Annotated in this window: 54 protein-coding genes and 4 pseudogenes (1 of these 58 only partly in view); 27 read left to right on the top strand and 31 right to left on the bottom strand. The window is 68.6% G+C overall.

Features of this window, described 5'->3' with window-relative positions; all coding sequences use genetic code 11:
* Positions 1 to 334, bottom strand: the 5' portion of a protein-coding gene (locus AB0L60_RS26645) for a cation:proton antiporter regulatory subunit (RefSeq protein WP_354836952.1). 149 nt of this gene lie to the left of the window's left edge; only the first 334 of its 483 coding nucleotides appear in the window; the start codon lies at positions 332 to 334; its stop codon lies beyond the left edge, outside the window.
* A gap of 90 nt (positions 335 to 424) precedes the next feature.
* A complete protein-coding gene (locus AB0L60_RS26640; RefSeq protein ID WP_364618821.1) occupies positions 425 to 799 on the bottom strand; it encodes a DUF952 domain-containing protein in 375 nt (124 codons plus the stop codon).
* Between the two features lie 214 nt (positions 800 to 1,013).
* Between AB0L60_RS26640 and AB0L60_RS26635 the strand changes: the two genes are divergently transcribed.
* The 5 genes from AB0L60_RS26635 (at position 1,014) to AB0L60_RS26615 (ending at position 6,664) form a co-directional block, all read left to right on the top strand.
* On the top strand, positions 1,014 to 2,840 hold the full coding sequence (locus tag AB0L60_RS26635) for an acyl-CoA dehydrogenase (RefSeq protein WP_364618818.1): 1,827 nt from the start codon (positions 1,014 to 1,016) through the stop codon (positions 2,838 to 2,840).
* A 477-nt stretch (positions 2,841 to 3,317) separates the two neighbouring features.
* On the top strand, positions 3,318 to 3,512 hold the full coding sequence (locus AB0L60_RS26630) for a hypothetical protein (protein WP_033087939.1): 195 nt from the start codon (positions 3,318 to 3,320) through the stop codon (positions 3,510 to 3,512).
* Positions 3,513 to 3,813: 301 nt separating this feature from the next.
* Entirely contained in the window at positions 3,814 to 5,547 is a 1,734-nt protein-coding gene (locus tag AB0L60_RS26625) for a DEAD/DEAH box helicase (RefSeq protein ID WP_364618814.1), read from the top strand.
* Position 5,548: 1 nt separating this feature from the next.
* A complete protein-coding gene (locus AB0L60_RS26620; RefSeq protein WP_364618812.1) occupies positions 5,549 to 6,097 on the top strand; it encodes a hypothetical protein in 549 nt (182 codons plus the stop codon).
* A 267-nt stretch (positions 6,098 to 6,364) separates the two neighbouring features.
* A complete protein-coding gene (locus tag AB0L60_RS26615) occupies positions 6,365 to 6,664 on the top strand; it encodes a DUF1905 domain-containing protein (protein ID WP_354836966.1) in 300 nt (99 codons plus the stop codon).
* Positions 6,665 to 6,674: 10 nt separating this feature from the next.
* Here AB0L60_RS26615 and AB0L60_RS26610 read toward each other — a convergent pair whose 3' ends face one another.
* A complete protein-coding gene (locus tag AB0L60_RS26610; RefSeq protein ID WP_364618808.1) occupies positions 6,675 to 8,387 on the bottom strand; it encodes a DEAD/DEAH box helicase in 1,713 nt (570 codons plus the stop codon).
* Between the two features lie 122 nt (positions 8,388 to 8,509).
* Here AB0L60_RS26610 and AB0L60_RS26605 point away from each other — a divergent pair, with 122 nt between their 5' ends.
* Positions 8,510 to 9,547, top strand: a complete 1,038-nt coding sequence (locus AB0L60_RS26605; protein ID WP_364618805.1) for a YihY/virulence factor BrkB family protein — start codon at positions 8,510 to 8,512, stop codon at positions 9,545 to 9,547.
* 3 nt (positions 9,548 to 9,550) lie between these two features.
* Here AB0L60_RS26605 and AB0L60_RS26600 read toward each other — a convergent pair whose 3' ends face one another.
* The gene (locus AB0L60_RS26600) at positions 9,551 to 10,087 is read right to left on the bottom strand and encodes a hypothetical protein (RefSeq protein ID WP_364618802.1); all 537 of its coding nucleotides are present in this window, start codon (positions 10,085 to 10,087) and stop codon (positions 9,551 to 9,553) included.
* A gap of 157 nt (positions 10,088 to 10,244) precedes the next feature.
* Here AB0L60_RS26600 and AB0L60_RS26595 point away from each other — a divergent pair, with 157 nt between their 5' ends.
* Entirely contained in the window at positions 10,245 to 10,370 is a 126-nt protein-coding gene (locus AB0L60_RS26595; RefSeq protein WP_364618799.1) for a hypothetical protein, read from the top strand.
* Between the two features lie 19 nt (positions 10,371 to 10,389).
* On the opposite strand, the gene AB0L60_RS26590 is transcribed toward AB0L60_RS26595, so the two are convergent.
* Complete coding sequence (locus AB0L60_RS26590) at positions 10,390 to 10,527, bottom strand: hypothetical protein (protein WP_364618797.1); 138 nt, start codon at positions 10,525 to 10,527, stop codon at positions 10,390 to 10,392.
* A 95-nt stretch (positions 10,528 to 10,622) separates the two neighbouring features.
* On the opposite strand from AB0L60_RS26590, the gene AB0L60_RS26585 reads away from it, so the two are divergent.
* The 4 genes and pseudogenes from AB0L60_RS26585 to AB0L60_RS26570 all read left to right on the top strand — a co-directional run bounded on the left by AB0L60_RS26585 (position 10,623) and on the right by AB0L60_RS26570 (position 13,454).
* Positions 10,623 to 11,054, top strand: a complete 432-nt coding sequence (locus tag AB0L60_RS26585) for an SRPBCC family protein (protein ID WP_364618794.1) — start codon at positions 10,623 to 10,625, stop codon at positions 11,052 to 11,054.
* Positions 11,055 to 11,312: 258 nt separating this feature from the next.
* Positions 11,313 to 12,503 (top strand): FAD-dependent oxidoreductase, encoded by a 1,191-nt coding sequence (locus AB0L60_RS26580; RefSeq protein WP_364618792.1) that lies wholly within the window; start codon positions 11,313 to 11,315, stop codon positions 12,501 to 12,503.
* A gap of 10 nt (positions 12,504 to 12,513) precedes the next feature.
* A pseudogene (locus AB0L60_RS26575) lies at positions 12,514 to 12,669 on the top strand (sigma factor); the annotation flags it as partial.
* Positions 12,670 to 12,881: 212 nt separating this feature from the next.
* A complete protein-coding gene (locus tag AB0L60_RS26570) occupies positions 12,882 to 13,454 on the top strand; it encodes a sigma factor-like helix-turn-helix DNA-binding protein (protein WP_364618789.1) in 573 nt (190 codons plus the stop codon).
* Between the two features lie 223 nt (positions 13,455 to 13,677).
* Here the strand turns inward: AB0L60_RS26570 and AB0L60_RS26565 are convergent, their stop codons facing one another.
* The 6 genes and pseudogenes from AB0L60_RS26565 to AB0L60_RS26540 form a co-directional block, all read right to left on the bottom strand.
* Complete coding sequence (locus tag AB0L60_RS26565; protein ID WP_364618786.1) at positions 13,678 to 15,072, bottom strand: FAD-dependent oxidoreductase; 1,395 nt, start codon at positions 15,070 to 15,072, stop codon at positions 13,678 to 13,680.
* Between the two features lie 240 nt (positions 15,073 to 15,312).
* Positions 15,313 to 15,651 (bottom strand): hypothetical protein, encoded by a 339-nt coding sequence (locus AB0L60_RS26560; RefSeq protein ID WP_364618783.1) that lies wholly within the window; start codon positions 15,649 to 15,651, stop codon positions 15,313 to 15,315.
* Between the two features lie 8 nt (positions 15,652 to 15,659).
* Entirely contained in the window at positions 15,660 to 17,870 is a 2,211-nt protein-coding gene (locus tag AB0L60_RS26555) for an MMPL family transporter (protein ID WP_364618780.1), read from the bottom strand.
* Between the two features lie 118 nt (positions 17,871 to 17,988).
* A complete protein-coding gene (locus tag AB0L60_RS26550) occupies positions 17,989 to 19,509 on the bottom strand; it encodes a bifunctional 3-(3-hydroxy-phenyl)propionate/3-hydroxycinnamic acid hydroxylase (RefSeq protein ID WP_364618777.1) in 1,521 nt (506 codons plus the stop codon).
* A complete protein-coding gene (locus AB0L60_RS26545; RefSeq protein ID WP_364619179.1) occupies positions 19,506 to 19,814 on the bottom strand; it encodes a DoxX family protein in 309 nt (102 codons plus the stop codon). Before AB0L60_RS26545 ends, AB0L60_RS26550 begins: the two co-directional genes overlap by 4 nt.
* 3 nt (positions 19,815 to 19,817) lie before the next feature.
* Positions 19,818 to 20,300, bottom strand: a pseudogene (locus AB0L60_RS26540) (2,3-dihydroxybiphenyl 1,2-dioxygenase); the annotation flags it as partial.
* A gap of 136 nt (positions 20,301 to 20,436) precedes the next feature.
* Here AB0L60_RS26540 and AB0L60_RS26535 point away from each other — a divergent pair.
* The gene (locus AB0L60_RS26535; RefSeq protein ID WP_364618774.1) at positions 20,437 to 21,096 is read left to right on the top strand and encodes a TetR/AcrR family transcriptional regulator; all 660 of its coding nucleotides are present in this window, start codon (positions 20,437 to 20,439) and stop codon (positions 21,094 to 21,096) included.
* A 70-nt stretch (positions 21,097 to 21,166) separates the two neighbouring features.
* On the opposite strand, the gene AB0L60_RS26530 is transcribed toward AB0L60_RS26535, so the two are convergent.
* Entirely contained in the window at positions 21,167 to 21,550 is a 384-nt protein-coding gene (locus AB0L60_RS26530; protein WP_364618771.1) for a hypothetical protein, read from the bottom strand.
* Positions 21,551 to 21,590: 40 nt separating this feature from the next.
* On the bottom strand, positions 21,591 to 21,824 hold the full coding sequence (locus tag AB0L60_RS26525) for a DUF3039 domain-containing protein (RefSeq protein ID WP_364618768.1): 234 nt from the start codon (positions 21,822 to 21,824) through the stop codon (positions 21,591 to 21,593).
* Between the two features lie 78 nt (positions 21,825 to 21,902).
* Here AB0L60_RS26525 and AB0L60_RS26520 point away from each other — a divergent pair, with 78 nt between their 5' ends.
* Positions 21,903 to 22,343: a DUF3099 domain-containing protein gene (locus AB0L60_RS26520; RefSeq protein WP_364618766.1), complete on the top strand. Its 441-nt coding sequence runs from the start codon at positions 21,903 to 21,905 to the stop codon at positions 22,341 to 22,343.
* Positions 22,344 to 22,371: 28 nt separating this feature from the next.
* Here the strand turns inward: AB0L60_RS26520 and AB0L60_RS26515 are convergent, their stop codons facing one another.
* A complete protein-coding gene (locus AB0L60_RS26515) occupies positions 22,372 to 23,637 on the bottom strand; it encodes an MFS transporter (protein ID WP_364619176.1) in 1,266 nt (421 codons plus the stop codon).
* A 325-nt stretch (positions 23,638 to 23,962) separates the two neighbouring features.
* Here AB0L60_RS26515 and AB0L60_RS26510 point away from each other — a divergent pair, with 325 nt between their 5' ends.
* Both AB0L60_RS26510 and AB0L60_RS26505 read left to right on the top strand, forming a co-directional pair.
* Entirely contained in the window at positions 23,963 to 24,889 is a 927-nt protein-coding gene (locus tag AB0L60_RS26510; RefSeq protein WP_364619173.1) for a helix-turn-helix domain-containing protein, read from the top strand.
* A complete protein-coding gene (locus AB0L60_RS26505; protein ID WP_364618763.1) occupies positions 24,886 to 25,629 on the top strand; it encodes a VOC family protein in 744 nt (247 codons plus the stop codon). Before AB0L60_RS26510 ends, AB0L60_RS26505 begins: the two co-directional genes overlap by 4 nt.
* A gap of 84 nt (positions 25,630 to 25,713) precedes the next feature.
* On the opposite strand, the gene AB0L60_RS26500 is transcribed toward AB0L60_RS26505, so the two are convergent.
* The 7 genes from AB0L60_RS26500 to AB0L60_RS26470 form a co-directional block, all read right to left on the bottom strand.
* Entirely contained in the window at positions 25,714 to 26,289 is a 576-nt protein-coding gene (locus tag AB0L60_RS26500; protein ID WP_364618760.1) for a hypothetical protein, read from the bottom strand.
* On the bottom strand, positions 26,286 to 26,792 hold the full coding sequence (locus AB0L60_RS26495) for a F0F1 ATP synthase subunit B (RefSeq protein ID WP_364618757.1): 507 nt from the start codon (positions 26,790 to 26,792) through the stop codon (positions 26,286 to 26,288). Before AB0L60_RS26495 ends, AB0L60_RS26500 begins: the two co-directional genes overlap by 4 nt.
* Positions 26,793 to 26,800: 8 nt before the next feature.
* Entirely contained in the window at positions 26,801 to 27,058 is a 258-nt protein-coding gene (locus AB0L60_RS26490; protein WP_040810042.1) for a F0F1 ATP synthase subunit C, read from the bottom strand.
* Between the two features lie 49 nt (positions 27,059 to 27,107).
* Positions 27,108 to 27,782 carry a F0F1 ATP synthase subunit A gene (gene atpB, locus AB0L60_RS26485; RefSeq protein WP_354837092.1) on the bottom strand — a complete coding sequence of 225 codons (675 nt, stop codon included), beginning with the start codon at positions 27,780 to 27,782 and terminating at the stop codon, positions 27,108 to 27,110.
* A 116-nt stretch (positions 27,783 to 27,898) separates the two neighbouring features.
* Positions 27,899 to 28,168, bottom strand: a complete 270-nt coding sequence (locus tag AB0L60_RS26480) for a hypothetical protein (protein WP_364618754.1) — start codon at positions 28,166 to 28,168, stop codon at positions 27,899 to 27,901.
* Positions 28,169 to 28,442: 274 nt separating this feature from the next.
* Positions 28,443 to 30,056, bottom strand: coding sequence for a cation acetate symporter (locus tag AB0L60_RS26475; protein ID WP_364618752.1), 1,614 nt, complete (start codon positions 30,054 to 30,056; stop codon positions 28,443 to 28,445).
* Positions 30,053 to 30,391 carry a DUF485 domain-containing protein gene (locus tag AB0L60_RS26470; protein ID WP_364618749.1) on the bottom strand — a complete coding sequence of 113 codons (339 nt, stop codon included), beginning with the start codon at positions 30,389 to 30,391 and terminating at the stop codon, positions 30,053 to 30,055. Before AB0L60_RS26470 ends, AB0L60_RS26475 begins: the two co-directional genes overlap by 4 nt.
* A gap of 213 nt (positions 30,392 to 30,604) precedes the next feature.
* Here AB0L60_RS26470 and AB0L60_RS26465 point away from each other — a divergent pair, with 213 nt between their 5' ends.
* On the top strand, positions 30,605 to 32,122 hold the full coding sequence (locus AB0L60_RS26465; protein WP_364618746.1) for a methyltransferase: 1,518 nt from the start codon (positions 30,605 to 30,607) through the stop codon (positions 32,120 to 32,122).
* Positions 32,123 to 32,560: 438 nt separating this feature from the next.
* On the top strand, positions 32,561 to 33,529 hold the full coding sequence (locus tag AB0L60_RS26460; protein ID WP_364618743.1) for a sigma-70 family RNA polymerase sigma factor: 969 nt from the start codon (positions 32,561 to 32,563) through the stop codon (positions 33,527 to 33,529).
* Between the two features lie 209 nt (positions 33,530 to 33,738).
* Here AB0L60_RS26460 and AB0L60_RS26455 read toward each other — a convergent pair whose 3' ends face one another.
* Complete coding sequence (locus tag AB0L60_RS26455) at positions 33,739 to 34,551, bottom strand: helix-turn-helix domain-containing protein (protein WP_364618740.1); 813 nt, start codon at positions 34,549 to 34,551, stop codon at positions 33,739 to 33,741.
* A gap of 86 nt (positions 34,552 to 34,637) precedes the next feature.
* On the opposite strand from AB0L60_RS26455, the gene AB0L60_RS26450 reads away from it, so the two are divergent.
* Positions 34,638 to 35,489, top strand: a complete 852-nt coding sequence (locus AB0L60_RS26450) for an SDR family NAD(P)-dependent oxidoreductase (RefSeq protein WP_364618737.1) — start codon at positions 34,638 to 34,640, stop codon at positions 35,487 to 35,489.
* Between the two features lie 26 nt (positions 35,490 to 35,515).
* Here the strand turns inward: AB0L60_RS26450 and AB0L60_RS26445 are convergent, their stop codons facing one another.
* From AB0L60_RS26445 to AB0L60_RS26425, 5 genes are all read right to left on the bottom strand, one after another.
* Complete coding sequence (locus AB0L60_RS26445) at positions 35,516 to 35,983, bottom strand: SRPBCC domain-containing protein (RefSeq protein WP_364618734.1); 468 nt, start codon at positions 35,981 to 35,983, stop codon at positions 35,516 to 35,518.
* Complete coding sequence (locus AB0L60_RS26440; protein ID WP_364618731.1) at positions 35,983 to 36,339, bottom strand: metalloregulator ArsR/SmtB family transcription factor; 357 nt, start codon at positions 36,337 to 36,339, stop codon at positions 35,983 to 35,985. Before AB0L60_RS26440 ends, AB0L60_RS26445 begins: the two co-directional genes overlap by 1 nt.
* A 171-nt stretch (positions 36,340 to 36,510) precedes the next feature.
* Positions 36,511 to 39,273, bottom strand: coding sequence for a phosphoenolpyruvate carboxylase (gene ppc / locus AB0L60_RS26435; protein WP_364618728.1), 2,763 nt, complete (start codon positions 39,271 to 39,273; stop codon positions 36,511 to 36,513).
* Between the two features lie 77 nt (positions 39,274 to 39,350).
* Complete coding sequence (locus AB0L60_RS26430) at positions 39,351 to 42,017, bottom strand: GNAT family N-acetyltransferase (protein WP_364619168.1); 2,667 nt, start codon at positions 42,015 to 42,017, stop codon at positions 39,351 to 39,353.
* A gap of 28 nt (positions 42,018 to 42,045) precedes the next feature.
* A complete protein-coding gene (locus AB0L60_RS26425) occupies positions 42,046 to 43,320 on the bottom strand; it encodes an acetoin utilization protein AcuC (protein WP_364618725.1) in 1,275 nt (424 codons plus the stop codon).
* A 219-nt stretch (positions 43,321 to 43,539) separates the two neighbouring features.
* Between AB0L60_RS26425 and AB0L60_RS26420 the strand changes: the two genes are divergently transcribed.
* Both AB0L60_RS26420 and galE read left to right on the top strand, forming a co-directional pair.
* Entirely contained in the window at positions 43,540 to 44,226 is a 687-nt protein-coding gene (locus tag AB0L60_RS26420; protein ID WP_364618722.1) for an iron dependent repressor, metal binding and dimerization domain protein, read from the top strand.
* Between the two features lie 3 nt (positions 44,227 to 44,229).
* The gene (galE, locus tag AB0L60_RS26415) at positions 44,230 to 45,210 is read left to right on the top strand and encodes a UDP-glucose 4-epimerase GalE (protein WP_364618719.1); all 981 of its coding nucleotides are present in this window, start codon (positions 44,230 to 44,232) and stop codon (positions 45,208 to 45,210) included.
* Positions 45,211 to 45,232: 22 nt separating this feature from the next.
* Here the strand turns inward: galE and AB0L60_RS26410 are convergent, their stop codons facing one another.
* Both AB0L60_RS26410 and AB0L60_RS26405 read right to left on the bottom strand, forming a co-directional pair.
* A complete protein-coding gene (locus AB0L60_RS26410) occupies positions 45,233 to 46,432 on the bottom strand; it encodes a DUF4192 domain-containing protein (protein WP_364618716.1) in 1,200 nt (399 codons plus the stop codon).
* 312 nt (positions 46,433 to 46,744) lie between these two features.
* The gene (locus AB0L60_RS26405; protein ID WP_364618713.1) at positions 46,745 to 47,149 is read right to left on the bottom strand and encodes a VOC family protein; all 405 of its coding nucleotides are present in this window, start codon (positions 47,147 to 47,149) and stop codon (positions 46,745 to 46,747) included.
* 97 nt (positions 47,150 to 47,246) lie between these two features.
* Between AB0L60_RS26405 and AB0L60_RS26400 the strand changes: the two genes are divergently transcribed.
* Both AB0L60_RS26400 and AB0L60_RS26395 read left to right on the top strand, forming a co-directional pair.
* A complete protein-coding gene (locus AB0L60_RS26400; RefSeq protein ID WP_364618710.1) occupies positions 47,247 to 48,197 on the top strand; it encodes a WYL domain-containing protein in 951 nt (316 codons plus the stop codon).
* 123 nt (positions 48,198 to 48,320) lie between these two features.
* Positions 48,321 to 48,872 (top strand): hypothetical protein, encoded by a 552-nt coding sequence (locus tag AB0L60_RS26395; protein ID WP_364618708.1) that lies wholly within the window; start codon positions 48,321 to 48,323, stop codon positions 48,870 to 48,872.
* A gap of 71 nt (positions 48,873 to 48,943) precedes the next feature.
* On the opposite strand, the gene AB0L60_RS26390 is transcribed toward AB0L60_RS26395, so the two are convergent.
* Positions 48,944 to 49,651 (bottom strand): sensor domain-containing protein, encoded by a 708-nt coding sequence (locus AB0L60_RS26390; protein WP_364618705.1) that lies wholly within the window; start codon positions 49,649 to 49,651, stop codon positions 48,944 to 48,946.
* A gap of 204 nt (positions 49,652 to 49,855) precedes the next feature.
* Between AB0L60_RS26390 and AB0L60_RS26385 the strand changes: the two genes are divergently transcribed.
* The 5 genes and pseudogenes from AB0L60_RS26385 to AB0L60_RS26365 form a co-directional block, all read left to right on the top strand.
* The gene (locus tag AB0L60_RS26385) at positions 49,856 to 50,809 is read left to right on the top strand and encodes a PAC2 family protein (protein ID WP_364618702.1); all 954 of its coding nucleotides are present in this window, start codon (positions 49,856 to 49,858) and stop codon (positions 50,807 to 50,809) included.
* 46 nt (positions 50,810 to 50,855) lie between these two features.
* Entirely contained in the window at positions 50,856 to 53,366 is a 2,511-nt protein-coding gene (locus tag AB0L60_RS26380) for a DUF3516 domain-containing protein (RefSeq protein ID WP_364618699.1), read from the top strand.
* A 228-nt stretch (positions 53,367 to 53,594) separates the two neighbouring features.
* Positions 53,595 to 54,695: a type III PLP-dependent enzyme gene (locus AB0L60_RS26375; RefSeq protein WP_364619165.1), complete on the top strand. Its 1,101-nt coding sequence runs from the start codon at positions 53,595 to 53,597 to the stop codon at positions 54,693 to 54,695.
* Positions 54,696 to 54,707: 12 nt separating this feature from the next.
* Positions 54,708 to 55,922, top strand: a complete 1,215-nt coding sequence (gene speD, locus AB0L60_RS26370) for an adenosylmethionine decarboxylase (RefSeq protein WP_354837098.1) — start codon at positions 54,708 to 54,710, stop codon at positions 55,920 to 55,922.
* A gap of 151 nt (positions 55,923 to 56,073) precedes the next feature.
* Positions 56,074 to 56,177 (top strand): annotated as a pseudogene (locus AB0L60_RS26365) (IS30 family transposase); the annotation flags it as partial.
* A gap of 129 nt (positions 56,178 to 56,306) precedes the next feature.
* Here AB0L60_RS26365 and AB0L60_RS26360 read toward each other — a convergent pair.
* Positions 56,307 to 56,623: pseudogene (locus AB0L60_RS26360) on the bottom strand (acetyl-coenzyme A synthetase); the annotation flags it as partial.

Below are 56,623 nucleotides of genomic sequence, written 5' to 3'. Positions count from 1 at the left end.
TCCGGGTCCGCATGGCGGTCTCGCCGAGCATGCGTCCCCGGTAGGGCGAATTGCCGCCGATGGTGAGCTGTCTGGTGGTGATCCCGGGTAGGTCCGAGTGTTCTTCCTTGAGCTGCTGCACCAACTGGGGCGCGCCCAGCAGATTGGCCAGGACCGCCGCCTCGTCGGTCGTCAGGGGCACCTGGGCCAGGCACGCGTCCGGGTCGTCCCGCTGCGACACGATCAGATCGATGCCGCCGTCCCGGTGCGCCACCACCCCGATCCGCCGTCCCGATCTGACCTCGAAATCCTTCCGCACACCGATACCGGGCAGCGCTGTCACATCGACGTTCACGCAGTCCAGATTAGGACAACCCGTGCGAATCCCGGGGAGCTACGTTGCGGCGTACCCCGCCCACACGAGTCGCACGGTGCGGGCACCGTGTCACTCCGTGGTGAGCGGCGCGAACGATCCGTCGGGGCCGGGCAGGAAATCGGTGACCTCGACGACCGCGGTCAGCGGCAGCGGGCCGTACAGGTGCGGGAAGGTCATGGAGTCCGGGTCGGTGGGCACGCCCGGCTCCCACTTCACCGGGGAACCGAGCCGGGCCGGATCCAGATGCAGCAGCACGAGATCGGTGCGGCCGGCGAAGAGTCGATTGGCCGGCAGGTGGGCCTGGTAGGGCGCGGAGAGGTGGATGAATCCGGTCTCGGCCAGCGAGGTGGCGCGGTATTCGCCTGCGGCGCCGGCGTTTTCCCATTCGGCCCGGGAGCAGATGTGCAGCAGGGTCGGCGGCGTCGTGTCCTGTTCGGTTCCCACCCGTCCAATCTAGGTGAGTGCCCCTGGGTTCAGAACGGCTCGGGCCGGGCCACGTGGACGGAGATGTCGTTGACGCCCACCCGGGCAGAGGCGAAGCGGCTGATCGCGCGTTCCTGAGCCCAGACCGGCGATGCTCCCCCGCCCCCTCGGACGGTCCCGCGCCATCTGGTAGACCGGCAGGTACGACCCCCTGTACCCGACCGCTCGAGGAACCATGAATCCGTCCAGCATCATGTCCGCCCGCGACCTCGAGTTCCTGCTCTACGACTGGCTGCAGGTGGAGTCGCTGACGGCGCGCGACCGCTTCGCCGACCACTCCCGCGACACCTTCGACCAGGTGCTGCGGCTGTGCCAGGACCTGGCCACCACCTACTTCGCGCCGCACAATCGCGAGAACGATCTGCACGAGCCCACCTTCGACGGCGAGCGCGTGCACATCATCCCCGCGGTCGGCAAGGCGCTGCAGGCCTTCGCCGACGCCGGAATGATCGGCGCGGCAATGGATTACGAGATCGGCGGCATGCAGCTGCCGCACTCGGTCTACACCGCGTGCATGTCGTGGTTCCACGCCGCCAATGTCGGCACCGCCGCCTACGTGCTGCTCACCACCGGCAATGCGAATCTGCTTGCCGCGCACGGCAGCCCGGAGCAGATCGACGCCTACGTGCGCCCGATGCTGGAGGGCCGCAGCTTCGGCACCATGGCCCTGTCGGAACCGCAGGCAGGGTCCAGCCTGGCCGACATCACCACCCGCGCCGTGCCCGCCGCCGACGGCTCCTACCGTCTGTTCGGGCACAAGATGTGGATCTCCGGCGGCGACCACGACCTCTCGGAGAACATCGTGCACCTGGTGCTGGCCCGCATTCCGGGCGCACCGGAGGGTACCCGCGGTATCTCGCTGTTCGTCGTCCCCAAGTTCCTGCCCGACGCCGAGGGCAACCCGATCGTCCACAACGATGTCGTGCTGTCGGGAATCAACCACAAGATGGGCTGGCGCGGCACCGTCAACACCGCCCCCGTCTTCGGCGACGGCAACTTCACCCCCGGCGGGGAGCCGGGCGCGATCGGCTATCTGGTGGGCGCGCCGAATCACGGTCTGGCCCAGATGTTCACGATGATGAACGAGGCCCGCATCGGCGTCGGCCTGGCCTCCACCGCGCTGGGCTACACCGGCTACCTCAAGTCCCTCGACTATGCCCGCACCCGCCCGCAGGGCCGCCCGGTCAGCGCCCGCGGCGGCGCGCAGGTGCCGATCATCGAGCACCCGGATGTGCGGCGCATGCTGCTGGCCCAGAAATCCTATGCCGAAGGCGCACTCGCGCTGCAGCTGTACTGCGGCAAACTGATCGACGAACACCGCACCGCGGCAGGCGAATCCGACCGGGCGCGCGCCGCCACCCTGCTGCGTATCCTCACCCCCATCGCCAAGTCCTGGCCCAGCCAGTGGTGCCTGGCCGCCAACGATCTGGCCATCCAGATCCACGGCGGCGCCGGCTACACCCGCGACTACGACGTCGAGCAGCACTACCGCGACAACCGCCTCAACCCGATTCACGAAGGCACTCACGGCATTCAGAGCATGGACCTGCTCGGCCGCCAGGTCACCCTGGACAATGGCGCGGCCCTGGCCGCGCTGCTGGAGACCATGGCCGCCACCATCGCCGCCGCCCGCGCGACCGGTGACGCCGAGCTCGCCGAGTACGCCGCCGCCCTCGAGGCCGCCACCGGGCGCCTGGCCGCCACCACGGCGGGCCTGTGGCGCGCGGGCAATCCCGAGGCGGCCCTGGCCAATTCGGCGGTCTACCTGGAGGCGTTCGGCCACGTGGTGCTGGCCTGGATCTGGCTCGAGCAGGCGGTCACCGCCACCGCGCTGTCCGCCCAGGACCGTCCGCACACGGCCGAGTGGGAGACCTTCCGGCAGGGGAAGCGGCTGGCCGCCCGGTACTTCTTCCGCTGGGAACTTCCGCGCACCACACCGCAATTCGACCTGCTCGACTCCGGCGACCGCACCACCCTGGAACTCGACGAGTCCTGGTTCTGAGCCCCCGGGGCGCGAATCCGCCTTTCGCGCTGCGCGAACGGCTCCGTGACCCGATTCACCACCGCGGTGTCGGCGCGCAGCCATGGGCCGAGGTCAGGCCGGTCGCGGACCGGTCTCCAATCCAGCCGCCTTGATTACGGTTTGCTGGCGTCCCAGCCACAGAGACCAATCGGAGTGTGAGTGTCGGTGTGCCCGGGTATTCTCCGGGTAGACAACTCGATCAGCGTGTTCGAACGGGAGGTTGCGGAGTCCTCACGGGCAGTCCTCAGGACCTGTTCGCTTTCAGCGAAATCGCAGGTCGTGTTACAGAAAACACACGGGAAACTGCACGGGAACAAAGTGCTCGCGCCGAACGTCTGAGAGAGTAGTCAACAACCACTGCTGGGAAGTAGCGGTAGCGAGGTTCGCGGATTGGACCGCGGGCCCCCACACCAGGCGAACGGTGCGTGAGGCACCCAGAGCCAGGACGGAGGAGTCATGCCAGGAACCCTGACAAGCACCCCACTGACCGCGGTCGATCGTTGCGACCGCTGCGGGGCGGCTGCGCGCGTGCGCGCAACCCTTCCTGCCGGTGGAGAGTTGCTCTTCTGCCAGCATCACGCCAACGAGCACATGGATCGCCTTCGTGAGCTCGAGGCCGTGATCGACACGGAGTCGGCACCGGCGCTGTAACAGCTCCTCCACCTCGGAGAGACTCGATCGGGAGTCACCGTTCTCCGAGAGCCCGCTCGACAATTGAATCTTCCCAACAGAAAACCCGGCAGCGGGCGACCAGCAGGTCGCCCGCTGCTGCTGTGTACGGGACCATTCGACGCGGAATGTGACCAGCGACACACCAATTGAGCTGTGGCCGGGGACACATGAATTCCGTTGCACGCAACGCGAGATTCGTCATGTACGCACGGCGAGATCGGGCGGGTACAACGGACGGGTGCCGCAGACCTCACAAGCCACCTACCTGCAGGATCGACATATGGTCGCGCTCTGGACGTGGAACGGCCACGCCACCGGAAGCGCGCCGCGAGACCTCGGCGAGGTGGAGACCCTCGCCCTCGCCGTCCCCAGCCGGGACGGCATCGGTGTCACGGACGTGGAATGCGCTCTGGTGGAACCAGACCGGTTATGTGCTCTCGCTATTGAAAATCCAGGGGAATCGACACGTCTGCTCCGCGAGGCCCTCGAGACGGAGGTCGAGGCGCGGCGGCTGCCGGTGGCCGCGCACGCCGTCCCGAATGCCACCGGGACCGCCGTCGTCTCGGCGGGGCGGACCCTGCGGGCGCTGCGGGACACCGTGGCGCTCGACGCCGAACTGCGGTCCGGGCTGAAGGCCGAGCTGCGGCCCTATCAGGCGCGCGGCATCACCTGGCTGCGCGAGGCCACCGCCGCGCACGGCGGCGCGCTGCTGGCCGACGAGATGGGCCTGGGCAAGACGGTGCAGGCCATCGGGTACCTGCTCGGGAAGGCTGGGGACGGGCCACAACTCGTAGTGTGTCCAACATCACTCGTGGGCAACTGGGCGCACGAGATCGAGCGATTCGCGCCCGGACTGCGCCCGGTGGCCTGGCGGGGCGGGCCGGCGCCGGAGGCCGAGCCGGGAACGATTGTGGTGACCGGGTATCCGACCCTGCGCGGGCACGGTGCCGCGCTGGCCGGGCAGCGGTGGGCCACCGTGATTTTCGACGAGGCGCAGGTGCTGAAGAATCCGCACACGCAGGTGGCAAAGGCGGCGCGGGGGATTCCGGCCGAGGCGCGGATCGCGCTGACGGGTACGCCGGTGGAGAATCACCTCGACGAGCTGTGGGCACTGCTGAATCTGATCGCGCCGCAGGAGTTCACGCACCGGGCACAGTTCCGGCGGCGGTTCGTGCGGCCGATCAGCGAGGGATCGGCGAGCGCGGTGCTGCGGCTGCGGGACGCCGTCGAGCCGATCGTGCTGGGCCGCCGCAAATCCCAGGTGGCCGCCGCGCTGCCGGCCAAGATCCACTGCGATCTGGTGTGCGATCTGAGCGCGGAGCAGGAGCAGCTCTACGACCGGCTGCTCGATCGGGCCGAGGCGGCCGGGTTCGGGACCGGCGCGCAGCGGCACACGCGGGTGCTGGCGGTGCTGACCGAACTCAAGCAGGTGTGCAACCACCCGGGGCTGATCACCGGGGAGCTGGACGAATTGGCCGGGCGCTCCGGGAAATTCGACGTCTGCTCCGACATTCTGGCCAACAACCTCGACGTGGACGCGCCCACCCTGGTGTTCACCCAGTACCGCAAGACCGGTGAACTGCTGGTCCGGCACTGCGCCGAGGAATTCGGGGTGCGGGTGCCGTTCTTCCACGGCGGGCTCGACCAGCAGCAGCGCGGGGAGATCGTCGCGGACTTCCAATCACCGGACGGCCCACCCATATTGGTGCTCAGCCTGCGCGCAGCGGGTACCGGGCTGACGCTCACGCGGGCCGCCGACGTCATCCATTTCGACCGCTGGTGGAATCCGGCGGTGGAGGCGCAGGCGTCGGATCGCGCGCATCGCATCGGGCAGACCCGCACCGTCACCGTCACCACGCTGACCTCGGGCACCACCATCGAGGAGCACATCGCGGGCATGCACGACCGCAAGTCGGCGCTCACCGACCTCAGCGATGCGGCCGGAGTCGCGGAACTGGCGCGACTGGACGACGAACGACTGCTGGCGCTGCTGCGCCGGAAGCGGGGGAACTGAGATGGCGGACAACGAATTCGGGTACACGGCGTGGGGCAAGGACTGGGTGCGGCTGGCGGAACCGCTCAGCCTCACCAAACCCGAGCCGCTGCTCCCCCGCGCCCGCAGCGTCGCCCGCAACAACGGAGTCCGGACCGAGATCGAGGGCACCGTGGTGCGGGCGCACATTCATCGCGGGTCGGAGGCGTCGGTGACGCACCTGGAGCTGACATCGCTCCCGCGCGCCACCATCGACGCCATCGCCGTCGTGGTGCCCGCCGACACCCTCACTCTCGGCGACGAGCTGCACGCCGCGGTCATCGCCGCGGGGATCTCGGTGACGCCCATCCTCGCGAGCACCGACTGCTCCTGCCGCGCCCGCAACGCCCGCTGCCTCCACATGCTCGCCACCTGCTACGCGGTGGTCCGCCTGATCGACGAAAATCCCTGGCTCGCCTTGGATCTCCAGGGCTACCGGAGCGCACCGCCGGTCACGGACACCGACACCCCGGTGTCGGTCCCCCGCTGGACGCCCATCGACGCACTCGATCCGGCGGTCTACTTCGGCTGACAGCCGCTGCGACCGGCGCGGATACGGTTGCGTTGGTTCCGAACCCGTCGGCGCGAGCTACCTCGACGCGCTCGCGCGGGCGGACCCGGTTCCGTTGAACGCCTGGCCGCCTCGCTCCCGCTGCTCGCTTCGGGCCTGCCGGTCGCCCGCATCGCCACCCGTGTCGGCTATGCCACCCCGAGCGCCTGTCGCCGCCTTCCACCGCGAGTGGGCGTCTCCCCCGCCCGCTGACTCCGGCCTGTCGGACCCGGCGGCTACCGTCGGCCCATGGCGATCTCCACGTACGCGTTCACCGCCGAACTCTGGGAATGGGAAGCACAGGCCTCCTGGCATTTCGTGAGTCTGCCGGAGTCGGTCGCCGACGAGATCGAGGAGCGCTTCGGGCACACCGCCTCAGGATTCGGCTCGGTGAAGGTGAAAGTCGCGGTCGGCGGCAGCCGGTGGTCGACCTCGATCTTTCCCGACGGCAAGCGCGGAACCTATGTGCTGCCGGTGAAGAAGGCCGTCCGCGTCGCCGAGGGGTTGAACGCGGGCGACCCGGTCGAGGTCGAGCTGCAGGTGGTGTAGTCCGCGCTGGTCAGATCCGGCGCAGGGCCGCGATGCGCTGGGAGAGCTGGTCGGCGGTGGCGAGAGCGGTTGGGGGGCCGCCGCATTCGCGGCGCAGGTCGCCATGGATGACGCCGTGCGGTTTACCGGTGCGGTGGTGGTGCATGGCGACCAGGCTGTTCAGTTCGCGGCGCAGCTCGGACAGGCGGTCCGAGGTGGCGGCGCGTTCGACAGCGGCCTCCACGCCGGCGCCCGAGGGGCGAGCCTGGGCCGCGGCGCTGCGTTCCTGGAGCTGACGGGACTGGCGTTCGCGCAGCAGGGCGCGCATCTGGTCGGCGTCGAGCAGGCCGGGGATGCCGAGGTAATCGGCCTCCTCGTCGCTGCCGGAGAAGGTGGCGGTGCCGAAGGAGTCGCCGTCGTAGATGACCTGGTCGAGCTCGGCGTCGGCGGCCAGGGCGACGAACTTCTTCTCCTCCTCGCCCGGCTCGTCCTGCTGCCGGTTGGCGTCGATGAGCAGTTCGTCCTCGAGCGCGCTCGCTTCGCGATGCGGCTTGCCGATGACATGGTCGCGCTGCAGTTCCAGCTGGGCGGCCAGATCCAGCAGCACCGGCACCGAGGGCAGGAAGACGCTGGCGGTCTCACCGGTCTTACGTGCACGCACGAAACGGCCGATGGCCTGCGCGAAGTACAGCGGGGTCGAGGCGCTGGTGGCATACACGCCGACCGCGAGGCGCGGCACGTCGACGCCCTCGGACACCATGCGCACCGCGACCATCCACGGATCGGTGCTCTCACTGAACTCGCCGATGCGGTCGGAGGAGTCCGGATCGTCGGACAGCACGATGGTCGGCTTGGTGCCCGAAATGTGTTCCAGCAGTTCGGCGTAGTCGCGCGCCTTCTCCTGGTCGGTGGCGATCACCAGGCCGCCCGCGTCGGGCATGCCGGTGGCGCGCAGCTGGCGCAGGCGGGTGTCGGCGGCGGTGAGCACCTTCGACATCCAATCGCCGGCCGGATCGAGGGCAGTGCGCCAGGCGCGGGCGGTCTGCTCGGCATTGAGGGGCTCGCCCAGGCGCGCCGAGTACTCCTCGCCCGCGCTGTCCCGCCAGTGCGCCTCACCGGAGTAGGCGAGGAAGACCACGGGTCTGACCACGCCGTCGGCGAGCGCCTCGGAGTAGCCGTAGGTGTGGTCGGCGCGCGACTTCTCGAAACCGGACTCGTCGGCTTCGTAGGTGATGAACGGGATCTTGGAGTCGTCACTGCGGAACGGGGTACCGGTCAGCGCCAGCCGGCGGGTGGCATCACCGAACGCCTCCTCGACCGCCTCACCCCAGCTCTTGGCATCACCGGCGTGATGGATCTCGTCCATGATCACCAGCGTGCGGCGGTTCTCGGTGCGCACCCGGTGCTTGAACGGATGCGACGCGATCTGCGCGTAGGTGACCACCACGCCGTGGTAGTCGGACGAGGTGGAACCGGTCGAGTTGGAGAAGTTCGAATCCAGCTGAATCCCATTGCGCGCGGCCGACGCAGCCCACTGGTGCTTGAGGTGCTCGGTGGGTGCGACCACCGTCACCTGGTCGACCGTGCGGTCGTTGAGCAACTCGGCCGCCACGCGCAGCGCGAACGTGGTCTTACCCGCGCCGGGGGTGGCGACGGCAAGGAAGTCGCGTGGCTTGGTCGTCAGATACTTCGTGAGTGCCCTGCGCTGCCATGCACGTAACGAACCGCCACCACCCGAAGTCACTCGGTAGAGATTAGCGATCGAACCCGACAGCTTTCCAATCCGACACAGCCCCGCGGAGTGCCGCACGCCACATCGCGGGTCCAGTCCCATTCGAAGCGCTGGTAGGCGATGCTTAGGCCACGATGAACGCGCACGACGAATCTCCGCAACACGCCGACGCGTCGACGCCGACCGCGTCCGTTGTGCTCGCCGCCACCCGCTGGGGCCGCATCCGGCAACTCGTCGTCCACGTCGCGACGAAGGCGTGGAACGACGCGATCTTCGCCAAATCCGCGGCGGCCGCCTTCTGGCAGACGCTCTCGCTGGCCCCGCTGCTGCTGGGACTGCTCGGCAGCCTCGGCTATGTCGGGCACTGGTTCGGCCCGAACACGCTGAACATCGTGCAGTCCAAGATCGTCAGCTTCGCGCGGAAGGCGTTCAGCCCCAGCGTGGTCGACAGTCTGGTGCAGCCGACCGTCAACGACGTGCTGCAGCGCGGCCACGGCGGGGTGGTGTCCGTCGGATTCGTGCTGTCGCTGTGGGCCGGATCCTCGGCCATGGCCACCTTCGTCGACGCCATCACCGCCGCGCACGGCCAGGCCACCGCGCGCCATCCGGTCTGGCAGCGAATCTTCGCGCTGCTGCTCTATGTCGGCTTCCTCGTGATCGCGGTGCTCATCCTGCCCCTGATCGCTCTGGGGCCCACCCTGATCGGACGGGTCCTCCCGCACAGCTGGCGCGAGCCGGGCCTGCGGCTCATCGACGCCTTCTATTACCCGGGCACCGGCCTGCTGCTGATCGTCGGCCTCACCTTCCTCTACAAGACCGCCCTCCACCGCACCCTCCCCTGGCATCGGCTCTTCGGCGGCGCGCTGGTCGCCGGTGTGTTCTTCATGGCCGCCAGCGAGGGCCTGCGCCGCTACCTGGCGTGGGTGACCCGGACCGGCATCTCCTACGGCGCGCTGGCGACCCCCATCGCCTTCCTGCTGTTCACGTTCTTCCTGGGTTTCGCCATCATCCTCGGCGCCGAATTCAATGCCAGCGTCGAGGAATTCTGGCCCGCCCGCGCCACCCGGCTGGCGCAGTTCCGCCATTGGTGGAACGCCCGCAAACAGTCCCGGCTCGCCGACCCGGCGCCCAACGCATCGAAGCCGCAGGATCCGCCGCCCGCGCCCGAGTAGCGATCACTGCGATCCAGCCCGTAGGCCCGGCTCGGTCGACTCACCCTCGGTGCGCCGCGCCGAGAAGTACGCGGCAGCCGTGATCGCGATCGCGACCAGGACGGGCGCGAAGGCGATGGCGGGATGGTCAGGTCGGTCGGCCATCAGGAAGGCCGCGGCCAATGTCTGTGCGGGAACGCCCCATTGGACGGCAGCCAGCACCCCCGCGCCATGGCCGGCCCGGTGCGACCCCGGCTCGGCCAATCGCCGCCGGGTCCACCCCGAGCTCGCCCCGATAACAGCGGTCGACACCAGCCCCGCCCCGATCCACGGGCCACCCTTCGCCCCGTCCGCCAGCACCGCGAACCCCGTGATCGCAGTCAGCAGCGTGAACACCGGAACCGACAACAGCGTGAGCCGCACGGCCCGAACAGCCCCGTCGATACGAATCCCGCTGGGCTCCAGCCGGATTCGCGCCAATTCGGTGCACTGCACCCCGACGAGGATCGTCAGCGCGAGCGCAATGGTGATGTGTGTAGCCAGCAACAGCGGATTCGTCATCGGACCAACCTTTCCTGAGTTCCGACTCAGGATAACCATTTACTGAGTGACAACTCAAGAAATCGGATGCCGTTGACAGCCAAGGCTTCACAGCGCCAACGAGCAAAGGCCCCGACTCGACGTCGTCTCCGAGGCGAGCACGGGTGACGATCGCTGTATGAAGAACGACCGGTTGGACGAGATCCTGGGGCTGCTCGACAACAACACCTGCATGCTCGAGGCGATCCAGGACGAGTTGCTGGGCGGCAAAGAGCCTGGCGAGGACGAGGCGGCCAGGGGCTAATTCTTCGTCATCGGCGGCATCACCGTGTGCCGAGATGCGCCTCGATCGCTTTGACCGCCGCGCCCGCACCGTCTTCTCCCGCGATGCGGGCCGCCAGCCGAGCGGCATTCTCACGGTAGGAGTCGCCACCGGTCAGTGCGCGCTGGGCGCTGACCAAGCCGTTAGGCCTGCCCGAACCTCGCCCATCCAATCCACAGGCTTCACAGCGCGCCACTGTTAGAGCTACATCATGTAACAGATACCATCTGCTTCGTGGCTAAGCTGAAGGTCTCCGTAGACGTCCCAATCCCGCCCGAGAAGGCCTGGTCGCACGCCTCCGACCTGCCCGAACTCGACAAGTGGCTCACCCTCCACGAGGGCTGGCGCGGCCCCGTCCCCGACGCGCTCACTCCCGGGACCCTCCTGATCGGCGTAGCCACCGTCAAAGGCTTCCGCAATCGCGTCACCTGGACCGTCGAAACCGCCGAACCCCCGAACCGCTTGGTCCTCAACGGTTCCGGCATCGGCGGCACCAAATTCGGTATCGAACTCCGCGTCTCCCCCAGCCCCGCCGGCTCCAAGGTCACCGCCGACTTCACCCTCGGCGGCGCACCCCTCTTCGGCCCCATCGGCTCGGTCGTCGCCCGGGCCCTCCGCGGCGATGTCGAACGCTCCCTCGACCGCTTCGTCCAGCTCTACGGCTGACCCGCCTGCGCGGCGAGTCCGATGACGAGAAGTTCGACACCACAGCGAAACTCGTCGCCCGCCGACAGCGCCCGAGCCTGCGCAGCAGGCTCAGCGAGCAACGGGAACTCGGCGGTGGGCAATTGCGCCATGGCGGCGGTGCCCGCGCCCGAGAGCGGCTGACGCGGCCGGCGAGGTGATCCACGTCACCGATCGATGCTGTCAGGAATTCGAGAGCTGTCTCGTTCAGGGAGCACGCGAACCAGACAGGAGCGAACCATGCAGCACCGAATCGTCGTCCTCGGAGCCGGATACGCCGGGGCCTTCTCCGCCGGATACCTCGCCCGCCAACTCCATTCCGACGACTTCGAGATCACCGTCGTCAATGCCGAACCCGATTTCGTCGAGCGGCTGCGCCTGCATCAGCTCGCCGCCGGGCACGATCTCCGCCACCGCCCGCTGGCGGAAGTGTTCGCGGGCACCGGCATCCGGCTGCGAGTGGCGCGGGTGACCGACGTCGACGCGGCGCACCGGACCGTCACGGTCGCCGACGGCGAGCGCATAGACCGGCTCGAATACGACACCCTGCTCTACACGCTCGGCAGCACCGCCGCCGACCACGGCGTTCCCGGCGTCGATCGGTACGCCTTCCACGTGGCCGCGCGACCATCCGCACTGCGCCTGCGGGTACGGCTGGATGAGCTGAGCGAGGACGGAAGGGTGCTGGTCGTCGGTGGCAACTTGACCGCGATCGAGGCCGCCACCGAGATCGCAGAAGCCCGTCCGGGACTTCGGGTCGACCTCGCCACCAGCAGCGAACTGGGCGGCTGGCTGGGCCCGAAGGCCCGTCGCCACCTGCTGCGCGCCTTCGACCGGTTCGGCATCACGATCCATGAGCACACCACTATCGAGCGCGTCGAGCAGACCGCTGCGGTCGCCGCGGACGGCACCGTTCTCGCCTCCGACGCGACCGTGTGGGCCGCCGGCTTCGCCGTCCACCCGATCGCCGCCGCCAGCGGACTCGCGGTGGAAGCCAATGGCCAGATCACGGTCGACCGTCAGATGCGGTCGGTCTCGCACCCGGATGTCTACGCCGCCGGCGACAGCGTCTTCGTCATCGGCGAGAACGGACATCCCCTGCCGATGTCCTGTGCCTCCGCGGGATACACGGCCATACAGGCGACGGCCGCGATTATCGGGGACCGGACAGGGCGCAAGATCAAGGCGACCGCGCTGACCTACTACGGCAACCACATCAGCCTCGGACGCAAAGACGCGATTTACCAACTGGTCGACGGTGAGGCCCGCTCCAAGCCCGGAGCCCTGCGCGGCCGACCGGCGGCGCGAGTCAAGTCGGCGATCGTTGCAGCCAGCGGCTGGGCCATCAGCCACCCGACCCTCGGAAAGCCGAGTCACAACTACCGTTCGGCCGCAGCCCGGGAGCTCTCGCCCGAGCTGGTCGCTCGATAAAGTCGCGCCCATGGACACCGCCACCGTGGCGCGATTCGAGGCCAGCCGAAATCGGCTGGCCTCGATCGCCTACCGTCTGCTCGGCTCGGCCGCCGACGCCGAGGACACGGTGCAGGACGCGTTCCTGCGGTGGCAGGCCGCCGACCGGGAGTACGTCGAGGTGCCCGAGGCCTGGCTGACCAAGATCGTCACCAACCTCGCCCTCGACCGGCTCCGTTCGGCGCAGGTGCGGCGCGAACGCGCGGTCGGCGCCTGGATGCCCGAACCGCTCCTGGACGGCGACCCGATGCTGGGCCCCGCCGACACCGTCGAGCAGCGCGAATCGGTGACGCTGGCGGTGCTTACGCTCATGGAGCGGCTGTCGCCGCTCGACGCGCCGTGTACGTTCTGCGCGAGGCGTTTTCATACAGCCACGCCGAGATCGCCGAGATCCTCGGCATCACCGAGTCCGGGAGTCAGCAACACGCCCGCCGAGCCCGGCGGCGAATCACCGCCGCCGGCAATGGAACTCACCTCGACCATGCCACCGCGCGCCGAATCGTCGAGGCGTTCGTCGATGCCGCCGCCTCGGGCCGGACCGAACAGCTGGTCGCGCTGCTGACCTACGACGCGACCGGCATCTCCGACGGCGCCGGGCTCGGTTCGGCCCAGAAGCTGATCCGGTACGCGAACCCGGAGCGGATCGCCGGCGCGGTGCGGACCGGCTTCAAACCGTCTGCGGCCAAGCGCAGACTCGCCGGCGGCTCACCCTCGATCCACGCCGCCGTGGTCAACCACTGCCCGGCCATGCTCGTCACGCTCGACAATCGGGTCGTGGGCGTCGCGATCCTGGAGATCCGTGACGATAAGATCGCCACTGTGCGTGGCATCGCCGCCCCGGACCGACTCGCTCGCCTCACCGGGGAATGGCATCGGCAGGAGCATGACGCCCCGCTCATCGAATCCTGGTGACCGGAAGAAAGAGCTGGTCCCGCCTGGCCGGCAGCACACCCATCCGCCGCGTGCATCGGAACCTCGACCCTCGGCTCCGCGCTTGCATATCAACAGGATTCGGTGCGGCGGGCCGCCACAGCCACTCCGCTGCGAACACCCGACCAGGACATCGATGCCCGAGCAGCACCCCGGCGCAAGTCACGGTGTGCAAATTCGGGGTGTTTCGATCCGGGAGGTCGGATCACTTCGTGCGATTCCTCTCCATGGCGTCGCGGCGGACCGCCGTAACGGCTTTGCGGGCGGCGACCTGGATGGGGTCCCACACCGGGGAGAAGGGCGGGGCGTAGCCGAGGTCGAGGGCGACGATCTGGTCGACGGTGAGGCGGGCGGTGAGGGCCACGGCGGCGATGTCGATGCGCTTGCCCGCCCCTTCGCGGCCGACGATCTGGACACCGAGCAGGCGGCCGGTGCGGCGTTCGGCGAGCATTTTCACAGTCATGGGTGCGGTGCCGGGGAAATAGCCGGAGCGGCTGGTGGATTCGATGGTGACGGTGACGAATTGCAGTCCGACCGCGCGGGCGTCGCGTTCACGCAGGCCGGTGCGGGCGACCTCCAGGTCGCACACCTTGCTGACCGCGGTGCCCACCACGCCGGGGAAGGTGGCGTAGTCGCCGCCGACGCCGGAACCGATGACCTGGCCGTGCTTGTTGGCGTGCGTGCCGAGGGGGATGTGGCGTTCGCAGCCGGAGACGAGGTCGAGCACCTCGACGCAATCGCCTCCGGCCCAGATGTTCTCGTGTCCGCGCACCCGCATGGCGAGATCGGTCAGCAGACCACCGGACTCCCCCAGCGGGAGACCGGCCGCACGGGCGAGGTCGGTGGCGGGGCGGACGCCGATACCGAGAACCACCACATCGGCGGGGTATTCGGCATCAGCCGTGGCGACGCCGGTGACCCGGCCCTGCGCATCGGTGTGGACTGCCGTCAGCTCCGCATTGTCGATGACCTGAATACCCATGCCCTGCATGGCCTTCCGGATCAGCACACCCATATCCGGATCGAGGGTGGACATGGGCTCGGCACTGCGATTGAGCATGGTGACCTGGAATCCCCGCTGGAGCAGCGCCTCCGCCATCTCCACACCGATGTACCCCGCACCCACCACCACCGCCCGCCGGCCCGCGATCGACTCGAGGGTGGCGATGAGGGCTTGTCCATCGTCGAGCGTCTGCACCCCGTGCACCCCGGCCGCGCCGATGCCGGGCAGCGCGGGCCGGATCGGCGTCGCACCGGTGGCGATCACGAGTTTGTCGTAGCCGGTCCAGCTCTCCCGGCCGGTGCCGAGCTCGCGAGACCTCACCCGCCGCCCGGCGACATCGATCTCCACGACCTCGGTTCCCAGCCGCAGATCGATGTCCCGCGCCCGATGCTCGGCGGGCGTCCGCGCGATGAGATCGTCCAGGCCACCGACGTCCCCGCCCACCCAGTACGGGATCCCGCACGCCGAGTACGAGGTGAAGTGCCCCCGCTCGAAAACGACGATCTCGAGCTCCCCCACGCCCTTCAACCTGCGCGCCTGTGACGCCGCCGCCATACCCGCAGCATCCCCGCCGATGATCACCACGCATTCGCCCATGCCTCACACGTTACGAGCGTTACGGCACTGCCGGCCGGTGCCCTGGCATCATGCACGGCCAAATGATAATTCCATCATATTTGACAGGTGATCCCGAACTTCATGATCCAGGGTGGCGGCCTGACCGCCGACATGCAGCAGACGCCGAACTCCACGTGTTCCCCAAGTGCGGGCACTGGGTATGAATAGATCAGAAGATGCGGTGACATGCCCACCCACCACAAGCCGTCGAGGACCCGATCAGACTTCGAAGGCGGTGGCCGGCAACGGACTTGCGGCGATCCGGCGCGCCTCGTCGTGCGAAACCCCCAGGGCGCACAGGATGAGTTCGGCGGCCCCCGCCGCCGCGTCGCGCCATGACTGGTGACCCTCCAGCACCATCCACATGGCGCTGACCACGGTACCCATCAGCATGGAGGCGACACTCAGCTCCATTGCGGGTGCGACGACATAACGACCGGAGGCGATTCCGGCGGCCACATCCCGCATCGGCGGGCCGGTCAGCATCTCGCCCAACGACTCGTCGGTCAGCGCGAACCGCACGACGAAGCGGCCCGCCGCGGGGTTTTCGTGCGCCATCCGCACGATCATGCGGGTACCACCCGCGGCATTTCGGTTTCGGTGTCCGCGAAGCGGCGTTCGAGTTCGGCGCCTTCGATGTCGAAGTCGGGCACGTAGCGGGCGAACCACCGCGGGTGGTACCACATGCGATCGCCGATCAGGGCCATGACCGCGGGCACCAGAGTCAGCCGGACGATGAAGGCGTCCAGCAGCACACCGACCGCGAGCGTGAACGCCAACGGTTTGACGATCGGGTTGTCGACGGTGGCGAAGGCGACGAAGACGCCGAACATGATCAGCGCCGCCGCCGTGACGACGCGCGCCGAATGCGCGATCCCAGTGCGCACCGCGGCGGTCGCGTCCGCGGTGCGGGTGTGCTCCTCCTTGATGCGGGACACCACGAAGATCTGATAATCGCTCGACAGCCCGAAGATGATGGCCAGGGTGATGATCGGCAGGAAGCTCAGCGTCTCCGCCTTGGTGACATGCAAAAGGCTTGCGCCCCATCCCCATTGGAAGACCGCGACCTGCGCGCCGAGCGCAGCGAACACCGAGAGGATGAACCCGACGATCGAGGACAGCGGTACCAGGACGGTCCGGAAGGCGACGGTCAGCAGCACCAGCGCCAGACCCACGACGACAACGAGGAAGATCGGCAGCGCCTCGCCCAAGCGGCGTGAGGTATCGATGTTCGCCGCGGTGGTGCCGCCCACCAGATACGTTGCCCCGGAGCCGCTCTCGATGGTCGCGCGGTCATCCCGCAGACGGTTCACCAGATCGGCGGTCGCACTGTCGCCGGGACCGGTCCTGGGCACGACCTGGATCAGGACCAGGTTGTCGCCCGTGCCCGCGGACTGCACCACCGCGACGCCGGGCTCCTGCTGCAGCCTGCCCATCACGGTCTGCGCCGCGTCCGGGCCGGTGGCGTGCGAGAGGTCGGTCACCACCAGCAGCGCCCCGTTGAACCCGGGGCCGAACGACCGGCTCACCAGGTCGTATGCCCTGCGGGCGGTGCTGGACTCCGATTGCGTTGCGCCACTCGGTAATCCGAGTTCCATACGGGTGGCGGGAAGCGCGATCACCACCAGCACCGCGATGCCCAGCACCAGCAATGGAATCCGGAAGCGGGTGACGAACCGTCCCCAGGCGTGGCCCGCGGTGCGCTCGGGCTCGTAGGCGGCGATGCGGGCCACCTCCTCCGGCTTTCCCGGGTGCAGTGGCGGCGAGATGAATTTGGCGACCGTGCCACCGGCGAGGCTGAGAAGCGCGGGCAGCAGGGTCAGCGCGACGAGCATGGCCACCAGGACCGCACCGGCGGCGGTCAGGCCCATGACGGTGAGGAACGGGATGTTCGCGACCGCCAGCCCGCACAGCGCGATGATCACGGTCACCGCCGCGAATACCACCGAACTGCCCGCGGTCCCGACCGCCAGCGGAATCGACTCCGCCACAGCCATTCCCAGCACCACCTGGTGGCGATGCCGGGAGAGGACGAACAGCGCGTAGTCGATCCCGCAGGACAGGCCCAGCATCAGTGCCAGCGAGGTCGCCGCCGACGGCACGTCGGTGTAGGCCGCGATGCCGAGGATGCCGGTGAGACCGATACCCACGCCGACGGCCGCCGTGATGATCGGCAGTCCCGCCGCCACCACCGCGCCGAAGGTGATCAGCAGAACGACGAAGGCCGCGATGACACCGAGCATTTCGGGCGTGTGCGGGACCTCCGCGGTGAAGCCCGTATAGACGGCACCGGAGAACTCGACCTGCAGACCGGTATCACGCGCCCGGTCGGCGACCCGGGTCACCTGGTCGAGGGTGGACTGTTCGACCTCGCCGGCCGAGACGGAGAACTGCACGCTGCCCAGGGCGACGTGCTGATCCGGTGAGACCGCTTTGGCCTGAAACGGGTCGACCACTGCGGCGACCTGCGGCAGCCCCTTCAGCTCGGCCATCATCTGCTCGATCTCGCCGGTCACCGGTTGATCGGTCACCTTGGCCAGGTTCGACGTCGCGAACACGACCTGCATCTGCGCACCCGAGAAAGCGGGCATCCGCTGCTGCAGCAAGGAGACCGCGTCCTGCGATTCGGTGCCCGGAACCGTGAAATTGTCGTTGGTCTTTCCGCCCGTCGCGGCGGCGAATCCGATGGCGGCGGCCAGCAGCACGATCCATATCGCCAGCACCCACCAGCGGCGGCGGACGGCGACCTGGCCCAGTGCGTACAGATAGCGGGACATGCGGGTCCTCTCGTGGAGACACCATCCGACCAGCAATCACAGACCTATCGGTACGGTAACACGTCAGATGATGATTTCCTCATAAACGTTGCAACGGTCAGCAACCGGCTCGCCACCTTCACGCCGGTGCGCCGGGATGGAAAGAAGGCGATGCCGCGCACAATGACCGCACATCTCCGCAGGACTGGACGGTGCCGTCCGGGCGGACCAGAGCCGCGACTGCGCGACCCTGCCGCACCCAACGATGCAGCTCGGTGCCCGGCTCCGCGACGACGATGAACCCACCGCGCTGCTCGACGACCAGTCGGCGCTGCGGCGCAGGCTCGCACGCGGTGATGACGGTGTAGCGCCCGTTCATGGCCTCATCGAGACGGCGGCCGTCGGCGAGCCGCGCATTGGGAACCAGCTGGCCCGTCAACCGCCGGCGCAGGTGCGGCCCACGCCGGGGACCCGAGAGGTGCAGGGGCGGAGATTCGCCGCTGGTGATTATCTGGGTGCGGCCGGGAATCCGGTGCAGACGCGGTGTCAGCAGACCGCGCAGGCGGTTGCCCAGTTCACCACCGCCCGTCATGATGACGCCGATGAGCTTGGCCAGCCGGATCATGGCCCGTGCGTGTGGTTTCCGCTCCGTCTCATAGGTTTCGAGCACGTCTTCCGGGAGTTCCCCACGCAGCACGCCCGCCAGTTTCCACGCGAGGTTGACCGCGTCGCGCAGGCCCGCGCCCATGCCCTGGCCGATGAACGGCGGGGTGAGGTGCGCGGCATCGCCGAGCAGGAACACCCGGCCCCGGCGCCAGCGGTCGGCCAGCTGGGCACGGAAGGTGTACTCCGCGACGCGGATCAGTTCGAGATCCGCCGCCGGAACACCGCCGAGCCACGGGTCGAGCAATGGGCGCAGCCGACCCGGGTCGTCGAAGTCGGCGACGGTCTCGCCGGTCCGGAGCCGGAATTCGCAGCGGTAGCGGGTTTTTCCGATGCGCATGAACGTGGCGGCGCGCGCCGGATCGCACACCTGGTGCACGCCTTCCCACTGCCCCAGATCCCGGGACGTGGCGACGTCCACCACGAGCCAGCGCTGGTCGAATCGCAGATCCCGCATGCGCGCGCCGATCGCGCCGCGGACAACGCTGTTGGCACCGTCGCAGCCCAATACGTAACGCGCACGCACAGATTCGGCATCGCCGATCACACGGTCGGTGAAATCCACTCGGACACAGCCGGATTCCTCGGTGATAGCGGTCGCTTCGACGTCACCACGCAGGGTCACCCGCGGATATCGCTTCAGGTTGACCCGCAGGATCGCCTCCAGTTCCGGCTGGTCGAACAGGTTCGCCTCCGGATACCCGCTGGGCCCACCGGCCAGGTCGCGATCGAACTGGGCCAGCACTCGCCCGCTCGGGTCGATGAGCCGCAGCCCCAGGGCGGGCCGGGAGATCTCGTCGAATTCCCGGCCGACGCCCAAACGTTCCAGGATCCGGCGGATCTCGCCGTCGAGGTGCACTGCCCGCGGTTGCGGATAGACATCGGTCCACCGCTCCAGCACGAGAGTGTCGATCCCATGGTGCGCGAGCAATGTGGCCGCGGTGATACCGGCCGGGCCCGCGCCGACGATCACCACCGGGGTCGTCGCGGTGCTCACGGCGAAACCCCCGCCAGCGCAGCCAGATAGCCGAGCGTGACCAGTCCGGTGACCACCGCGGGCGCGTACTCGGCCACACCGTCGCCGTTGCGGACATGTGCGACCACGGCACCGGTCATCAACAGTGCCAGGCCGATTCCCGCGGCGATCCCGATCGGCGGCCGGGCCAGTCCGATCAGCAGCCCGCTCGTGCCGGCGATTTCGAGCGCTCCGATACCGCGGTAGGCGGCGGTGGAGTAGCCCAGACGCGCGGCACGTTCCCGCATCGGCGCGAGGGCGAGCGTCTTGGCCGTACCGAACGACACGACCCGGGGCGGCCGCTGAGTGGCATTGACACGCAGTACCTCGTGCCCACTGTTGAACACCTGCGTCTGCTGCGCTGGCAGCCCGGGCAGTTCGTGGGTTTCGGCGACGACTCGGACCCGCAGCCCGCTCGGATCCACCAGATCGAGACCCAGCCCGCCGAGCGACTCCGGCAGCGGCTGCGGCCGCCGACCGGTTTCCTCGCCCAGGCGCAGCAGATCGCCGGAACGGTCACCGCGCCGCACCAGCACGCAGGGTGACCCGGCGTCGGTTCCGCGCAGGTGCAATTCCTCGGATGTCCGCGCGGCGGTGGTGAAACCGAAAGCGCGAGAAGAGATCTCGGCGCGCTCCAGGTCGGGCTTCTCGAATTCCAGCCAGGCCAGATCGAGCACTTTCACCACCGGATTGCGGGCGCGGCCGGGGTGCTCACCCCGCACTGCGCCCTGCTCACAGTGCAGGCCGCTGTGCACATCGCAATATCCGCTCATCGACCGCCCCCTTCAGATTCTGACGATATCGTCACTCACGAACTAATAGTCAGTCAAGTCCTTCTGAAAATTTCGTCAGAACTGACCCGGGGCGCTATGCTGGGCGGCCTACGTGTCAGGGAAGAGGTGGACAGCGATGGTCACGCAATCCGGGCAACCCAATCGCCTGGAGCGCCGGAAGGCGCGTACCCGCGCGGCGCTCGTGAGGGCAGCGCAATCGTTCCTCGCGGCGGGCAAGCTCAGCGTGCCGATCTTGGAGATCACCCAGGCCGCCGACGTCGGGATGGGGTCGTTCTACAACCATTTCCAAACCCGGGAAGAACTGTTCGAGGCCGCGGTAGAGGAAGCGCTCGATCTGTACGGCGTCGCGCTCGACACCCTCTGCGACAACCTCGACGATCCGGCGCAGGTCTTCGCCCAGAGCTTCCGGCTCACCGGGCGTCTGCACCGCCGCAACCCGATGCTCAGCAAGGTCCTGATCAACAACGGCCTGCAGCTGTCGCGCTCCCCGAAGGGCCTGGCCCCCCGCGCCCGCCGCGATATCGAGGCCGGTGTCCGCGCCGGACGATTCGATGTCCGCGATACCGAGCTGGCCATGACCGTCGTCACCGGCGCCGCCATCTGCCTCGGCCAGCTCCTGCACGAGCAGCCCGGACGCGACGACGCCGAGGCGACCGATCAGGTCGCCGAAGACCTGCTGCGCATGTTCGGACTCTCCGCGGACGACGCACACGAGATCTGTGGGCGTCCGCTGCCGTCGCTCGACGCACTGCCGCACACCGACACCGCAGCCTGAACACGTCGGAATCGCGCGCCGCGCACGCGACGGTTAGGTGTGTGGATGCTTTACGTGCCGCCCCGGAGGCTCACTGCGGCTTGCGAACCAGGGGCACTCGCCGGCGCCGACGACCGCCCTGCACTGCTTTCGGCCGGTGCCGAGGGCGGCCGTAGCGCAGCAACTCCATCAACAAATCCTCCGCCGCGCGATACCGCGGGATATCGACCCAGAGCCGCCATAGGACCTCCGGATCACCGCGCTCCAGCACGGTCGTGCGCACGGGCAGGACGTAGGCTGCGATCCCCGCGTCGATCAGCGCGAAGAGCACTCGGTAGACCTGCGACTCGGCCAAGTCGGCGAGGACTGCCCAGGAGTGTGAATTCAGCCCATTGGCCAATCCGCGGGCGGGAACCCAGTGCGGAGTGCTGCGCGAGCCTGACCACGGATCGGGAACCTCACGTGCCGTGGTCATCGCGCCCAGCCGTTCACGGGATGCCTGTGAACCGAACCGGTCAGTCCCGCTTCATCATTTCGTAGATTCGCTTGCAGTCCGGGCAGACCGGGGAGCCGGGCTTGGGGGAACGGGTGACCGGGAAGACCTCGCCGCAGAGGGCGACCACGTGGGTGCCCATGACCGCGGACTCGGCGATCTTCTCCTTCTTGACGTAATGGAAGACCTTGGGAGTGTCGTTGTCGGTCGACTCGTCGGTGGTCTCGTCCGGACGGACCAGGGTGTCTGCGCTCACGGTTCAATCATGCCAGGTCGGCCTTTCGCAGGGCGGGCGGCGTGTGCATCCGACGCGCGGTAGTGGAAGACTCGGGGTATGCAGCGTGACGGCGAATCCCAGGCCGACGGCATGAGCGGTGAGGATCGCCCGGACGTCGAGTTCCATCCCGCCGGTTCCATCCCGAAGCCACCGCGCCAGCCGCAGGGCTACTTCCCGGGCGAGGAGAAACAGCATCCGGCGCTGATCACCGAGGCCGCGCCCTCGCTCGAGCAGCAGCATCGCGACCGGGTGCGGCGGTACATCACCATCATGTCGTTGCGCATTCCGTGCCTGATCGGCGCGGCCGTCGCCTACAGCGTGTGGCACAGCTGGTGGCTCTCGCTGCTGATCATCGGCGTCTCCATCCCGCTGCCGTGGATCGCGGTCCTCATCGCCAACGACCGCCCGCCCCGCACCAAGGACGAGCCCAGCCGCTGGGACGGACGACGCGATCAGATCGCGCTGGAGTCGAACCCGCACAAGGCAATCGACGGCTGATCCGTCGTTTCGCCACCAACTCGTGGAATCAGCGGGCTGAGGGGCGAATTCCCGCGGAGAGTAGGGCCGCCAGACCACACAACCCGCCCGCGATGAACCACGCCAAGGTGTAGCTGCCCTGCACGTCGCGGATGACGCCCGCACCGAAAGCGGCCAGGGCGGCGCCGATCTGGTGGGAGGCGAAGACCCAGCCGAAGGCGACGGGTCCGTCCGCGCCGAAGTGGGCGCGGCACAGGGCGACCGTGGGCGGGACGGTGGCGATCCAGTCGAGGCCGTAGAAGATGATGAATGCCCACATGCTGGGGTGTACGTCGGGTCCGAAGAGGATCGGCAGGAACAGCAGTGAGATGCCGCGCAGCGAGTAGTAGGCGACCAGCAGGTGGCGGGAGTCCACGCGGTCGGTGAGCCAGCCCGAGGCGATGGTGCCGGCGACATCGAAGATGCCCACCGTCGCCAGCAATCCGGCCGCGGTGGTGGCGGGCATGCCGTGATCGTGGGCGGCACTCACGAAGTGGGTGCCGATCAGACCATTGGTGGATGCCCCGCAGATGGCGAAACCGCCTGCCAGCAGCCAGAACACGGGATTGCGGACGATGGTCGCCAGCACCGTCACCGCGCGGGCCGCGCCACCCGGCGCCGAGGTGCGCACTCCGACCCCGCTGCCCGGCTCGGCACCGTAGGCCCGCACCCCGGCGTCGCTGGGGAAGTCGCGGATGAACAGCAGCACCAGCGGCACCACCGCCAGTGCCGTCGCCGACACCACGAGAGACGGTGCGCGCCAACCGTGATCGCGGGCCAGGCTCGCGATCAGCGGCAGGAAGATCAGCTGCCCCGTCGCGCCCGCGGCGGTGAGCACGCCGGTCACCAGGCCGCGATGCTTCACGAACCAGCGCCCGGTGATGGTGGCCACGAACGGCATGGACATCGAGCCCACGCCGACGCCCACCAGCAGGCCCCAGGTCGCCATGAGCTGCCACGGCCGGGTCATGAACACCGTCAGTCCGCTGCCCGCCGCGATCAGCACCAGCGCGCACGCCACCACCCGGCGAATACCGAAGCGATCCATCAGCGCCGCCGCGAACGGCGAGATCAGGCCGTACAGCAGCACATTCACCGACACCGCCGCGCCGATGATGCCGTGCGACCAGCCGAACTCCTCGTGCAGCGGGTCCATGAGCACACCGGGCACCGAGCGGAAGCCGGCCGCGCCGAGCAGCGCGATGAAGCCCACCACCGCCACGATCCAGGCCGGATGCGGCCGCGCCGACGACTGCACCGCGACGGTGCCGCGCAGCGGAGGACCGACCGCGTCCGGGCCGGGCTGCGCCGAACCGATCGCGCCGGAACCGAGCGATACCGAATCACCCCTGTCCTGGCCTGATCTCGGACCGCCCGCGGACAGGGTCGCGCCGGCGGCCAATGGGCTTGCGTCGTGGGGTGATTCCCGGCCGAGGTCGTCCTTCAGTTCGCTCACCCGATCGAGGGTGACCGAAAAGCCCTTCCGCCACGAGTGGCCAGAATGCCACAATGCGTCAAGATCCAGCCATCACGAGAGGAGAATCGTGCCGACACCCCATCTGGTCGCCGTCCTCGTCCTGGAACCGACCGTCGGCTTCGACATGTCGATCCCGCCCGTGGTGCTCGGCGCCGCCGTCGACGAGGACGGCAACCCGCTCTACGAGGTGCACACCTGTGGCGTCGACACCGGCGGTGTGGCCGCCACCGGCGGATACACCGTCGTCCCGGAATTCGGCCCCGAGCTGCTGGCCCGGGCCGACACCGTGATCGTGCCAGGCACCCGCATCATCCAGCCGCGGCAGGAGGGCACGCTGCCGCCCCGGGTGGCCGAGGCGCTGGCCACCATCCGGCCGGACGCCCGCATCGTCTCCATCTGCACCGGCGCGTTCGTGCTCGGCGCGGCGGGCCTGCTGGACGGCCGCCGCGCCACCACCCACTGGCAGTTCGCCGACCGGTTCCGCGCCCTCTACCCGAAGGTTCTCCTCGACGAGAACCTGCTGTTCGTGCAGGACGGAAACGTCTGGTCCTCAGCGGGATTGGCGGCCGGAATCGACCTGTGCCTGGATCTGATCCGCACCGATCACGGCAGCGCAGCCGCCAATGGCGCGGCCCGCTACTGCGTGGTGCCACCCTGGCGTGACGGCGGGCAGTCGCAGTTCATCGAGCGGCAGGTCCCGGAGTCGGGCAGCGAGGGCACCGCGCCCACCCGCCGCTGGGCGCTGGACCGCCTGGACCGGGAGCTGGACCTGAACTCCCTCGCCGCGCATGCTCATATGAGCGTGCGCACCTTCACCCGCCGGTTCAAGGCCGAGACCGGCATGGCGCCGGGCGCGTGGATCCTGCAGCAGCGGGTCCGGCACGCCCGGCACCTGCTGGAGACCACCGACCTGACCGTGGACGAGGTGGCGCGCAGCGCGGGCATGGGCACCTCCGCCTCACTGCGCCACCATATGCGCCTGGAGCTGGGCGTGCCGCCGCTGACCTACCGCAAGACCTTCCGCAAGCGCGAAACCCTGGAGACAGCATGACGATTCGCTGGATGTGGGCCTTCCTGGACCGTCCCGCCGCACAATTCGACGACAGCGCCCGGTTCTGGACCACGGTCACCGGCACCGAGCTCTCGGCGCCACGGGGCGAACGCGACGAATTCGTCACACTGCTACCGGGTTCCGGGGCGGCGACGGTCAAGATGCAGGCGATCGGCGGCCCCGCGCGCGTACATCTGGACCTCGACGTCGACGATGTCGGCGCGGCCACCGAGCGCGCCCAGCAGCTGGGCGCCACCCTCGCCGCGGACTACATCCTCACTTCGCGCATCGGCTACGCCGTCCTGCACTCCCCCGCCGGAATGCCCTTCTGCTTCACGCCTTTCCGCGATTCCGCGGGCCCGCTCACCCCGACCGTGACCGGACCCGCCGGCGACCGCAGCCGGCTCGACCAGATCTGCCTCGACATCGGCGCGAGCGACTACGAGACCGAGGCCCGCTTCTGGACCGACCTGACCGAATGGTCCTGGCGCCCCAGCACCCTGCCGGAATTCACCCGCCTCTCCGCGCGTCCCGGCCTCCCGATCGACCTGCTGCTGCAACGCCTCGGCGAAGACCGCCCCACGTCCGCGCACCCGGACATCGCCTGCACCGACCTCGAGGCCACGGCGATCTGGCACGAGCGGCTGGGCGCACACCGCGCCGAACTCGGCAAGCACTGGATCGTCATGACGGACCCCGCCGGCCAGCCCTACTGCCTGACCGGCCGCCGGCCGGCCTGAGGCGCGGGATCGCCGAAGCCCCTGCGTGCTTCGAGGCTCCTCGGAGCCGGGAAACACGCAGGGGCTTCGACGTAGCCGGTCCTGCTACTTGCGCTCGGTCTGCGGCTGGCGGCGTGCCGCTTCGCCGGAGTTGGCCAGCGCCTCGAGATCCTCGAGGAACCTCTCGATGCTGTCGGCCCGCGCCTGGGGCGAACCGATCTGCTCGCGCACCTTCTCCTCGGTGAGAGCGAGCATGGCGGCGGCCAGATCCTGCTCCAGGTCGCGGATCATCTGCCTGCGGTACTGCAAGATCTGATCGCGGCCCTGCTTGCGCACCCGCTCCACCTCGGCCGCGGCGGCCTCACGCATCTGCTGGATGATGCGGTCGGCGTCGGCCCGGGCCTCTTCGCGCATGCGGTCGAGTTCGGCCTGTGCCTCGGCGACGGCATTGTCGTAGGCAGCCTTGGCGGTGGCCAGTCGCTGCGCCGCCGCCTCGCTCTCCTCGAGTTGCCGCCGGATCTGGTCCTGAGCGTTGTTCATGATCCTCTTCACGGGTGGCACAACGTATTTCACGAAGAACCACACGATGACAGCGAAACCGAACAGCTGGCTGAAGAAGACGGGCCAATCGAAGGTGATGTTGTAAATACCCTCGGCGAGATGGGTATCGGTGAGGATCATGCAGACCCCCGTCCTCTCTGCTGGCCCGCGCTGGTCCGGGCACGATCGTTCCCGCCCAGGACCCGGCCGGCCAGGTCCTGAGCGAGTGGTTCGACGGCTTCGCGTAGTTCGGCGGCGACCTGGTCGGCCTCGGCGCGGAGGTGCGCCGTGGACTCGGCCACGATCTGGTCGGCCTCTTTCTGTGCCTCGCCGCGCATTTCCTCGAGGATCGCGCGCCCTTGGGCCCGGGCCTGGTTGCGGATGTCGGCCGCTTCCGTACGGGCTTTCTCGAGCGCGGACTCGTAGCGCGCCTCGGCTTCGGCGAAGGTTTCGCTGGCTTCCTTGGCGGTCGCCGTCGTGACCTCGACACGTGCCTCCCGCTCCGCCAGCACCTTTCGTATGGGCGGAACCACGAAGAACCAGATGACTCCGAGCACGACCAGGAAGATCAATAACTCAGCGAAGAAGGTGCCGTTGGGAACCAGGAAGTTCCCCGCGGCCTCCACATCCGTTCTGGGAGACATGATGACGTCTACTTACCGGGAGTAGCGAATACGAACAATGCCATGAACGCTAGATTGATGAAGTATGCCGCTTCGACCAGACCCACGGTCAGGAAGAAGTTCACGCGCAGGCGGCCCTCCGCCTCCGGCTGCCGGGTGACACCGTTGATCAGAGCGGCGCCGGCCAGACCGTCACCGATACCCGCGCCGATGGCACCGCCCGCCAGAATGATGCCGCCGCCGATGAGAGCGCCCTGGACGATACTCGCGGTTGCTGGGTCTGCCATTTTTCACTTCCTTTGACAAAGGGTTATAGCGCTGAACAGCTGAAGCCGCTCAGTGGTTTTCACTCTCCAGCGACATCGACTGGCTGAAGTAGAGGATGGTCAGCAGGGCGAAGATGAATGCCTGAATGGCTCCGACGAACAGGTCGAAGAGCTTCCAGATGGCATTCGGACCCCAGCTGATCCAGAAGGGGAACAACGTGATCACCGAAACCATGACGCCGCCCGCGAACATGTTGCCGAAAAGTCGCAACGAGAGCGATAGCGGTTTGGCGATTTCCTCGACCACATTGATGAAAACCATGGGGCCCCAGCCGGTGTGGCCCTTCAGCAACTGTTTCACATGCCCGCCCGGGCCGCGCCGCCACGCGCCCGCGGCGTGATAGAGCAGGAACACGAACAGCGCGAGCGACAGCGTGAAATTGAAATCGGACGCCGGCGGCGCGATCAATTCCCCCGAACCGTACTGAACGGGCAAGACGGACAACCAGTTCGAGAGCAGGATGAAGGTGAACAGCGTGACCGCCAGCGGCAGCACGAACGGCGCGACCTTCATGCCGATGGCCGTCTCCACCTGGCTGCGCATCTGGACCGTAATGGTCTCGAAGAACAGCTGCACCCCGTTGGGCACCCCGGAGGTGATCTTCACACGCAGGTAGAAGGCCAGGCCCAGCACGATCAGCGCGGCCACCCCCGTGGACACGATGGTGTCCACATTGAAGGTCATGCCCAGCAGATGCGCCTGGGCGTGATCGCCGACATGGATCTTGGACTCCCCCGAGGAATCCTCGGCGGCCAGCAGCGCCGGCGCCGACGAATGGGCGAGAGAAGCGACGGGAATGCTCATGACTGCTGTCGAAGCCCTTTCACCTCGGGCAGAGCGGTATGGAGTACCAGAATCAGCTGAAAGGCCGCCAGCCCGAAGAAGATTCCGACGCCGTAGGGCCGGGTCAGGAATGCCACCACAATCGACAAAGCGGTCAGAATGAGCAGCCGCGACGCCGAGGACAGCGCCAATTTCTGTTTGCTGGGTGTTTCCGCATCCGTGATGCGGACGATGGACATCCAGGTAAGCCGGGCGTTCACCCAGCCGAGCGTCAGACCGGTGGCCATGAAAACACCCAGCAACAATCGATCGAACGCCCCTGTGACCATCAATGCCAGTACGCCGAAAGCGATTGCGATAGCGCTCGCTCTACGCATCCGTAGCCTGTTGAGGTCCAATACGACACCGCCTCGCCGTCATCCCACCTCGTAGTGGGGCCGTGCATGATCAATAGCATACACAGCCCAACCTCGTTGCGGGGCAGTATTTTTGATCTTCAAATTGTTGATCTTGAAATTCTGAAACGCTTTTCAGCGAACTTTCCGCCACTTTATTCGGACATCAGTGTTGCACAGCTTTTTCCGCTCCGGTGCCGGTCAGCGACCGCACCTGCATCTCGGCGTACTTGGCGTCGTCACGTTCCCTCGACAGCAGGGTTCCCAGCCAGCCCAGAGCGAACGAAACCGGGATGGACACCAGCCCCGGGTTGGCGAGCGGGAACCAGTGGAAGTCATGGGATTTGATCATCGCGGTGGGCGCTCCGGAAACCGCCGGGGAGAACACGATCAACACGATCGTGACGGCCAGTCCGCCATAGATACTCCACAGCGCGCCGGCGGTATTGAAGCGCCGCCAGAACAACGAATACAGAATGGTCGGTAGGTTTGCCGAGGCCGCCACCGCGAAGGCCAGCGCCACCAGGAACGCCACATTCTGATTCTTTGCCAGAATGCCGCCCACGATGGCCAGCGCCCCGATCACCGCCGCGGTGATCCGCGCGACCCGCACCTCGCCATCCCGGCTGTCGCCGTTCCCGCGCTTGATGACATTGGCGTACACGTCATGGGCGAAGGAGGCCGACGCCGTGATGGTCAGACCCGCGACCACCGCCAGAATCGTCGCGAACGCCACGGCCGCAACGAATCCCAGCAGCACCGGCCCACCCAGTTCCAGGGCCAGCAGCGGCGCGGCCGCATTCTCCTTGCCCGGCGCCTTGGCGATCTTCTCCGGCCCCACCAGCGCGCCCGCGCCGTACCCGAGCACCAGCGTGAACAGATAGAAGACCCCGATCACGCCGATCGCCCACACCACCGACCGGCGCGCCTCCTTGGCCGTCGGCACCGTGTAGAACCGCATCAGCACATGCGGCAGCCCGGCCGTCCCCAGCACCAGAGCCAGAGCCAGAGAAAGGAAGTCGAGCTTGCTGGTGCCGTTCTTGCCGTACTTGAAGCCCGGCTCGAGCAGCTTCGCGCCGGTCTTGCCACCATGGTTCACCGCGTCGTGCAGCAGGCTCGAGAAATTGAAGTCGTAGCGCCCCAGCACCCACACCGTCATGGCCGCGGCCGCGCCGATCAGCAGCACCGCCTTGACGATCTGAACCCAGGTGGTGCCCTTCATACCACCGACGAGCACGTAGACGATCATGATCGCGCCGACGACGGCGATCACCAGATTCTGTCCCGCCGAGCCGGATACGCCCAGCAGCAGCGAGATCAGCACGCCCGCTCCGGCCATCTGCGCGAGCAGATAGAACAGGCTCACCGCCAGCGTGGAGGTGGCCGCCGCCGCCCGCACCGGCCGCTGCCGCATGCGGAACGCCAGCACGTCACCGAGGGTGAATTTGCCGGTATTGCGGAGTAATTCGGCGACCAGCAGCAGCGCCAGCAGCCAGGCCACCAGGAACCCGATGGAATAGAGGAAGCCGTCGTAGCCGTACACCGCGATGGCCCCGGCGATGCCCAGGAAGCTGGCGGCCGACAGATAGTCGCCGGAGATGGCGATGCCGTTCTGCGGCCCGGAGAAGGCGCGCCCGGCGGCGTAATAGTCTGCGGCCGTGCGGTTGTCGCGGCTGGCCCACACCACGATGCCCAGCGTGATGACCACGAAGATCGCGAAGATGGTGATGTTGAGCCCGGGCCGGCTGCCCTCCACGGCCGCTGCCAGATACCCGGTCATCGGGTCGGTCCTTCCAGTTCGGCGCGGATCTGCTCGGCCATCGGGTCGAGGGTGCGGTCGGCGTAGCGCACGTAGAGGCCGGTGATGATGAAGGTGGAAAGGAACTGCAGCAGGCCGAAGATCAGGCCGACGGTGATGTTCCCGCCCACCTTGTGTGACATGAAGTCGTGCGCGTAGTCGGCGAGCAGCACATACAGCGCATACCAGGCCAGGAACAGAGCGGTCATGGGGAAGACGAAGCGCCGGAAGCGATGCCGCAGGCGCTGGAACTCGGGGCTGTCGTAGACCTCGGTCCATTCGAGATCCGGACGGCCGGTCTTGGATTCAGTTGTCAACTTCGATACCTCCTGGTGATCCCGGTCACACTAGCAACGAAGATGCTTGCGAGCGGGTCGAATAACCGCAGGTGAGATCGCAAATTCATCGATAAGTGAGCCGAAATTCATGGGGTCCGGCGGCTAGCTACCTACCGGTTTCCCCGCGCTCCGATCGGGCGAACCGGGCCCGCTGCCGGATGCCCATCGGTTGCGGTGGCAGAGTTTCCCCCCATGCCGACGAATCAGACGACCACCTCGTCCCTGCTCGCCGACCTCGCGCCCGACCTACGCGCGGCGCTGACCCGCGTCCGCTACGACGCGGACACCCTGCTCGAGGCGCTGGGCGACGCCGCCCACGCCGCCCTCGGCCGCGGCGAACCGGTCCCCGTCCGCCGCGCCGCCGCCGATCTCGGCGAGCTCGGCACCCTCGTGCGTCTGCTGCTGCTCGGCGATCCGGTCCCCGAACGTGAAGCGGCAGCGGCCCTTTCGCCGGTGGGCATCGACCGCGCCACCGCGGCCGGGCTGCTGGAGCGTGACGGCGACGAGGTCCGCGCCGCCCTGGATCTGCGGCCCCTCGATCTCGGCGAGGGCACCCGCTGGGTGCTGTCCGACCTCGACGACTCCATGCGCCGCCGCAGCCTCGACGCCGATCACGTGCTCGGCGTCGGCCATGCCTCGCTGTCCCTGCTGCGCGCCACCCCGACCCGCCCGGTCGGCACCGTCCTGGATCTGGGCACCGGCTGTGGCGTGCAGGCCGTGCACGCCGCCGCCTACGGCCGCACCGTCACCGGCACCGACGTGAACAAGCGCGCCCTCTGGCTGGCCGAGGCCACCGCTGCGCTCAACGATCTCGATATAGAACTGCTGGAAGGCTCCTGGTTCGAACCGGTGGCCGGCCGCCGCTTCGACCAGGTGGTGGCCAATCCCCCGTTCGTGGTCGGCCCGGCCCGCGTCGAGCACACCTACCGCGACTCCGGCCTCGCCCTCGACGGCGCGAGCGAACTCGTCATCTCCGGCATGCCGGACCTGCTGAACCCGGGCGGCACCGCGGCACTGCTCGCCTCCTGGGTGCACCTCGACGGCCAGGACTGGCGCAGCCGCGTCGCGAGTTGGCTGCCCGACCACGGTATCGACGCCTGGATCGTGCAGCGCGACATCGCCGATCCGGCCCTCTACGTCGGTACCTGGCTGCGCGATGCCGGGTTGGATCCGCGGGAGGGCGCCGCCCAGGCCCGCGCCGAACGCTGGCTCGACGCCTTCCGTGAGGCCGACGTCGAGGGCATCGGCTTCGGTTTCGTCTACCTGCGCGCCACCGACGGCCCGACCGAACTGCTCGCCGAGGACCTCACCCACGGCTTCGACGACCCGCTCGGTCCCGAGGCCATCGCCTACTTCGAGCGCTCGGCCTGGCTGCGCGCCGCGGCCGCCGATCCCGACCTCATCCTCGACTCGCGCTACCAGGTCGATCCGGCCACCGCGCTCGAACGCGTCTATCTCCCCGGCGACGCGGGCTGGGCGCAGGCGGTGGCGCGGCTGCACCGCGGCGACGGCCCGCGCTGGCAGCACGAGGTCGACGACACCACCGCGGCGCTGCTGGCCGGGATGCGCCCCGACGGCCTCCCCCTGCGCGAACTCCTCGAACTGCTGGCCTTCAGCGAAACCGGCGACGCCGCGACCCCCGACTTCGAGAGCGCGGCGATGACCGTCGTGGCCGGACTGGTCCGGCACGGTCTCGTCCACCCGCGCTGAGCGAGGGCTCTCCCCCGCCGACGGCCGCCGGGCCTGCCCCGGCGGCCGTCGGTATTTCCGCAGGAAACCGCCGCTGACGGGCGGTGAGGTCCGTCACGATCACATGTCGCCCAGATACCGATACGGGCGGCCGCGGGAATGCGCCCGAGCCGCGATTCGTTCAACTACGTGCTCGAATCACGACGTCCGGGCAAGGCCCGTACACACGTATTCGCTTGTCGCGTCAGGAAGTTCGGGCGCGGCGGTGGGCAACCACCCGGTCACCGAGGGTCGTCCGCCGGTGGCGCGTGTTCCCGGCGATGCGCGCTTCTCAGGAACTTCTCAGCCGTGCGCCGTAAAAACCGCAGATCAGGCGCGGTTTACCGGTGGTCTGGCGGGGAACTTTCCTGAAGTCGGGTCCGTTGAACGGAGCGAGACACCACCGACAGGAGGCAAGTCATGACAAGCCCCGCCACCACTGACGTGCGCACCAGCGATCAAGACCTCGACGCCCAGAGCCCCGCAGCCGACCTGGTACGTGTGTACCTGAACGGGATCGGTAAGACGGCGCTGCTGACGGCGGCCGACGAGGTCGAGCTGGCCAAGCGCATCGAGGCGGGTCTCTACGCTCAGCACCTGCTGGAGACGAGCAAGCGTCTGTCCGCCGCGAAGAAGAAGGATCTGGCGATCCTGGTTCGCGAGGGTCAGGCCGCCCGCCAGCACCTGCTGGAAGCGAACCTCCGCCTCGTGGTCTCCCTCGCCAAGCGCTATACCGGTCGCGGCATGCCGCTGCTGGACCTGATCCAGGAGGGCAACCTGGGTCTCATCCGCGCCATGGAGAAGTTCGATTACACCAAGGGCTTCAAGTTCTCGACCTACGCCACCTGGTGGATCCGTCAGGCCATCACCCGCGGCATGGCCGATCAGTCCCGCACCATCCGCCTCCCCGTCCACCTGGTCGAGCAGGTGAACAAGCTGGCCCGCATCAAGCGGGAACTGCACCAGCAGCTCGGGCGGGAGGCCACCGACGCGGAACTGGCCAACGAGTCGGGCATCCCGGTCGACAAGATCGCCGACCTGCTCGACCACAGCCGCGACCCGGTATCCCTGGACATGCCGGTCGGCAATGACGAAGAGGCCCCGCTGGGCGACTTCATCGAGGACTCCGAGGCCACCTCCGCCGAGAGCGCCGTCATCGCCGGTCTGCTGCACCGCGACGTGCGCAGCGTGCTGGCCACCCTCGACGAGCGCGAACAGCAGGTCATCCGCCTGCGCTACGGCCTCGACGACGGCCAGCCGCGCACCCTCGACCAGATCGGCAAGCTCTTCGGCCTGTCCCGCGAGCGCGTCCGCCAGATCGAACGCGAGGTCATGTCCAAGCTCCGCAAGGGCGAGCGCGCCGACCGCCTGCGCGCCTACGCCAGCTAGTTCACACCCGTGGAGCCGGTCCCCCTGCTCGGCTCCACACCCTCTGATCTCGGGCCACTTTCGAGGCGCTGGCCCGATTCCGCCGGCCGATTCCGCTGCCCGAACGTCCCCTCCGGGCGCGCAGAGTCGGCCGGCGTTTCCATGCGCCGGGTCCTCCGATGCGAATATGGTTGCCGGGCAGCGGCTTCCGCACCCCTTGCGGCCCAGGGTCAGAGCCGGGTCAGGGATTGGCAGGGGCTGGGGGCCGGAATGTCGCCGCGGAAGTAGGCGGTGGGCGGAACGCCCATGAGGGAGCGGAAGTCGGCGGTCATGTGGGATTGGTCGTAGTAGCCGGAGGCCGTGGCCACGTGTGACCACGGCGTATTGCCCGCGGCGGCCAGGACCTGACGAACCCGGGCGATGCGAGCATAGTGCTTGGGCGACACGCCGATTCCGGCGGCGAACAGATTGCGCAGCTGGCGTTCGGAGACGGCCAGGTCCGCGGCCAATGCGGTGACCGGGCCGGCGGTGTCCATGGCGGCGACCGCCGAATCGAGCAGCCGGCGGTGGTCGCGGCGGACCGAATCCTCCGAGAGGCGGTGCGGGAGCACGGCTTCCAGGAAGGGGGCGACCTCGTCGGGATCGAGCTCGAGCAGCCGGTCGGCCAGATCGGCGACCGGGCCGGGCAGGTCCGACAGCACGGCGATCCGGTCGGTCAGCTCGGCGGCCGCGATGCCCAGCAGGGACTGGGACGCACCGGGAGCCAGGCGGATTCGGGTGCAGCCCGCGGCCGTGTCCGGGCTGGAGTAGGTGGCGCGGGTGCGCGGGCCCAGCACCCACGCGTCCCGGCGGCCGGATTCCTCGGTGCGCAGCACGATCGAGGTGACCACCTGGGGAATGTGGGTGAAGGCGGCGGACCCGGGGTGGACGGTCGGAATGCGGGCGATCTCGGTGATCCACGGACGCAGCGCGGCAGGCGGGGTCAGGCGGCGTTCGAGGTCCTCGGCGGTCACGACGGGAGCCAGGGTTTGCGCAGTGGTCACCCGATCAACTCTAGGCAGCTTCGGCGGTCACGGGTGTGCCGGTTTTTCCTATAGCCGGACGGGGGTGGGTCGGCAGGGTGATTCCCATGATCGTTATCACCGGTGCCACGGGCACCATCGGAAGTGAGGTCGTCCGGCAGCTGGCGGCGCGCGGGGTGAAAGTGCGCGCGGTGACCCGGAATCCGGAGAGCGCCCAGGTCCCCGACGGCGTCGAGGTGGTGCGCGGCGACTACGCCGACACCGCGTCGATGGCCGCGGCCTTCAGCGGGGCCGAAGCCGCATTCCTGGTCGGGCTGCTCGGACCCGACTATGTCGAACTGGATCGCGCGCTGATCGAGGCGGCCCGCGACGCGGGCGTCCAGCGCCTGGTGAAGCTGTCCGCCATCGGCACCGGCGACCCCGATCTGGGCCGGGTAGGTACCTGGCACGCGCCCGGCGAGCGGGCGGTCCGGGACAGCGGCGTGGCGTGGACCATCCTGCGGCCCAGTAGTTTCGCGTCGAACACCCTGAGCTGGAGCGCAGCGATCAAGGCGGGGCAGCCGGTGCCGAATATGACCGGGACCGGCGCGCAGGGCGTGGTCGATCCGCGTGACGTCGCGGCGGTGGCGGTGGAAGCTCTGCTCTCCGACGCGCATTCGGGCCGGGTGCTCACGCTGACCGGCCCGGCCTGGCTGACCACGCGCGAGCAGGCCGACGTCCTCGCCGCCGCGCTCGGCAGCCCGATCGAGGTCACCGACATTCCGCACGACGCGGCACGCGAGTTCATGCTGGGGGCGGGCATGTCCGAGGAGTTCGCGGCCGGCGCGCTGGCCGGTCAGGCCTACGTGGCCGCGGGCGCGAACGCCATCATCACCGGCGATGTCGAGCGCGTGCTCGGCCGCGCGCCGCGCGGCTACGCCGACTGGGTGCGCGACCACACCGACGCCTTCACGGCCTGACGTCCCCGCCCCGGCCGTTCCCGGACCTACTCCGGGGTCTGCTGGACCGGCGCGGCGTCCGCGAGGACGGACTCCAGCCGGTCCAGCATGCCCTTCCAGCCGCCGCCCATGATGCTGCGCGCCCGCTGCATGACCGGATCCTCCGGATCGAAACCACGGTGGCTGAACAGGATTCGGGTGCCGTGTCCCTCCGGCCGCAGGGTCCAGCTGATCACCCAGCCATTGTCCTGATCGGACTTCGCGTCGTTCCAGCTGACGCTGAGCAGCTGCGGCGCAACGACTTCCAGCACCTCGCCGCGAATCTCGCCGGAGAAGTTCTGACCGGGCATGGGCTGGGTCCTCATCTCGAAGACCGTGCCCACCACCGGTTCGAAACCGATGGGCCGCATCATCCACTGCCCCATGAGTTCCGGCGTGGTGAGCGCGCGCCACACCTTCTCCGGCGGATGCGGGTAGTAGTGATCGAGTTCGATCGTGGTGATGTCGTCGGTCATCATCGGTCCTTCTCCTCAGGATCGTCGGGCATGGCATCCAGCACGGCGCCCAGGTCGCGCAGCCGGGCCCGCCAGAACCGTTCGAACGGATCGAGCCAGGACTGCAGGTCGTGCAACGGTTCGGGTTCCACCCGGTAGAACCGCTGCCTGCCGCGCTTGTCCTCGGTCACCAGCCCCGCATCCCGCAGCACCTTCAAATGCTCCGACACACTGGGCCGCGCCATATCGAAGCGCTCCGCGATCACCTGCACCGACTGCTCCCCCTCGAGCAGCAGCTCGAGAATGTCGCGCCGGGTGGGATTGGCCAGCGCCCCGAACACCCGGTCTGCGGTCCCGGACTTCAAGCGGTACGGCATGACCACACAATAGGTAGGAAACCACCTACCCGTCAACCGTAGGATTTCTCCTACCCGATTGGCCGAAAGATGACCGACGAAAACCAACGTTCGTAGAGTGTGAAATATCGAGGTTCCACTTATCTGGGCTGCCCCAGCTTTCCGGGGCAGCCAAGTCAGGACCGAGTGCGGCTACCCGGAGTTGCGGAGTGCGGTGGCCAGGCCGTTCATGGTGAGCAGGATGCCGCGCTCGACCAGTTCGGAAGTGTCGCCGGCCCGGCGGCGGCGTAGCAGTTCGACCTGGAGCTGGTTGAGGGGTTCGAGGTACGGGAAACGGTTGTGGATGGACTCGGCCAGGGCCGGGTTGTCGGCGAGGAGTTCGTCGGTGCCGGTGATGGCGGCGTGCATGCGGGCGGTACGGGTGAACTCGTCGCAGATCATGTGGAAGACGGTGTCGCGCAGGGCTTTATCGGGGACCAGGCCGGCATAGGAGGCGGCGATGTCCATATCCGCCTTGGCCATCACCTGGGCCAGGTTGGACAGGACGGTGCGGAAGAAGGGCCAGCGGCGGTAGAGGTCGGAGAGGGTGGCCAGGCGGGCCGGGTCGTCACCGATCCACTGTTCGAACGCGGTGCCGGTGCCGTACCAGCCGGGGAGCATGACGCGGGACTGGCTCCAGGCCATGACCCACGGGATGGCGCGCAGGTCGTAGACGGAGCTGGTGGGCTTGCGGGAGGCGGGGCGGCTGCCCAGGTTCAGGTCGGCGACCTCCGCGATCGGGGTGGAGGCCCGGAAGTAGTCGACGAAGCCGGGGGTCTCGTGGACCAGCTTCGAGTACGCCGCGCGGGCCGATTCGGCCAGCTCGTCCAGCATTTCGTAGGCCGGTTCGGCATCCGCGCCCAGGCCCTCGACATCGAGCAGGGTGGACTCCAGGGTGCCCGCGACGAGCGCCTCCAGATTGCGGTAGGCGGTGCCGGGATCGGCGTACTTGGTGGAGATGACCTCGCCCTGCTCGGTCAGGCGCAGCGCACCGCGCACCGCACCGGCGGGCTGGGCGAGGATGGCGTCGTAGCTGCGGCCGCCGCCGCGGCCGACGGTGCCGCCGCGACCGTGGAAGAGCCGCAGGCGGATTCCGGTCTTACGGGCCACCTCCACCAGGTTCAGCTCCGCGCGATACAGCGCCCAGTTGGCGGCCAGATACCCGCCGTCCTTGTTGGAGTCGGAGTAGCCGAGCATGACCTCCTGCTGCATGCCGCGCGCGGCCACCAGGCGCTGATAGGCGGGCACTTCCAGTGCGGCGCCGAGGATTTCGGCGCCGTCGCGCAGGTCGTCGATGGTCTCGAACAGCGGCACCACCCCGACCGGGCTGGACGGCGGCGTGCCCGCGTCGCCCGGATCGAGAATGCCCGCCTCCTTCAGGAGCAGGGCGGCCTCGAGCATGTCGCTCACCGAGGTGCACATGCTGATGATGTAGTTGGGCACGGTGTCCGGGCCCAGATCGTCGAGCGCGGTCTTGGCGGCGCGCACCACTCCGAGTTCCTTGGCGGCGAGCTCGCTCAGCGCCGCGTTCGGTCCGACCAGCGGCCGGCGCGTGGTCAATTCGGCGGACAGCAGCTCGACCCGCCGCGCCTCGTCGAGGGAGGCGTAGTCGGAATGCACTCCGGCCCAGGCGAACAGCTCGGCCACGACCTGCTCGTGGGTTTCGGAATTCTGGCGCATGTCCAGGCCCTGCAGATGAAACCCGAACGTCTGCACCGCGGCCCGGAGCGTGGCCAGCTGGTCATCGGCCAGCAGCCCATCACCGGATGCGCGCATGGACGCGTCGACCACGCCCAGATCGGCCAGCAGCTCCGCGGGCCCCGCGTACGGTTGCGCGCCGACATCGATGCCGTCCGTGGGGATCTCCCCCAGCGCCCGGCACGCGGTGGCGCTCAGCCGCGCACGGATACCGCGCACGGCACGGCGGTACGGCTCGTCGGCGCGCTGCGGTGAATCGTCGAATCCGGCATCGGCGAGAGCCGACAGCTCCGGGGTCACCGGCACCAGTCGCGCCGACTGCGACAGCGTCTTCTCCAGTTCCAGTAGCGATTTCAGGTACCGGTCGAAGGCGACCGCACCCGCGCGGTGGGTGGCCCGGTGCACCACGTCGGCGGTGACGAAGGGATTGCCGTCCCGGTCGCCGCCGATCCACGAGCCGGGCCGCAGGATCGGGCGCGCCAGCAGTTCGTGTCCGGGCCACCGCGATCGCAGCGCGGCCCGCACCTGATCGTTGATGCGGGGGATGACATCGAACAGCGTCAGGTCGTAGTAGCGCAGCCCGACCTCGATCTCGTCCTGAATCCGCAGGCGCGCCAGCCGGATCAGCGCCGCCCGCCACAGCTGCAGCACCTGCCGGCGGATGTCGACCTCGAGCTCGGCGAACTCCGGCTCGTATTTGTTGTAGCGCTGCCGCTGCCGCATGAGCTCGGTGATCCGGGCCTGCACGTCGAAGATGGTGCGGCGCCGGGTCTCGGTCGGATGTGCGGTGATGACCGGTGACACCAGGGCGTCGGCGAGCAGGTCGGCCACCACGTCCCCGTCCGGTCCGGTGGCGTCGAGCTTGCGGTAGGTGGCGGCCAGGCTGGAATCCTGGGGCGGTTCCCCCGCCGCCTCGTGCACCGCACGCCGCCGATCGCGCTGCAGGTCCTCGGCCAGATTGGCCAGCAGCAGGAAGTGGCTGAAGGCGCGGATCACTGGGATGGCGGTGCGGATGTCGACATCGCGCAGCATGTCGGCCACCGCGCTGCGCTCCACCTCGGAGCGGCGAATCCGGAAGGCCTCCACCCGGACCCGCTCGATCAGGTCGAAGATCTCCGCACCCTCGTGGTCGCGAATGGTGTCACCGAGGATCCCGCCGAGGAACCGGATGTCGTCGCGCAGTGGCGCGGTCGCTGTCTCGATCTGGTTTGCCTGCACTACGTTCACCTCTCCGAAGCACTGGTTCTGGCGTCCCGGGCCGCTCGTCCTTGTCGTAGTCGGGTCGGGGCGGCTGCTCAACCCATCCGGCGCGGACCGATGTCGAACCTGTTGGGTTCCGGCCCGATCCGCACCCGTCCGTACAGCACGGCCGCGCCCTCCGGTGAGGCCAGTACCGGTTCGCACTGCAGCTCCCGCACCTCCGGCAGGTCGTCGCACAGCGCCGAAATCCGTTGCGCCAGTTCGGCCAGCGCGCCCTTGTCCACCGGTTTGCCGATATCGCGGCCGCCCACGGTGCCCGACAGCAGCGGGGCGGCGCGGGGCGCGTCGATGAGTTCGGCCGACTCCGCCTCGGTCAGCGGCAGCGCCCGGTAGACACGGTCGCCGAGCAGATCGATGATGGTGCCCGAGAGCCCGAAACTGATGACCGAACCGAACGAAGGGTCGTCCTGCACCCGGAAGGTGCAGCCCACGCCCTTGGTCGCCATGCGCTGAATGTGCACCGGATTGCCCGAGATCTCGCTCAGGTCGGTGAACGCACGCCGCACCGCGTCCGGGCGCCACAGATCCAGCCGCACCCCGGTGAGATCCGGCCGATTGCGCCACATTTCGCCGGTCGCCTTGGCCGCCACCGGAAAACCCAGCTCCTCGGCAGCATCCACCGCGGCGTCGGCGTCGAGCACCTCGCGGAACTCCACCACGCGAATTCCATAGCAGCCCAGCAGTTCCGCGGCCTGCAGGTCGGTTAGCCAGTGCGCCGAGTCCACGTTCATCCACTCCGCGATCAGTTCCCGTGCCCGCGCGGTGTCGACGCCGCCCGGACGGACCACCGGCGACAGCGGTCGGGTACGCCAGTCGGCGTAGCGGCGCGCGCGGGCCAGCGCCCGCGCGGCCCGTTCCGGATCCCCGTAGGAGGGAATCGAACCGCGCTCGAGAATTCCGCCCGGCCCGCGCGTGGCGAGCAGGTTGGGCATGCCCTGATCGGCGACGAAGGTGGTGAGAACCGGTGTGGCCGGATCGGATTGGGCGCCGGAGCGAATGGCCTCGGCAAAGGAGGCGACCGCCGCCGGCACCGGCGGCGAATAGATGACGATGACCGCGTCCACGGCCCGGTCGGTGACCGCCGCGGCGACGGCGGTCAGGTAGTCCGCCGGACTCGCCTGCGGCCCGAGGTCGGTGGGCTCATCGACCTCGAGTCCCTCCCCGCGCGCCGCGTCGACTGCCAGCCAGCTCAGCGCGGCGCTGTTGCCGATCACCGCCAGGCGCGGCCCGGCAGGCAGCGGCTGATAGGCCAGCAGCATGGCGCAGTCGAAAAGCTCGGTGATGGAATCGACCTGGATGATCCCGGCCTGCGCGAACAGATTGCGCACCAGCGACCGGTCCAGGTCCCGGTCCCCCTCCACCCGCGCGGCATTGCGGCCGCTGTTCACGGCCACAATGGGTTTGGTGTGTGCGACCCGCCGCGCGATGCGGGAGAACTTGCGCGGATTGCCGAAGGTCTCCAGGTACAGCAGCACCACATCGGTGTCCGGATCGCTGTCCCAGTACTGGAGCAGATCGTTGCCGGAGACGTCGGCGCGGTTGCCGGCGGAGACGAAGGTGGACAGTCCCAGCTGCCGCGCCGCCGCCTCACCGAGAATGGCCGCGCCCAACGGTCCGGACTGACAGAAGAATCCGATGCGCCCGCGCCCGGGCAGCACCGGTGCGAGGGTGGCGTTCAAGGCGATCCGCGGATCGGTATTGGCGATACCGAGCGCGCTCGGCCCCACCACCCGCATACCGTGCGCCCGCGCGGCGTCGACCAGCTCCCGCTCGGCCTGATAGCCGTACGGACCGGTCTCGGAGAATCCGGCGGTCAGCACCACCAGACCCTTGACGCCCTTGGCCATACAATCGTCGAGCACCGACCCGATCTCGGTGGCGGGCACCGCGATCACCGCCAGATCGACCTCGTCGGGAATATCGCGCACCGTCGGATACGCCCGCACCCCGCGCACGGCCGTGCGATTGCGGTTCACCGGGAACACCGGCCCCTGGTAGGCCCCCGACAGCAGGTTGGCCAGCACCGCGCCACCCACCCGGCTGGTCGATGGTGTGGCCCCGATCACCGCGATGGACTTGGGCGACAACAGGTTCCCGACACTGCGCGCCTCCGAGGCGCGCTCCCGCGAATCCCGCACCGACAGCAGCGCCTCGGTGGGGTCGATGGCGAACTCCAGATGCAGCACCGACCCGTCGCGGCTGCGCTGCACCTGATATCCGGCGTCCCGGAACACCTGAACCATGGCATTGTTCTCGGCCAGCACCTCGGCCACGAAGGTCTCGAAATCGTTCTCGGCCGCCGCACCCGCCAGATGCTCGAGCAGAATCGAACCCAGCCCACGCCCCTGATGGCCGTCGGCGACCACGAACGCCACCTCGGCCGCACGGGGTCCCGGCCGATCGGCCAGGTACTCGTAGCGGCCCACCGCGATGATCTCGTCGCCGAGCTCGGTCACCAGCCCGACCCGGTCCCGATAGTCGACGTGCGTGGTCCGGTACAGATCCTTCGGCGTCATGCGCGGGTACGGTCCGAAGTACCGCAGATACCGGGTGCGGTCCGACAACCCCTCGTGGAAACGCTCCAGCGCCTCCGCGTCGTCGGGGGTGATCGGCCGCAATCCCACCACGCCACCGTCGGAGGCCAGCACGTCGGCGAACCAATGCTCCGGCGGCGGAGGCGGATTCACGGGTGTGCCGGGCAGGTCCGAGGGCAGGGGCGGGGCGGCGGAGTCAGTCACGGGGATCCTCCGGATCCAGGCCGAGCAGGCCGAAACTCGCCCGGCGCGTAGCCAATACGGATATGTCGAGAGCCCGGCGGGCGCGGTCGGCGCGCTCGTCGCCGGTGTCGCGGCCGCCCCCGGGGCCGTCCCAGCGCGCGAAGCCGATATCGGCGCCGTCGCCCATGCTCTCGGGCACGGCGACCATGGGCGCGTAGGCGCCCACCTGCTCACGCCACTGCGGCGGCGTCGGGGTGGCGGGATCGATGGTGCGGTCCAGAGCCGTTGCCAGCAGATGGGTCCAGGCCCGGGGCACCACCCGGATCAGCCCGTATCCGCCGCCGCCGACCGCCAGCCAGCGGCCCTCGGCATACCGGTCGGCCAGATCGCGCATGGCGATGAAGGCCGCGCGCTGACCGTCCACCGTGAGTTCCAGATCCGCCAGCGGATCTTCGCGATGGGTGTCGACCCCGCACTGGCTGATCACGATCTGCGGCCGGAACGCCGCCAGCGCGCCCGGCACCACGGCATGGAAACCGCGCAGCCACAACGGGTCCCGGGTGCCGGGCATAATGGGCAGATTGATGGCTGTCCCCTCGGCCGGGCCCGAGCCCGTCTCCTCCGGCCATCCGGTGTTGGGCCACAGCGTCGCCGGGTGCTGATGCACCGAAATGGTCAGCACGCGCGGGTCACCGTAGAACACCCGCTGCACACCGTCACCGTGGTGCACATCCACATCGACATAGGCGATGCGGTCGAACCCGTTGTCCAGCAACCACGAAATCGCCACCGCTACATCGTTGTACACACAGAACCCCGCTGCCGAGTCCGGCATGGCGTGATGCATACCACCACCGATGCTCACCGCCCGCCGGGTGCGCCCGGCCGCGATCTCCTGCGCCGCGGCCAGGGTGCCGCCCACGATCACCGACGCCGCCTCGTGCATGTGCGGGAAGACCGGATTGTCGGCCGAGCCGAGTCCGTAGGGCGGTGCGGTCGGAGTGGGTCCGGGCGGTTGCTGAGCGTGCTTGACCGCCTCGATGTAATCGTGGGTGTGCACCCGCAGCAGTTCCGATTCCGCGGCCGCCGCGGGGGTGATCCGCTCCACTCCGTCGAGCAGTCCCAGCCCCTCGGCGAGCGCCATGGTGAACTGCAGCCGCACCGGCCGCATGGGATGCTCCGGTGTCCAGGTGTAATCGAGGAACCGATCGGACCAGACGACGGTTCCATCGCCGGCGACGGTTCCATCGCCGATGGGGGTTCCGTCACCACAAGCTCGGCCAGGCATACCTGCCACGCTAATGCGTCGCACGAGTTCGTAGGCTTTGGACACCGCAATGCTGTCGTACCGGGATGGCAGGGTATCGCCGACGCTGTGTGTGCACGGCGAACCCGCAGGGAACACGCTGCCCGTCCTGGGTGTTGACAGTGAGTTCGCGAAATAAGCTGTCGCCCGGTGCAGCCGCCGTGCATGGGTAGAATTCGTGCCGACGAAGGGGTTTAACAGGTGAAGGATCTGGTCGACACCACGGAGATGTATCTCCGTACCATCTACGACCTCGAGGAGGAGGGTGTCACGCCGCTGCGCGCGCGCATCGCCGAACGTCTCGAGCAGAGCGGCCCGACGGTGAGCCAGACGGTCGCGCGGATGGAGCGCGACGGCCTGCTGACCGTCGCCGGTGATCGCCACCTCGAACTGACCGAGAAGGGCCGCGCCATGGCGGTCGCCGTGATGCGCAAGCACCGGCTCGCCGAGCGATTGCTGGTCGACATCATCGGGCTGGAGTGGGAGAACGTGCACGCCGAGGCGTGCCGCTGGGAGCACGTGATGAGCGAGGATGTCGAGCGCCGCCTGGTCGAGGTGCTCAACCACCCCACCACCTCCCCCTACGGCAATCCGATTCCGGGTCTGGACGAACTGGGCCTGCAGGCCAATGCCTCCGCCGACGAGAAGCTGGTCCGGCTCAGCGATCTGCCGACCGGGCAGGCGCAGGCCGTGGTGGTGCGCCGGCTCTCGGAGCACATCCAGACCGATCCGGAGACCATCAATCAGCTCCGGGAGGCGGGCGTGGTGCCCGATGCCCGCGTGACCGTGGAGACCAAACCGGGTGCGGTGATCATCTCGGTGCCCGGCCATGAGGGATTCGAACTGTCCGACGAGATGGCGCACGCCGTCCAAGTGAAGTTGGTCTGATACGTGAAGCTTCTGGTTACCGGAGGCGCCGGCTACGTCGGTGGCGTCTGCGCGCAGGTTCTGCTCGAGGACGGCCACGAGGTCGTGGTCGTCGACGATCTCTCCACCGGCAATGCCGACGGCGTCCCGGCCGGGGCCAAGTTCGTCGAGGGCGATATCGCCACCGCGGGCGCCGAGCTCATCGCGGCCGAATCCTTCGACGGCGTGCTGCATTTCGCGGCGCAGTCGCTGGTCGGCGAATCGGTGGTGGCGCCGGAGAAGTACTGGCACGGCAATGTGGTGAAGACCCTCGCGCTGCTCGAGGCCATGCGCGATGCGGGCACCCCGCGGCTGGTGTTCTCCTCCACCGCGGCCGTGTACGGCGAGCCGGAGCAGGTGCCGATCGTCGAGGACGCGCCCAAGCAGCCGACCAACCCCTACGGCGCGTCGAAGCTGTCCATCGACTACGCCATCACTTCGTACGCGGCGGCGCACGGTCTGGCCGCGACCAGCCTGCGCTACTTCAATGTGGCCGGCGCGTACGCCGGGCTCGGCGAGAACCGTGTGGTGGAAACCCATCTCATCCCCCTGGTGTTGCAGACCGCACTGGGTCATCGTGAGTCGATCTCGGTGTTCGGCACCGACTACCCGACGCCGGACGGCACCGCGGTGCGCGACTACATCCACATTCGCGATCTGGCACAGGCACACCTGCGGGCGCTGGCGCAGTCGCAGCCGGGCGTGCACCGCATCTTCAATCTGGGCAGCGGCACCGGTTTCTCGGTGCGCGAGGTCATTTCGGCGTGCGCGCGGGTGACGGGCCTGCCGATCAATTCGGTGGACGCGCCGCGCCGTGCCGGTGACCCCGCCGTGCTGATCGCCTCCAGCGCCAAGGCCATCGCCGAACTCGGCTGGCGACCCGAACACACCGATCTCGACGAGATCGTCTCCGACGCCTGGGATTTCCTGCACTCGCTGGGCGACCGCGCGCACAGCGCGCGCTGAGTCCGCGGCGTCGGCCGTATTGTCATCGCGGCTCCGGCCCGAGGTGGATGCCGAGTTCGGCCGCCGCCTCCCGGCCGGAGTCCGCGAGTCGACCCAGCCGCTCCGGTCGCAGACCCGTCTGTAAGCCGAGGTCCAGCAGCATCGCCATGCGGTGCTTCGGATCGGCGGCCAGCGCGGCGTCCAGCGCCACGCCCGCGAGCGGGCCGTCCCCGCGTGTGTAGGCGCAATAGCCCAGCAGTGCCGCCGCTTCGGCGCGATCCGGATCCGGCAGCGCCCGCGCCAGCTGCAGCCACAACGCCTCCGCGCCGTCGGCGCGCGGGCCCGGGGCGAGCCCGAACATGATGTCGCGCAGCGCCGAATCCCGCAGGGCCACGGCCACATCCGCCACCTCGGCCGGCGTGAGCCGGGCACCGGCCTCGACGCGTTCCAGGTAGCGCAGCACCCGGCACACCTCGAGCCGCAGCGGCACGCGCGGATCGCCGTCCTGCACAACCCGGGCCAGCCGCCGGGCCGCGGCGGCGACGGCCACCTCCAGGGCGGCGGCGGTGGCGTCGCGTGCCACCGGGTCGACGACGAGGATATCGGTCAGCTCCCGCCGGGAACCGCGCAGCGGCCGGCCCTCCAGCACATGCCGCAGCGTCACCATCGAGGCCGCCGGATCCGGTTGCAGTCCGCGCGACCACGGCCCGGACAGCGTCCACCACGGCAGTTCGGCGCCGATGGCCTGCACCGCCCAGGCCCCCGCCAGCGGCACGGCGTCGACATCGAGCCGATGTTCCAGCGCCGCAACGAGATCGTGGTGCTTGCGCGCCCGCACGCCCCGATGCTTGCGGGTCGGCACCGTGGCCCGGTCGTCGACGACGAGGGCCAGTGCCGCGACGGCCCGGTGCCGTACGCAGATGCCCGCGACCCGATCGACCAGCATCCCCATCGCACTCCGCCCGGGGTTGTCCAGATCCATCCGGGTCACCACCTCGACCGCCGCGATATCCGGCGACGCCTGATCCGCTCGCAGCACCGTCACCACCAGCGACCGTGCGGGCATGAACCCGAGCATGGCCGGGACGGCCGCGATCAGATCGCCGGGCGCCCGCAGCCGCGCCCCGGGCTCGCCGGGATCTTCGAAGGGAGGATCGGCGGCAGGTTCGGGGCGATCGGGTGGCTCGGGCTCGACGGGTGGGGTGGGCTCGATGGGTGGCGTGGGCTCGCTGGATGCGTTCATGCCGTCGAGAGTGCGCCGCGCCGCAGACCGTCCTCGGGCGGCCGACCTCGGGTTTCACTGAGGCTGTGGATGTTTCGGCGCGCCGTGGACTACTCGGCGAGCCCCGGGCGGGTACGGCCGCGAGCTGTCGGTGCCCGCTGCTACCGTGCGCCCGGACCGCCGGACCTGAACTTGAAATGGATTCGTTTCATTTTGACCGTGCGGGCGCGGTCACGCTGTTACAGTCCGCCTCGGCACTGGTCCTGCGCAGTGCCGGGAGGAGCGTCCTACACAGTGCCGGGAGGAGTATCGCGCCATGCCGAGCACAATTCATCACGGCCAGGACTCACCCAGGATCTCCAGGTAGTGCGGATTGGACATGATGCCCAGGACATTGCCGAACGGGTCCACCACCGAGGCCGTCACGAAACCGGTCCCCTCGCCGCGTTCGATGATCGGCTCGTAGACGGTGGCCCCCATGCCGAGCAGCCGCCCGAAGGTGGCCGCCACATCGTCGACATGCCAGTTCACGATCTGGCCGCCCGGGACATCCGGGTGGGAGGGCGCGAACTTCCTGTTGATGATCCCGAGCTCGGCCTGGTAATCACCGATGCGGAACTCGTAGTACCCGCCCGGCACGGTGAAATACGGTGCGACACCGAGCAGTTCGCTGTACCAGTCCTTGGCCGCCTCCAGATCGTCGGCGAAGTAGTTGACGGTGGCCATTCCACGCAGCATGGTCGTTCTCCTGGGTCGAGGGTGGTTCTCGGTCTTAATCCATCATCGCGCTCAAACTGCTCACCGAATGAGCACTTTACCGAGCAGAATTCCGGATATGCGCGCGGATCGACTGGTGGCCACCCTGCTGTTCCTGCAGACCCGGGGGCGGGTGACCGCGGCGGAGGTCGCGGCCGAGCTCGAGGTGTCGGTGGCCACCGCGCGCCGGGACCTGGAGGCCCTGTCCACGGCCGGGATTCCGATCTACCCGCAGCCCGGACGCGGCGGCGGCTGGGCCCTGGTGGGCGGCGCGCGCACGGATCTCAGCGGCCTCACCGCCGCCGAGGCCCAGGCCCTGTTCCTACTGCTGGGCCCGGTGGCGACGGCCACACCCGCCACCAAGTCGGCCCTGCGGAAATTGTTGCGCGCGTTGCCGCAATCCTTCCGTACCGAGGCCGAGGCGGCGGCGGGCGCGATCGTGGTGGACCCGGCCCGCTGGGGCGAATCGGACCAGCGACCGCCCGCGCTGGTGGACGAGTTGCAGCGCGCGGTGGTGCGCCGCCGCCGGATCCGGTTCGCCTACGACCGGGCCGGGCGGCGCACCGAGCGGGCGGTCGATCCGTGGGGCCTGGTCGACAAGGACGGCAACTGGTACCTGGTGGCCGGAACCGAGCACGGGCAGCGGACCTTCCGCGTGGACCGGATCGCCACTCTGGCGATCACCGACGAGATCGCCGGCCGGCCGGAGGATTTCGACCTGTCGACGGCCTGGTCGGAGGTGGTCGAGGAGGTCGAACGCCAGCGCTCCGCCCTCTCGGCCACCGTACTGATCCAAGCCGAGCTCGCGCCGGTGCTGCGCAAACAGCAAGGGCGGCACTGCGTCCTGGACGGCACGACCGGCGACGGGCGGGTCCGGGCCCGGATCACCGCGCCGACGCCGCTCATGATCGCCCAGCAGCTGGCGGGCTGGGGCGCGGCCCTCGAGGTGGTCGAGCCGGAGTCGGTGCGCGCCGAACTCGCCCGGCTGGGAGCCGAGCTGGTGCAGCGCTACCGGACTACCGGACGGTAAGCGACGGCCGATCATGCGATAACCGAATCATATTGCAGCAGAATCGATTTCACGATATTTGAGGTTCGCGACTGTTACAGTCCGCTCGGCGCGACCCTTCAACGCGCCGAAAGGATCCTCCTGATGAGAAATAAGCTCCACCGAGACCTCCGACGACCCGCCGCCGGTGCGGGCGCGGTTGTCGCGCTCGCCGTCGTCGCCGGCTCGATGCTGGCCGGCCCGGCCGACGCGTCCATCGACAATGTCAGCGTCGTCGGCCTCGCCAGCGGCAAGTCGTGCTCTGTCGCCGACGGTTGCACCATCCAGGCCCGGCTGACGGGCAACGACCAGCTGACCCCGGTCGACTTCCTGGTGAACGGCAAGGTCATCGGGACTGTCACGCCGACCCTCACCTGGGCCGGCTCCGTCGCGAACATGCCCTGGCACCCGGACGCCGACGCTACCTACACCATCGGCGTCCGCCAGGGGTTCTCCAGCGTGACCACCTTCTACGTCGTGGGCGCGGGCGGCGGCGGCTGCCCGTCGATCTCCTCGCTCTTCCCGGGTTCGTCGAGCAGCGGTTCAGCGGGCTCCGGTTCCGCGGGCAGCGGCTCGGGCGGAAGCGGTTCGGCCGGAACGGGTTCGGCGGGCAGCGGTTCCGCATCGGGGTCGGCCACCCCGCTTCCCATCTGCTGATCGGGCCCGGGAGCCGAAACAAGGCAGGGGTCGGCTCCCTTTCCCGGGTTCCGCAGCTCGCCTTCGGGTTCTCAGCCCTTGCGGACCTTGCGTATCGCGGTGGTGAACAGGGCGTCGAGGGCCTCGCTGTCGGAGGTGGACCCGGAGGTCATGTAGGTCACGGCGATTCGCACATCGCCGATCTGACCCACCAGCGTCTGCATGGTCCTGGTGAGGCCCGTCGCACTCTTGTCGGTGCCGACCGTGCGGCGCAGCGCGAGTGAGTCGTCGGCATCGATCGGCGGCGGCGGATCAAGCTGCGTGGTCACCACCGAGGTGACGCCGGAGTGCCCGAGTCGCACGGTTCCGCAGCGCTGCAACTGATCTCGCAGTGCCGACAGCGGTCGACCCGACCGGGTGAGCGCCACGGTGAGGGTGGCGCGGGTGGTGTCGTCGGTGCCGACCGCCACGGCCGGGCCCGCGGTGGGCGTGGCCGGTACGCAGGTGTTCGGATCCACTTCTGCCCCCGGCAGGTAGCCCTCGAGATCGTTGGCGGCCTGGCTCGCGGCCTCGGCGGGCAGCACGATCGCGGGGTACCGCGACGGGAATTGCGAGGGATCCGGCAGCAGTTTGGTCAGACCGGTGTCGGAGCCGGCCGCCGGCACCGGATTGCGGGCGGCGATCGGATGACCGGAAACCGTGGTACCGCAGGCGGCGAGCAACCCGCCCAGCGCCACGATCCCCACGGTGCGCGCGGTCCTGAGGCTGCTGCGTGCGGGGGTGCGGAAGGACGCGATCACTCCGCCCACTATGCCGAAAATCGGCTGTTCACACCGAATGCCACGCCGCGTAACACCGAATGCCGCGCCGCGCGGCACGCGGCCGGGAATGCGTGTCCGGGCCCAGCGTGTTGTACACCCAATGCGGGTGGTGCACACCTGTCATGCGCATGAGGGACAATGTGGGTTGGTCGCGAAAGTAGGCCACGCAGGAAGGAGTACGCGATGGACTACGAGTCGCGAATGTACGAGCTGGAGTTCCCGGCTCCGCAGCTGTCGTCCGCTGACGGCTCGGGTCCGGTGCTGGTGCACGGTCTCGAGGGTTTCACCGATGCCGGGCACGCGGTACGCCTCGCCACCACGCATCTGAAGGAAAGCCTCGAGCACGAACTGGTCGCCTCGTTCGACATGGACGAGCTGCTCGACTACCGCTCCCGGCGGCCGCTGATGACCTTCAAGACCGACCACTTCTCCGACTACACCGAGCCGGAACTGAGCCTGTGGGCGCTCAAGGACACCGCCGGCACGCCGTTCCTGCTGCTGGCCGGGCTGGAACCGGACCTGCGCTGGGAGCGGTTCGTCACCGCGGTGCGCCTGCTCGCCGAGCAGCTGGGCGTGCGCCGGACCATCGGTCTGAGCGCGATTCCCATGGCGATACCGCACACCCGTCCCCTCGGCGTCACCGCGCACGCCTCCGACTCCGATCTGATCGGCGATCACCAGCGCTGGCCGGGTGAGCTGCAGGTGCCGGGCAGCGCGTCCTCGCTGCTGGAGTTCCGGATGGCCCAGCACGGGCACGAGTCGGTCGGTTTCTCGGTCCATGTGCCGCACTACCTGACCCAGACCGCCTACCCGGAGGCCGCGCAGACGCTGCTGGAGAACGTCGCCGAGAACGCGGGCCTCGAACTACCGCTGGCCGCGCTCACCGATGCCGCCGCGCGGGTGCGCGAACAGGTCAACGAGCAGATCGCCGGCAACTCCGAGGTGGAGACCGTGGTGGCGGCGCTGGAACGCCAGTACGACAGCTTCGTCACCGCCCAGGAACGCCAGTCCAGCCTGCTGGCCAGCGAGAACGACCTGCCCACCGGTGACGAGCTGGGAGCGGAGTTCGAGCGCTTCCTGGCCGAGCAGGCCGGCTACGCCGACGGCGAAGGACCGGAGAACCCGCCGCTGCGGTAGTGGTCGCCACCGGCGGCCGCGGGGGCGACCGGTAACGTTGGGCGGCGTGCAGCTGTCCGAATTGGTTCCCGACCGTGCCGTATCCGATGTGGACCCGGACTGGTTGTACGAGACCTTCGCCGACTGGGCGAGCTCGGCCGGCCTGAATCTGTATCCGGCGCAGGAAGAAGCGCTGCTGGAACTGGTCACCGGGTCGAACGTCATCCTGAACACCCCGACCGGGTCCGGGAAGTCGCTGGTCGCGTTGGGCGCGCACTTCGCCGCGCTCAACCGGGGCCAGCGCAGCTACTACACCGCGCCGATCAAGGCGCTGGTGAGCGAGAAGTTCTTCGCGCTGTGCGACGTCTTCGGGGCCGACCGGGTGGGCATGGTGACCGGCGACGCCGCGGTGAACCCGGAGGCGCCCATCATCTGCGCCACCGCGGAGATCCTGGCGAATCTGGCGCTGCGCGAGGGCGCTTCCGCCGATATCGGCCAGGTGATCATGGACGAGTTCCACTACTACGCCGACCCCGATCGCGGCTGGGCGTGGCAGGTGCCGCTGATCGAACTGCCCGGCGCGCAGTTCCTGCTCATGTCGGCCACCCTCGGCGAGGTCGACTTCTTCGCCGAGGATCTGACCCGGCGCACCGGCCGCGAGACCGCCGTGGTGTCCGGTTCGGAACGGCCGGTGCCGCTGAGCTTTTCGTATGTGCGCACACCCATCACCGAAACGCTCGAGGATCTGGTGACCACCAGCCTCGCGCCGGTGTACGTCGTGCACTTCACCCAGGCCGCCGCCATGGAGCGGGCGCAGGCGCTGATGAGCGTCAATGTCTCGTCCAAGGCCGAGAAGGAGGCCATCGCCGCGGCCATCGGCGAGTTCCGCTTCGCCACCGGCTTCGGCAAGACGCTGTCGCGGTTCATCCGCCACGGCATCGGCGTGCACCACGCGGGCATGCTGCCCAAGTACCGCCGACTGGTCGAGAAGCTCGCCCAGGACGGGTTGCTGAAAGTGGTGTGCGGTACCGACACCCTCGGTGTCGGCATCAACGTGCCGATCCGCACCGTGATGCTGACCGGACTCACCAAGTTCGACGGCGTGCGCACGCGCCGGCTCAATGCCCGCGAGTTCCATCAGATCGCGGGCCGGGCGGGGCGCGCGGGCTACGACACCCTGGGAACGGTCGTCGTGCAGGCTCCCGAGCACGAGGTGGAGAACGCCCGACTCATCGCCAAGGCGGGCGACGACCCCAAGAAGCTGAAGAAGGTCCAGAAGAAGAAGCCGCCCGAGGGTTTCGTGTCCTGGTCGGAGGATACCTTCGACCGGCTGGTGGCGGCCTCGCCCGAGCCCATGGTGTCGCGGTTCAACGTGACCAACTCCATGCTGCTGAATGTGATTGCGCGCAAAGGCAATTGCTTCTACGCCATGCGACACCTGCTGGAGGAGAACCATGAGCCGCGGGCCGCGCAGCGCAAGCACATCCTCAAGGCGATCCGGCTGTACCGGGCGCTGCGAGACGCGGGCGTGGTCCAGCAGCTCGACGAACCCGACCGGTACGGACGCCATGCCCGGCTCATGGTCGACCTGCAGCGCGATTTCGCGCTCGACCAGCCGCTCTCGCCGTTCGCGCTGGCGGCACTGGAACTGCTCGACAAGGAGTCGCCGACCTACACCCTCGATGTGATCTCACTGATCGAGTCCACCCTCGAGGATCCGCGCCAGCTGCTCATGGCCCAGCAGCACCGGGCGCGCGGCGAGGCGGTCGCGGAGATGAAGGCCGACGGGATCGAGTACGAGGAGCGCATGGAACTCCTCGAAGAGGTCACCTGGCCCAAGCCCCTGGCCGCCGAACTCATCGAGCCCGCGTTCGAGACCTACAAGGCCGGTCACCCCTGGGTGTCGGAGTTCGAGCCCTCCCCCAAATCCGTGGTGCGCGAGATGGTCGAGCGGTCCATGACCTTCGCCGAACTGGTGTCGGGCTACGAGCTGGCCCGCTCCGAGGGCGTGGTGCTGCGGTATCTGGCCGACGCGTATCGCGCGCTCCGGCGGACCGTGCCCGAGCAGGCACGCACCGAGGAACTCGACGACATCACCGAATGGCTCGGCGAACTCATCCGGCAGGTCGACTCCAGCCTGCTCGACGAGTGGGAGCAGCTCACCAATCCCGGTGCGGAGTCCGACGATCAGCAGGTGGCGTTCGGGGCCGAGACCGTACGGCCGATCACCGCCAATGAGCGCGCGTTCCGGGTGCTGGTGCGCAATGCCATGTTCCGGCGGGTGGACCTGGCCGCGCTGCGTCGCTGGGACGCGCTGGCCGAGCTGGGCGACGAACTGGACTGGGCGGCCGAACTCGGCCCCTATTTCGAGGAATACGAGACCATCGGGACCGGTCCGAACGCCCGTGGACCACAGCTGTTCCGGGTCGAGCAGCGGCCGGGATTCTGGGATGTCCGGCAGGTGCTCGACGACCCCAACGGCGACCACGGCTGGTCCATCGACGCCATCGTGGATCTGGCCGAGTCCGATGCCGCGGGTGAAGTGGTGTTCGACGACCTTTCGGTCACCGCGGGCTGACTTTCGGTGACCACGGGAGGAGCGGCGGGCCGCGCCCGGCGGTCCGAGGTCACACTCCCGTAAGACGTCGCGCGGGGCAGCCGGACGAATCCCGGCGTTAGAGTGACGTAATCGATCGTCCACCGGTTCGTTTTTCGAGGCCCAACGCGTGTATCGTCTCGCAGGTTGCCTGAGTCCCTGCCGTTGCGGCCGACAGAAAAGAGTTCCCTTAGATTGCCCGGTCGAAACCTGCCCGAGTCACCCTGTCTGGTCATCGACCTCGACAAGGTCCGCGCGAACTACCGCGCACTGCACGCCGCACTTCCCGCGGCACGAATTCGCTTCGCCGTCAAGGCGAGTCCCGTGCCGGAGATCATCCAGCTGCTGAACGACGAGGGCGCGGAGTTCGACGTCGCCAGCGTCGGTGAGATCGAGCTCTGCCTGGCGCAAGGTGTCGATCCGGCCGTCATGTGCTACGGCAACCCGATCAAGAAGGCTGCCCAGATCGCCACCGCCTACGCGGCGGGCGTGCGGCGCTACGCCTTCGACACCGAGGACGACCTGGAACGCATCGCCGAGCACGCGCCGGGTTCCGAGGTCGAGTGCCGGTTCCTATCGTCGGCTCCGCAGTCGCAGACGCCGTTCGGGACCAAGTTCGGCTGCGCGCCGGGTGAGGCCAAGCGGCTGCTGGTGCGGGCGCACGATCTCGGCCTGACCGTGGTCGGCCCCTATTTCCACGTCGGCTCGCAGCAGCTGGACCCGAAGGCCTGGGGCATCGGGATCGAGCAGGCAGGCGCCATCGCGGAAGCGTTGGCGGTCAAGGACATTCCAGTCACGGCGGTGAATATCGGTGGGGGACTTCCGATTTCGTACGCCGATCCGGCTCCCGGACTCGCGGAGCTGGGCGCGGCCATCGCCGAGGCGGCGAGCCGCTTTCTCCCGGAACACACCGAACTCGTCGTGGAACCCGGTCGCGCCCTGGTGGGCAACACCGGCGTGATCCACGCCGAAGTGGTGAATGTTCGCGTAGCGCCGGACGGGCGGCGCTGGGTATACCTCGACATCGGCCGCTACAACGGCATGGCCGAGACCGAGAACGAGTACATCGCCTACCGATTCCAAACCGATCGGGACGCGGATCCGAAGGACCAGGCTGTGGTGGCTGGTCCTACGTGTGATGGCGACGATGTACTCTATCAACGCACGCGTGTCCTCCTTCCGACCACGTTGCGAGCCGGTGATCCCGTTCGGATCCTCGAGACCGGCGCCTATACGGCGAGCTATTCGTCGGTGTCCTTCAACGGTTTTCCGCCTTTGACTGTCCATGTCACTGGCGCTGAGCGAGAGTGAGTTTTAGCCATGATCACGGCAGAATTCACCGGCTGGCATGTGCTGGCCGAGTTCGGTGGTGTCGACGCCAGCCTCTGCGACGACCTCGAACGACTCGAAACCGCGCTTCGAAAATCGTTGGTCGCCGCGGGGGTGACCATCTGCGATGTCGTGAGTAAGAAGTTCGAGCCGCAGGGTGTCACCATCCTGGCCCTCCTGGCCGAGTCGCATGCCTCGATCCACACCTACCCTGAGTCCGGCGACATCTTCGTCGACGTGTTCACTTGCGGCAGCATCGGTTCCGGCGCCACCAAGGCGGTCGAACTGCTACAGCAGGAGCTGTCTCCGGGTTCGGTCAACATCGAGGTCATCCAGCGCGGCCACACCGCCCGCCGGATCCACGAGCCGGTCGGCGAGGGCCTCACCCGGGTGTGGAACACCACGGAAACCATCGTGGACACCAACACCCCGTTCCAGCACATGGTGATCGCGCGCACCGAGCAGGGCATCTCCCTGTTCTCCGACGACGACCGCCAGTCCACCGAGTTCTCGCAGCTCACCTACCACGAGGCCATGCTGGTCCCGGGTTACGCACTGGCCGAGAAGCTGGACAAGGTGCTGATCATCGGTTCCGGTGAGGGTGTCGCTTCGCAGATGTCGGTGGCCGCGGGCGCCTCGCTCGTCGACCACGTCGACATCGACCAGCTGGAGGTGGAGCTGTGCGCCGAGCACCTCCCCTACGGCTACAGCCAGGCCGATCTGGCCGAGGCGGTCGCGCAGACCGGCCCGATCAAGATGCACTACGCCGACGGCTGGGACTTCCTGGCCAAGGCCGAGGCCGCGGGCGTGCGCTACGACATGATCTGCATCGACCTGCCGGACGAGCGGGTCGAGGACGCGCAGCACAACCGCCTCTACGAGGACGACTTCCTCAACCGCTGTAAGGCGCTGCTGGCCGAGGGCGGCGTGCTCGCCGCGCAGGCCGGCTGTCAGACCATGTGGCGCAACGAGACCCTGAAGCGCTCGTGGACCCGGTTCCACAACCTGTTCGAGACCGTCGTGCCCTACGTCAGCGACGAGCACGAGTGGACCTTCATCTTCGGCACCCCGAAGGCGATCGCGGATCCGGTGGCCAAGATGACCGCCACCCTGGCGACCCTGCCCTACCGGGCCGAGACCATCGACGCGCAGGCCCTGGTCCGCGGCGCGATCGAGCCGCACGCGCTGCGTGTGGGCGTGAGCGTCTAAGTCGATCAATTCCACCCGAAGCGCCCCCGCACGGGAGTCGCGGGTTCACACGGTCGTCGCAACACTCTCGATTCGAGAGGTTGCGGCGACCGTGTCGTTTTCGGAGCCCGCTCACCTGCGCGGCTCGCTGACCTGGGACCGGGGCTGCGAGAACGGCCTTCTGCGCCAGTACTTTCCGAAGGGCACAGATCTCGTCGTCCACAGCCACGAAGATTCGAATGCGTCGCCCAGCGACTCAGCGACCGACCACGCAAAACGCTCGGCTGGGATACCCCAGCCGAGCGCCTCGCTATGCTCTTGTCCACCACCAACCAGCAGCGGTGTTGCGACGACCCCTGTAATCCGCGATCGCCGATCAGGGGGCCGCTTCGGGGGTGTGTCCGTTTACGCCTTGCCGGCGCGGATGGATTCGAACACGTTGGGGTCCACCAGGGTTGAGGTGTCGCCCAGTTCGCGGCCCTCGGCCACGTCGCGTAGCAGGCGGCGCATGATCTTGCCCGAGCGTGTTTTGGGCAGTTCGGGCACGACGTGGATCTCGCGCGGGCGGGCGATGGGGGAGATCTCGCGGGAGACCTCGGCCTTGAGTTCGGTGATCAGATCGGCACCGGTGTCGGTGGCTTCGGCGGTGAGGATCACGAATGCCACGATGCCTTGGCCGGTGGTCTCGTCGGAGGCGCCGACGACGGCTGCCTCCGCGACGC

Source organism: Nocardia sp. NPDC051981 (genome assembly GCF_040680715.1).
Taxonomy (GTDB): domain Bacteria; phylum Actinomycetota; class Actinomycetes; order Mycobacteriales; family Mycobacteriaceae; genus Nocardia.
The sequence above is the reverse complement of the archived record's forward strand: the minus strand, read 5'-3'. Positions and strand labels throughout refer to the sequence as shown.

Bases quoted from the DNA above. Each gene is read 5' to 3' on its own strand.
- AB0L60_RS26635 (WP_364618818.1), top strand. From the start codon at position 1,014: ATGAATCCGTCCAGCATCATGTCCGCCCGCGACCTCGAGTTCCTGCTC.
- AB0L60_RS26630 (WP_033087939.1), top strand. From the start codon at position 3,318: ATGCCAGGAACCCTGACAAGCACCCCACTGACCGCGGTCGATCGTTGC.
- AB0L60_RS26625 (WP_364618814.1), top strand. From the start codon at position 3,814: ATGGTCGCGCTCTGGACGTGGAACGGCCACGCCACCGGAAGCGCGCCG.
- AB0L60_RS26620 (WP_364618812.1), top strand. From the start codon at position 5,549: ATGGCGGACAACGAATTCGGGTACACGGCGTGGGGCAAGGACTGGGTG.
- AB0L60_RS26615 (WP_354836966.1), top strand. From the start codon at position 6,365: ATGGCGATCTCCACGTACGCGTTCACCGCCGAACTCTGGGAATGGGAA.
- AB0L60_RS26605 (WP_364618805.1), top strand. From the start codon at position 8,510: ATGAACGCGCACGACGAATCTCCGCAACACGCCGACGCGTCGACGCCG.
- AB0L60_RS26600 (WP_364618802.1), bottom strand. From the start codon at position 10,087: ATGACGAATCCGCTGTTGCTGGCTACACACATCACCATTGCGCTCGCG.
- AB0L60_RS26595 (WP_364618799.1), top strand. From the start codon at position 10,245: ATGAAGAACGACCGGTTGGACGAGATCCTGGGGCTGCTCGACAACAAC.
- AB0L60_RS26580 (WP_364618792.1), top strand. From the start codon at position 11,313: ATGCAGCACCGAATCGTCGTCCTCGGAGCCGGATACGCCGGGGCCTTC.
- AB0L60_RS26565 (WP_364618786.1), bottom strand. From the start codon at position 15,072: ATGGGCGAATGCGTGGTGATCATCGGCGGGGATGCTGCGGGTATGGCG.
- AB0L60_RS26560 (WP_364618783.1), bottom strand. From the start codon at position 15,651: ATGGCGCACGAAAACCCCGCGGCGGGCCGCTTCGTCGTGCGGTTCGCG.
- AB0L60_RS26555 (WP_364618780.1), bottom strand. From the start codon at position 17,870: ATGTCCCGCTATCTGTACGCACTGGGCCAGGTCGCCGTCCGCCGCCGC.
- AB0L60_RS26535 (WP_364618774.1), top strand. From the start codon at position 20,437: ATGGTCACGCAATCCGGGCAACCCAATCGCCTGGAGCGCCGGAAGGCG.
- AB0L60_RS26530 (WP_364618771.1), bottom strand. From the start codon at position 21,550: ATGACCACGGCACGTGAGGTTCCCGATCCGTGGTCAGGCTCGCGCAGC.
- AB0L60_RS26520 (WP_364618766.1), top strand. From the start codon at position 21,903: ATGCAGCGTGACGGCGAATCCCAGGCCGACGGCATGAGCGGTGAGGAT.
- AB0L60_RS26510 (WP_364619173.1), top strand. From the start codon at position 23,963: ATGTCGATCCCGCCCGTGGTGCTCGGCGCCGCCGTCGACGAGGACGGC.
- AB0L60_RS26505 (WP_364618763.1), top strand. From the start codon at position 24,886: ATGACGATTCGCTGGATGTGGGCCTTCCTGGACCGTCCCGCCGCACAA.
- AB0L60_RS26500 (WP_364618760.1), bottom strand. From the start codon at position 26,289: ATGATCCTCACCGATACCCATCTCGCCGAGGGTATTTACAACATCACC.
- AB0L60_RS26495 (WP_364618757.1), bottom strand. From the start codon at position 26,792: ATGTCTCCCAGAACGGATGTGGAGGCCGCGGGGAACTTCCTGGTTCCC.
- AB0L60_RS26490 (WP_040810042.1), bottom strand. From the start codon at position 27,058: ATGGCAGACCCAGCAACCGCGAGTATCGTCCAGGGCGCTCTCATCGGC.
- atpB (WP_354837092.1), bottom strand. From the start codon at position 27,782: ATGACCTTCAATGTGGACACCATCGTGTCCACGGGGGTGGCCGCGCTG.
- AB0L60_RS26480 (WP_364618754.1), bottom strand. From the start codon at position 28,168: ATGGCCACCGGTCTGACGCTCGGCTGGGTGAACGCCCGGCTTACCTGG.
- AB0L60_RS26475 (WP_364618752.1), bottom strand. From the start codon at position 30,056: ATGACCGGGTATCTGGCAGCGGCCGTGGAGGGCAGCCGGCCCGGGCTC.
- AB0L60_RS26465 (WP_364618746.1), top strand. From the start codon at position 30,605: ATGCCGACGAATCAGACGACCACCTCGTCCCTGCTCGCCGACCTCGCG.
- AB0L60_RS26460 (WP_364618743.1), top strand. From the start codon at position 32,561: ATGACAAGCCCCGCCACCACTGACGTGCGCACCAGCGATCAAGACCTC.
- AB0L60_RS26450 (WP_364618737.1), top strand. From the start codon at position 34,638: ATGATCGTTATCACCGGTGCCACGGGCACCATCGGAAGTGAGGTCGTC.
- AB0L60_RS26445 (WP_364618734.1), bottom strand. From the start codon at position 35,983: ATGACCGACGACATCACCACGATCGAACTCGATCACTACTACCCGCAT.
- AB0L60_RS26440 (WP_364618731.1), bottom strand. From the start codon at position 36,339: ATGCCGTACCGCTTGAAGTCCGGGACCGCAGACCGGGTGTTCGGGGCG.
- AB0L60_RS26425 (WP_364618725.1), bottom strand. From the start codon at position 43,320: ATGCCTGGCCGAGCTTGTGGTGACGGAACCCCCATCGGCGATGGAACC.
- AB0L60_RS26410 (WP_364618716.1), bottom strand. From the start codon at position 46,432: ATGAACGCATCCAGCGAGCCCACGCCACCCATCGAGCCCACCCCACCC.
- AB0L60_RS26405 (WP_364618713.1), bottom strand. From the start codon at position 47,149: ATGCTGCGTGGAATGGCCACCGTCAACTACTTCGCCGACGATCTGGAG.
- AB0L60_RS26400 (WP_364618710.1), top strand. From the start codon at position 47,247: ATGCGCGCGGATCGACTGGTGGCCACCCTGCTGTTCCTGCAGACCCGG.
- AB0L60_RS26395 (WP_364618708.1), top strand. From the start codon at position 48,321: ATGAGAAATAAGCTCCACCGAGACCTCCGACGACCCGCCGCCGGTGCG.
- AB0L60_RS26385 (WP_364618702.1), top strand. From the start codon at position 49,856: ATGGACTACGAGTCGCGAATGTACGAGCTGGAGTTCCCGGCTCCGCAG.